The 54,272-nt window shown below is 64.3% G+C and carries 64 protein-coding genes, 1 tRNA gene and 1 other RNA gene (1 of these 66 running past the window's edge); 36 read left to right on the top strand and 30 right to left on the bottom strand.

Annotated features, from left to right (window positions below; all coding sequences use genetic code 11):
• The 6 genes from B2V90_RS14160 to B2V90_RS14140 all read left to right on the top strand — a co-directional run.
• On the top strand, nt 1-312 hold the 3' end of the coding sequence (locus B2V90_RS14160) for a terminase (RefSeq protein ID WP_293921812.1). 1,227 nt of this gene lie to the left of the window's left edge; only the last 312 of its 1,539 coding nucleotides appear in the window; the start codon falls outside the window, past its left edge; the stop codon is at nt 310-312.
• Nucleotides 218-439, top strand: a complete 222-nt coding sequence (locus tag B2V90_RS23180) for an HGGxSTG domain-containing protein (protein ID WP_414711607.1) — start codon at nt 218-220, stop codon at nt 437-439. The genes B2V90_RS14160 and B2V90_RS23180 overlap by 95 nt, the downstream gene beginning before the upstream one ends.
• 239 nt (nt 440-678) lie before the next feature.
• Nucleotides 679-1,341, top strand: a complete 663-nt coding sequence (locus tag B2V90_RS14155; protein ID WP_293921810.1) for a hypothetical protein — start codon at nt 679-681, stop codon at nt 1,339-1,341.
• Nucleotides 1,338-1,607: a hypothetical protein gene (locus tag B2V90_RS14150; protein WP_293921808.1), complete on the top strand. Its 270-nt coding sequence runs from the start codon at nt 1,338-1,340 to the stop codon at nt 1,605-1,607. Before B2V90_RS14155 ends, B2V90_RS14150 begins: the two co-directional genes overlap by 4 nt.
• A 1-nt stretch (nt 1,608) precedes the next feature.
• On the top strand, nt 1,609-2,118 hold the full coding sequence (locus B2V90_RS14145; RefSeq protein ID WP_293921806.1) for a virion core protein, T7 gp14 family: 510 nt from the start codon (nt 1,609-1,611) through the stop codon (nt 2,116-2,118).
• Nucleotides 2,118-4,154, top strand: a complete 2,037-nt coding sequence (locus B2V90_RS14140; protein WP_293921803.1) for a hypothetical protein — start codon at nt 2,118-2,120, stop codon at nt 4,152-4,154. Before B2V90_RS14145 ends, B2V90_RS14140 begins: the two co-directional genes overlap by 1 nt.
• Here the strand turns inward: B2V90_RS14140 and B2V90_RS14135 are convergent.
• The 7 genes from B2V90_RS14135 to modB form a co-directional block, all read right to left on the bottom strand.
• The gene (locus B2V90_RS14135) at nt 4,099-4,800 is read right to left on the bottom strand and encodes a hypothetical protein (RefSeq protein ID WP_293921801.1); all 702 of its coding nucleotides are present in this window, start codon (nt 4,798-4,800) and stop codon (nt 4,099-4,101) included. The genes B2V90_RS14140 and B2V90_RS14135 overlap by 56 nt on opposite strands.
• Nucleotides 4,801-4,938: 138 nt before the next feature.
• Nucleotides 4,939-5,012: transfer RNA gene (locus B2V90_RS14130), tRNA-Gln, on the bottom strand.
• Nucleotides 5,013-5,118: 106 nt separating this feature from the next.
• Nucleotides 5,119-7,377, bottom strand: a complete 2,259-nt coding sequence (locus B2V90_RS14125) for a glycosyltransferase (RefSeq protein ID WP_228221710.1) — start codon at nt 7,375-7,377, stop codon at nt 5,119-5,121.
• A gap of 36 nt (nt 7,378-7,413) precedes the next feature.
• A complete protein-coding gene (gene rfbB, locus B2V90_RS14120) occupies nt 7,414-8,484 on the bottom strand; it encodes a dTDP-glucose 4,6-dehydratase (protein ID WP_009820892.1) in 1,071 nt (356 codons plus the stop codon).
• A gap of 172 nt (nt 8,485-8,656) precedes the next feature.
• The gene (locus B2V90_RS14115; protein ID WP_228221709.1) at nt 8,657-9,316 is read right to left on the bottom strand and encodes a hypothetical protein; all 660 of its coding nucleotides are present in this window, start codon (nt 9,314-9,316) and stop codon (nt 8,657-8,659) included.
• Nucleotides 9,317-9,395: 79 nt separating this feature from the next.
• Nucleotides 9,396-10,013, bottom strand: coding sequence for an ATP-binding cassette domain-containing protein (locus tag B2V90_RS14110; RefSeq protein WP_228221708.1), 618 nt, complete (start codon nt 10,011-10,013; stop codon nt 9,396-9,398).
• Nucleotides 10,003-10,707, bottom strand: coding sequence for a molybdate ABC transporter permease subunit (modB, locus tag B2V90_RS14105; RefSeq protein ID WP_228221707.1), 705 nt, complete (start codon nt 10,705-10,707; stop codon nt 10,003-10,005). The genes B2V90_RS14110 and modB overlap by 11 nt, the downstream gene beginning before the upstream one ends.
• Before the next feature lie 127 nt (nt 10,708-10,834).
• Here modB and B2V90_RS14100 point away from each other — a divergent pair, with 127 nt between their 5' ends.
• Complete coding sequence (locus B2V90_RS14100; protein ID WP_228221706.1) at nt 10,835-11,581, top strand: HAD-IIB family hydrolase; 747 nt, start codon at nt 10,835-10,837, stop codon at nt 11,579-11,581.
• A 3-nt stretch (nt 11,582-11,584) separates the two neighbouring features.
• On the opposite strand, the gene modA is transcribed toward B2V90_RS14100, so the two are convergent.
• Complete coding sequence (gene modA, locus B2V90_RS14095) at nt 11,585-12,355, bottom strand: molybdate ABC transporter substrate-binding protein (RefSeq protein ID WP_228221705.1); 771 nt, start codon at nt 12,353-12,355, stop codon at nt 11,585-11,587.
• A 117-nt stretch (nt 12,356-12,472) separates the two neighbouring features.
• On the opposite strand from modA, the gene B2V90_RS14090 reads away from it, so the two are divergent.
• Nucleotides 12,473-14,125 carry a molybdopterin-dependent oxidoreductase gene (locus B2V90_RS14090; RefSeq protein ID WP_228221704.1) on the top strand — a complete coding sequence of 551 codons (1,653 nt, stop codon included), beginning with the start codon at nt 12,473-12,475 and terminating at the stop codon, nt 14,123-14,125.
• Here B2V90_RS14090 and B2V90_RS14085 read toward each other — a convergent pair.
• Both B2V90_RS14085 and B2V90_RS14080 read right to left on the bottom strand, forming a co-directional pair.
• Entirely contained in the window at nt 14,095-15,273 is a 1,179-nt protein-coding gene (locus B2V90_RS14085) for a glycosyltransferase (RefSeq protein WP_228221703.1), read from the bottom strand. The genes B2V90_RS14090 and B2V90_RS14085 overlap by 31 nt on opposite strands.
• A gap of 57 nt (nt 15,274-15,330) precedes the next feature.
• Complete coding sequence (locus B2V90_RS14080; protein WP_228221702.1) at nt 15,331-15,894, bottom strand: helix-turn-helix domain-containing protein; 564 nt, start codon at nt 15,892-15,894, stop codon at nt 15,331-15,333.
• A 98-nt stretch (nt 15,895-15,992) separates the two neighbouring features.
• On the opposite strand from B2V90_RS14080, the gene B2V90_RS14075 reads away from it, so the two are divergent.
• Entirely contained in the window at nt 15,993-16,448 is a 456-nt protein-coding gene (locus B2V90_RS14075; RefSeq protein WP_228221701.1) for a DUF6456 domain-containing protein, read from the top strand.
• A 10-nt stretch (nt 16,449-16,458) separates the two neighbouring features.
• Here B2V90_RS14075 and B2V90_RS14070 read toward each other — a convergent pair whose 3' ends face one another.
• Genes B2V90_RS14070 through B2V90_RS14055 form a run of 4 tightly spaced genes read right to left on the bottom strand, consistent with a single transcriptional unit; the run spans nt 16,459 to nt 19,181 of the window.
• Nucleotides 16,459-17,001, bottom strand: a complete 543-nt coding sequence (locus B2V90_RS14070; RefSeq protein WP_228221700.1) for an NUDIX hydrolase — start codon at nt 16,999-17,001, stop codon at nt 16,459-16,461.
• Nucleotides 16,998-17,675 (bottom strand): TPM domain-containing protein, encoded by a 678-nt coding sequence (locus tag B2V90_RS14065; RefSeq protein ID WP_228221699.1) that lies wholly within the window; start codon nt 17,673-17,675, stop codon nt 16,998-17,000. The genes B2V90_RS14070 and B2V90_RS14065 overlap by 4 nt, the downstream gene beginning before the upstream one ends.
• The gene (locus B2V90_RS14060) at nt 17,675-18,520 is read right to left on the bottom strand and encodes a TPM domain-containing protein (RefSeq protein ID WP_228221865.1); all 846 of its coding nucleotides are present in this window, start codon (nt 18,518-18,520) and stop codon (nt 17,675-17,677) included. Before B2V90_RS14060 ends, B2V90_RS14065 begins: the two co-directional genes overlap by 1 nt.
• 58 nt (nt 18,521-18,578) lie before the next feature.
• Entirely contained in the window at nt 18,579-19,181 is a 603-nt protein-coding gene (locus B2V90_RS14055) for a LemA family protein (protein ID WP_009820905.1), read from the bottom strand.
• Nucleotides 19,182-19,284: 103 nt separating this feature from the next.
• Here B2V90_RS14055 and mscL point away from each other — a divergent pair, with 103 nt between their 5' ends.
• From mscL to B2V90_RS13985, 14 genes are all read left to right on the top strand, one after another.
• Entirely contained in the window at nt 19,285-19,728 is a 444-nt protein-coding gene (gene mscL, locus B2V90_RS14050) for a large conductance mechanosensitive channel protein MscL (RefSeq protein ID WP_228221698.1), read from the top strand.
• A gap of 144 nt (nt 19,729-19,872) precedes the next feature.
• A complete protein-coding gene (locus B2V90_RS14045) occupies nt 19,873-20,142 on the top strand; it encodes a hypothetical protein (RefSeq protein WP_009820907.1) in 270 nt (89 codons plus the stop codon).
• Nucleotides 20,143-20,275: 133 nt separating this feature from the next.
• Nucleotides 20,276-22,660: a chemotaxis protein CheA gene (locus B2V90_RS14040; protein ID WP_228221697.1), complete on the top strand. Its 2,385-nt coding sequence runs from the start codon at nt 20,276-20,278 to the stop codon at nt 22,658-22,660.
• A gap of 5 nt (nt 22,661-22,665) precedes the next feature.
• Nucleotides 22,666-23,103 (top strand): chemotaxis protein CheW, encoded by a 438-nt coding sequence (locus B2V90_RS14035; protein ID WP_009820909.1) that lies wholly within the window; start codon nt 22,666-22,668, stop codon nt 23,101-23,103.
• Nucleotides 23,104-23,202: 99 nt separating this feature from the next.
• Nucleotides 23,203-23,568 carry a response regulator gene (locus B2V90_RS14030; RefSeq protein WP_009820910.1) on the top strand — a complete coding sequence of 122 codons (366 nt, stop codon included), beginning with the start codon at nt 23,203-23,205 and terminating at the stop codon, nt 23,566-23,568.
• A 69-nt stretch (nt 23,569-23,637) separates the two neighbouring features.
• Nucleotides 23,638-24,723, top strand: a complete 1,086-nt coding sequence (locus B2V90_RS14025; protein WP_293921786.1) for a chemotaxis protein CheB — start codon at nt 23,638-23,640, stop codon at nt 24,721-24,723.
• Entirely contained in the window at nt 24,723-25,595 is an 873-nt protein-coding gene (locus B2V90_RS14020) for a CheR family methyltransferase (RefSeq protein WP_228221695.1), read from the top strand. The genes B2V90_RS14025 and B2V90_RS14020 overlap by 1 nt, the downstream gene beginning before the upstream one ends.
• A gap of 130 nt (nt 25,596-25,725) precedes the next feature.
• Nucleotides 25,726-26,424: an N-acetylmuramoyl-L-alanine amidase gene (locus B2V90_RS14015; protein WP_228221694.1), complete on the top strand. Its 699-nt coding sequence runs from the start codon at nt 25,726-25,728 to the stop codon at nt 26,422-26,424.
• Nucleotides 26,425-26,465: 41 nt separating this feature from the next.
• An RNA gene (gene rnpB / locus B2V90_RS14010) (RNase P RNA component class A) lies at nt 26,466-26,854 on the top strand.
• A gap of 53 nt (nt 26,855-26,907) precedes the next feature.
• Nucleotides 26,908-28,827 (top strand): hypothetical protein, encoded by a 1,920-nt coding sequence (locus B2V90_RS14005; RefSeq protein WP_293921784.1) that lies wholly within the window; start codon nt 26,908-26,910, stop codon nt 28,825-28,827.
• 48 nt (nt 28,828-28,875) lie between these two features.
• Complete coding sequence (locus B2V90_RS14000; protein ID WP_228221692.1) at nt 28,876-29,424, top strand: J domain-containing protein; 549 nt, start codon at nt 28,876-28,878, stop codon at nt 29,422-29,424.
• Nucleotides 29,397-29,750 carry a (2Fe-2S) ferredoxin domain-containing protein gene (locus B2V90_RS13995; protein ID WP_414711608.1) on the top strand — a complete coding sequence of 118 codons (354 nt, stop codon included), beginning with the start codon at nt 29,397-29,399 and terminating at the stop codon, nt 29,748-29,750. The genes B2V90_RS14000 and B2V90_RS13995 overlap by 28 nt, the downstream gene beginning before the upstream one ends.
• Nucleotides 29,751-29,856: 106 nt before the next feature.
• Nucleotides 29,857-30,093 carry a hypothetical protein gene (locus B2V90_RS13990; RefSeq protein WP_009820917.1) on the top strand — a complete coding sequence of 79 codons (237 nt, stop codon included), beginning with the start codon at nt 29,857-29,859 and terminating at the stop codon, nt 30,091-30,093.
• Nucleotides 30,093-31,625, top strand: a complete 1,533-nt coding sequence (locus B2V90_RS13985; RefSeq protein ID WP_228221690.1) for a methyl-accepting chemotaxis protein — start codon at nt 30,093-30,095, stop codon at nt 31,623-31,625. The genes B2V90_RS13990 and B2V90_RS13985 overlap by 1 nt, the downstream gene beginning before the upstream one ends.
• A gap of 6 nt (nt 31,626-31,631) precedes the next feature.
• Here B2V90_RS13985 and B2V90_RS13980 read toward each other — a convergent pair whose 3' ends face one another.
• The 8 genes from B2V90_RS13980 to B2V90_RS13945 form a co-directional block, all read right to left on the bottom strand.
• Nucleotides 31,632-32,066, bottom strand: coding sequence for a hemerythrin domain-containing protein (locus B2V90_RS13980; RefSeq protein ID WP_228221689.1), 435 nt, complete (start codon nt 32,064-32,066; stop codon nt 31,632-31,634).
• Nucleotides 32,067-32,192: 126 nt separating this feature from the next.
• On the bottom strand, nt 32,193-32,807 hold the full coding sequence (locus tag B2V90_RS13975; RefSeq protein ID WP_228222117.1) for a superoxide dismutase: 615 nt from the start codon (nt 32,805-32,807) through the stop codon (nt 32,193-32,195).
• Between the two features lie 161 nt (nt 32,808-32,968).
• Complete coding sequence (gene ispZ / locus B2V90_RS13970; protein WP_228222116.1) at nt 32,969-33,616, bottom strand: septation protein IspZ; 648 nt, start codon at nt 33,614-33,616, stop codon at nt 32,969-32,971.
• Between the two features lie 97 nt (nt 33,617-33,713).
• Complete coding sequence (ftsY, locus tag B2V90_RS13965) at nt 33,714-34,646, bottom strand: signal recognition particle-docking protein FtsY (RefSeq protein WP_228222115.1); 933 nt, start codon at nt 34,644-34,646, stop codon at nt 33,714-33,716.
• 12 nt (nt 34,647-34,658) lie between these two features.
• Nucleotides 34,659-35,981 carry a tRNA (N(6)-L-threonylcarbamoyladenosine(37)-C(2))-methylthiotransferase MtaB gene (gene mtaB, locus B2V90_RS13960; RefSeq protein ID WP_228222114.1) on the bottom strand — a complete coding sequence of 441 codons (1,323 nt, stop codon included), beginning with the start codon at nt 35,979-35,981 and terminating at the stop codon, nt 34,659-34,661.
• On the bottom strand, nt 35,981-36,781 hold the full coding sequence (gene dapF, locus B2V90_RS13955; protein WP_228222113.1) for a diaminopimelate epimerase: 801 nt from the start codon (nt 36,779-36,781) through the stop codon (nt 35,981-35,983). The genes mtaB and dapF overlap by 1 nt, the downstream gene beginning before the upstream one ends.
• Before the next feature lie 44 nt (nt 36,782-36,825).
• Entirely contained in the window at nt 36,826-37,446 is a 621-nt protein-coding gene (locus tag B2V90_RS13950; RefSeq protein ID WP_228222112.1) for an energy transducer TonB, read from the bottom strand.
• A 10-nt stretch (nt 37,447-37,456) separates the two neighbouring features.
• Entirely contained in the window at nt 37,457-38,854 is a 1,398-nt protein-coding gene (locus B2V90_RS13945; RefSeq protein WP_228222111.1) for an amino acid permease, read from the bottom strand.
• Between the two features lie 351 nt (nt 38,855-39,205).
• On the opposite strand from B2V90_RS13945, the gene B2V90_RS13940 reads away from it, so the two are divergent.
• The 12 genes from B2V90_RS13940 (at nt 39,206) to B2V90_RS13885 (ending at nt 46,821) form a co-directional block, all read left to right on the top strand.
• Entirely contained in the window at nt 39,206-39,571 is a 366-nt protein-coding gene (locus B2V90_RS13940; protein WP_293921774.1) for a hypothetical protein, read from the top strand.
• 259 nt (nt 39,572-39,830) lie between these two features.
• Nucleotides 39,831-41,306 carry a signal recognition particle protein gene (ffh, locus tag B2V90_RS13935; RefSeq protein WP_228222109.1) on the top strand — a complete coding sequence of 492 codons (1,476 nt, stop codon included), beginning with the start codon at nt 39,831-39,833 and terminating at the stop codon, nt 41,304-41,306.
• Between the two features lie 43 nt (nt 41,307-41,349).
• Complete coding sequence (gene rpsP, locus B2V90_RS13930) at nt 41,350-41,799, top strand: 30S ribosomal protein S16 (RefSeq protein WP_009820930.1); 450 nt, start codon at nt 41,350-41,352, stop codon at nt 41,797-41,799.
• 5 nt (nt 41,800-41,804) lie between these two features.
• Nucleotides 41,805-42,284, top strand: coding sequence for a ribosome maturation factor RimM (gene rimM, locus B2V90_RS13925; RefSeq protein ID WP_228222108.1), 480 nt, complete (start codon nt 41,805-41,807; stop codon nt 42,282-42,284).
• 31 nt (nt 42,285-42,315) lie between these two features.
• A complete protein-coding gene (locus B2V90_RS13920) occupies nt 42,316-42,582 on the top strand; it encodes an AbrB/MazE/SpoVT family DNA-binding domain-containing protein (RefSeq protein WP_228222107.1) in 267 nt (88 codons plus the stop codon).
• On the top strand, nt 42,579-42,977 hold the full coding sequence (locus B2V90_RS13915; RefSeq protein ID WP_228222106.1) for a type II toxin-antitoxin system VapC family toxin: 399 nt from the start codon (nt 42,579-42,581) through the stop codon (nt 42,975-42,977). Before B2V90_RS13920 ends, B2V90_RS13915 begins: the two co-directional genes overlap by 4 nt.
• Nucleotides 42,974-44,470, top strand: coding sequence for a serine hydrolase domain-containing protein (locus B2V90_RS13910; protein ID WP_228222105.1), 1,497 nt, complete (start codon nt 42,974-42,976; stop codon nt 44,468-44,470). Before B2V90_RS13915 ends, B2V90_RS13910 begins: the two co-directional genes overlap by 4 nt.
• 48 nt (nt 44,471-44,518) lie before the next feature.
• On the top strand, nt 44,519-44,800 hold the full coding sequence (locus B2V90_RS13905; RefSeq protein WP_228222104.1) for a hypothetical protein: 282 nt from the start codon (nt 44,519-44,521) through the stop codon (nt 44,798-44,800).
• Nucleotides 44,797-45,534 carry a tRNA (guanosine(37)-N1)-methyltransferase TrmD gene (trmD, locus tag B2V90_RS13900; RefSeq protein ID WP_228222103.1) on the top strand — a complete coding sequence of 246 codons (738 nt, stop codon included), beginning with the start codon at nt 44,797-44,799 and terminating at the stop codon, nt 45,532-45,534. The genes B2V90_RS13905 and trmD overlap by 4 nt, the downstream gene beginning before the upstream one ends.
• 7 nt (nt 45,535-45,541) lie before the next feature.
• Nucleotides 45,542-45,910 (top strand): 50S ribosomal protein L19, encoded by a 369-nt coding sequence (gene rplS / locus B2V90_RS13895; RefSeq protein ID WP_009820937.1) that lies wholly within the window; start codon nt 45,542-45,544, stop codon nt 45,908-45,910.
• Between the two features lie 132 nt (nt 45,911-46,042).
• The gene (locus B2V90_RS13890; RefSeq protein WP_228222102.1) at nt 46,043-46,501 is read left to right on the top strand and encodes a hypothetical protein; all 459 of its coding nucleotides are present in this window, start codon (nt 46,043-46,045) and stop codon (nt 46,499-46,501) included.
• Nucleotides 46,502-46,506: 5 nt separating this feature from the next.
• Entirely contained in the window at nt 46,507-46,821 is a 315-nt protein-coding gene (locus B2V90_RS13885) for a hypothetical protein (RefSeq protein WP_228222101.1), read from the top strand.
• 4 nt (nt 46,822-46,825) lie between these two features.
• On the opposite strand, the gene B2V90_RS13880 is transcribed toward B2V90_RS13885, so the two are convergent.
• Complete coding sequence (locus B2V90_RS13880; RefSeq protein ID WP_037542514.1) at nt 46,826-48,073, bottom strand: MFS transporter; 1,248 nt, start codon at nt 48,071-48,073, stop codon at nt 46,826-46,828.
• Between the two features lie 129 nt (nt 48,074-48,202).
• Entirely contained in the window at nt 48,203-49,003 is an 801-nt protein-coding gene (locus tag B2V90_RS13875) for a TrmH family RNA methyltransferase (protein ID WP_228222100.1), read from the bottom strand.
• Between the two features lie 123 nt (nt 49,004-49,126).
• On the opposite strand from B2V90_RS13875, the gene B2V90_RS13870 reads away from it, so the two are divergent.
• Nucleotides 49,127-50,239 (top strand): AI-2E family transporter, encoded by a 1,113-nt coding sequence (locus tag B2V90_RS13870; protein ID WP_228222099.1) that lies wholly within the window; start codon nt 49,127-49,129, stop codon nt 50,237-50,239.
• A gap of 261 nt (nt 50,240-50,500) precedes the next feature.
• On the opposite strand, the gene B2V90_RS13865 is transcribed toward B2V90_RS13870, so the two are convergent.
• The 6 genes from B2V90_RS13865 to B2V90_RS13840 all read right to left on the bottom strand — a co-directional run.
• Nucleotides 50,501-51,097, bottom strand: a complete 597-nt coding sequence (locus tag B2V90_RS13865) for a hypothetical protein (protein ID WP_228222098.1) — start codon at nt 51,095-51,097, stop codon at nt 50,501-50,503.
• An 87-nt stretch (nt 51,098-51,184) separates the two neighbouring features.
• Nucleotides 51,185-51,457, bottom strand: a complete 273-nt coding sequence (locus B2V90_RS13860) for an HPr family phosphocarrier protein (protein WP_009820944.1) — start codon at nt 51,455-51,457, stop codon at nt 51,185-51,187.
• Complete coding sequence (locus B2V90_RS13855) at nt 51,454-51,858, bottom strand: PTS sugar transporter subunit IIA (protein ID WP_009820945.1); 405 nt, start codon at nt 51,856-51,858, stop codon at nt 51,454-51,456. Before B2V90_RS13855 ends, B2V90_RS13860 begins: the two co-directional genes overlap by 4 nt.
• A gap of 22 nt (nt 51,859-51,880) precedes the next feature.
• Nucleotides 51,881-52,819: an RNase adapter RapZ gene (gene rapZ, locus B2V90_RS13850; RefSeq protein ID WP_228222097.1), complete on the bottom strand. Its 939-nt coding sequence runs from the start codon at nt 52,817-52,819 to the stop codon at nt 51,881-51,883.
• Nucleotides 52,816-53,247 (bottom strand): HPr kinase/phosphorylase, encoded by a 432-nt coding sequence (locus B2V90_RS13845; RefSeq protein ID WP_009820947.1) that lies wholly within the window; start codon nt 53,245-53,247, stop codon nt 52,816-52,818. Before B2V90_RS13845 ends, rapZ begins: the two co-directional genes overlap by 4 nt.
• Before the next feature lie 62 nt (nt 53,248-53,309).
• On the bottom strand, nt 53,310-54,272 hold a 963-nt coding region (locus B2V90_RS13840; RefSeq protein ID WP_293921759.1), incomplete at its 5' end, for a HAMP domain-containing sensor histidine kinase.

Here is a 54,272-nt window from a genome sequence, read left to right as displayed (position 1 = left end):
GAAATTTGGACGAAGATGCGTGCCTGGCTGGCGACGGGGGCGATCCCCGATGAGGATGATTTGGAGGCAGATCTGACCGGGCCAGAATATGGCTATGGTCCTGACCAGGTGTCGATCCAGCTCGAACGCAAAAAAGACATGAAGGCGCGCGGCCTGCCTTCACCGGATGACGCGGACGCGCTGGCCTGCACCTTCGCTGAGATGGTCATGCCGGTTGATGTTCCTGGCTACCTCAATCCCGATCACTTCATGCCGACGCGGGATTATGACCGCTACAAGGAACTGGACGTGCTCGATGTCCGCTATCACTGATCGCGCGGTCTGTGGTGCCAAGCGGCGAAACGGGGAGCCTTGCCGCAAGCCGCCGATGGCGAACGGGCGGTGTCATCTGCATGGGGGGAGGACGCCAAAGCGCAGTCTAAAGATCCAAAGGGAATGAAGCCTTCAGCATCATTGCTTCATTGTCAGATTCGATCCGATAGGCAATCCCGTCGCCATCTGGTCCGCGTCGGAAGGCGGATTTAGGCAAGGCTGGGAAGCCCTCGCTGATCGCTTTGTCCTCGGCCGCTGTCATGCGCCACAATTTCCCAGCAATCCTTCTCACGTTGCCCCGTCGATTCAAGCTTGTCCCTCTGAACCCTATCGTCGCCTCCGACGATCCACAAAAGGAGTTTGGACGTGGCGGACAAAAAGGAATTTTCGGCGGCGGATTATGCCGCGCAGCGCGCTGCGCTCGATGAGCAAATCCGGGTTGCGGAGGACGATCATCACCGCGCCGGCTATCAGCAGGTGCTGGGCGAGGCGACCCAAGATGATGTCGATAAGGCGCTTGTCGCGCTTGATGCGCTGAAGTCCAAGCGCCGCACTCTGGAGGCGGCCTGGCAGGAGGCCCAGCGACGCGTTGCCGCTGCCAATGAGGCGCTGGCGAAGGCCGATCAGGAAAAATCCATCGCCGAATTCAACGGCCTTCTGGCTGCTCGCGTCGCATCGGCCGCAAAGATGGAGGAAGCCGCCAAGGTGCTGGGCGCGATGGTGACCGAATACCATGATGCCGGGGCGCGGCTGAAGGCAATCGCCGGCAGCCTTTTCAAAACCTACAGGCAAGAGCGCAGCCGGGACCATCTGTCACTGATCCACGCGAACCTGTCCGACACGCGCGACATAAACCTGCTCGCGGCGTTGCTCTATCGTGAGGGTTGCGACCTTTCGCATACTCGCCCGGCCACGGCGCGGTTCGAATATGAACGGATCGGCGGCATCGTGGCGCTGGTCGAACAAACCAACGGAAAGCTGCGGGATAGGGTGCTTAGCCTTTGTCCCGATCTGGAGGATGCCGCATGAGCCTCCAGCGCGCCTTGGTCGTTGTGCAGACGCCCTTTCCCGACAGCCGGTTGATCGCTCGTGGGGACGTGATCGAATGGGACGGCCTGGACTGGAAGATGGAGCCAACGGACGCGATCGAATGGGAGGCCTGGAACGCCAGCCATCGCGATGATGAGCGCGTCGCGGCAAATTTGCGCCGCGCGGGCAAGCTGGAGGATATGTCGCCGTTGGAGGACTTGCACGGGTCCAGCGAAACGGCGGCAAGCTCTGAAGGGGATCGGTGAGATGTGCGCTCCGGTAGCCACGCTGGCTTTAATCGGCTCGGCTGTGTCGGCTGCGGGCACCGGTTTCGCCGCACTCCAGGCTAATGCTCAATCCAACTATCAGGCCCGTGTGGCGGATCAGAATGCCAAGCTGGCGGCCGAGGCTGCGCGAACACAGCAGGATGCGACGCGGCAGGAACTTCAATCCCATTGGCGGCGGCAGGCACAGTTACAGGGGCAGCAGCGTGTTGCAATGGCGGCTGGTGGGCTGGACCTAGGCTTTGGCAATGCAGCCGATTTGCAGGCTGATACCGCCATGTTGGGGCGCGAAGATGCGCAGCGCATTATCGATCAGGGAGCCAACGCGGCTCGCGGTTTCGACATTGAGGGCGCGAATTATCGCTCAGAGGCGCAAGCTTCTCGTCAGGCGGCGTCGGGAGCGCTGGTGGGCGGGCTATTTGGCGTCGCCACTACTGCACTCGGCGGCGCGCAACAGTTCGGCCAGCTCAAGAAGCAGATAGGGAGCCGCTGATGCCTCGCATTCAAACCTACGGGGAGCCGCGAGTTGCTGCCGCCTCTCCTGTTCAAGCAAGGTTTCGCACTGCCGATAATGGCGGCGGCGCGGCCGGTGCCCTTGGTAAGGGCCTACAGGCGCTTGGTGCCAGTGTCGATCAGGTCGTGCAGGTGCGTGACGCGATCGATCAAAATGAACAGCAGCGACGCATTGTGGATTATCGCATCGCGGCGCGCGGCATTTTGTCGGATTACGTCAAGCTTGAAGGGCAAGCCGCGCTTGATGCTCGTGCTGGTGTTGACCAGCAATTGGATGCGCTCCGCAAGGAGGCGATGAGCGCTGGCAGTAACGATCGCGTTCGCAACATGCTGTCGGTGGGGTTGAAGCCTTATATCGCCGACGCACGCGCCCAGGCCGATCAGCATAATTTCTCGCAATTTAGCGTCGAACGGGACCGGACCTGGTCCTCTCGCTTGGCTTTAGCTGCCGATGATGCGGAAGCGGAAGCCGGCAGGGCGCCGGTGGCCAGCGCCGCTCATGTCGCGAACGGGCTGTCGGTGCTGGACGAGATGGCCTCCGGGCACGGATGGTCCAGCGAAACGCTCTCTTTCGAAAAGGAGAAATGGCAGTCTGCCGTTCACAAGCGGATCGCCAGCGGCATGACCCAGCGCGGCGAAATCACGCAAGCCGAAGCCTATATCAAAGCGCACGAAGGCAAATTTACCGCAGGTGATCTCGCTGGACTCATTGCGGATCTCAAAGGGCCACTTGATAAGCGCGCTGCCGCTGCTGACGTTGACCGTGCGACAGCGTTCGTGCGCGGCGGCTCGCCCGAAGCACCCGGCAAAGGTGAAGCGGTCAGCGATGGCGGTGCAATCGTTCGGTCCCTGTTCCCGCAGGCGCGCGTGACATCGACATATCGCGGGCCGGATCATCCGCTGTCGAAGGCCAATCCCAAATCGTGGCACACGAAAAGCCATGCTGCCGTCGATGTGGCCCCGATCAAGGGGATGACATTCGCTCAGTATGTTCAGAGCTTTGAGAAAGCGGGCTTCCGCGTGCTGGAGGCATTGGACGAGACCGGTAGCGGCAAGACGGCCCATGCGACCGGCGATCACTGGCATATCGTTCTCGGCAAGGGTGGCGGAGCGACCAGCGATGAGCCCAGGCGGATCGATCTGAAGGAGGGTTTCGCGCAAATTGAGCAATTGGCTCGGAATGAGGGCTGGGAGGTCGAGCGTAAAGAGCGCGCGATGGCTGAGCTTGAACAGCGCGCGCGGCGGAACGATCTCCTGATAGGACGCGAACAGGAAGATGCAGATGCCGAGGCTTCACGCATCGTTCTGGGGCTTGGTGCCGGCTTCACCGACATATCGCAAATCCCGCCATCGATCCGCGATCGGTTGAAGCCGCAGGCTCTGGAGGGCTATGTTGCCGCGGCGCGGCACAATTCAAAGCCGGCCGCGGTCCCTGCAAACAGCGCTACGGCAATGTCCCTGACTGTTCAGTCAATCATGGAGCCGGAGAAATTCGCCAAGGTCGGGCTAGGGGCCTTTGTCGGCAAGATCACGCCGGCCGAAATGGAGTCGTTCTTGGTCACTCAGGCGAAGATCATGCGCGAGGGTCCTGCCGGCCAGACGACGCGTATGCAGTCGGACATCACGTCAACGATCACGCTTTATGGCGGCCCGATCGGGCTCAGCAATCGGAGCAAGCCGGAAGAGCATGAGCGGTTTCTGCGCGTCTATAATTTGATGAAAGACGATTTGACGCGACTGACGGGCGGCAAGCGGCAGCCAACAGAGCAAGAGCTGTATCAGTCGTTCACAGCGGCAACCCGCAACGTGGTCATGCGGAAGGAGACAACGATTTTCGGGATTGGCACCGGGCGGGTCAACGATGTTGAAAAGCCCGTGTATGACTTGGAGGCGTCGGACATGCCGGCTTCTGTGAGAAGCAAGATCGTCGGAGCGTTCAAGCAGGTCTATGGTCGTGAACCTACCGATGGCGAGTTGTCGGAGCAGTTTCGGCGCGGCGAGGGGCGGTATTGGTAACTTCGAACCCGACGAAGGTCAGTGCCGTTTTCACGGATGGTGAAGCTGCCGCTAGCGCTGGCATCGCGATCATGAGGGCTCCCGCGAGCCAGGACCCCATTGCCGCATTCTGAAGCCATATTGGCCCACTGCGAACTTTCAGCGCTTCCTCAAGGTGGTCGTGGGCGCGCGCCATAGTTTCCTCTAGGGCTTGATACTCCTTCGATCGAGCCGGGTGTTTTGACAAAGTCACCGCCGTGTCGAGAGTTTGAGCGCGGGCGTCTAACTCTGCCGCTTTCACCAGAATACCATTTTGCTGACTGACCAGAGACAGTCCTGCGGATACTGTTCCTGCCAAGAATGCGACGCACGACCACGCCAATGAAGCAGCATCCACTCCCGGCATATCCTTGCCAATGTTCCAAGCGGTAACGAGGGAAGCCGCATTAGCTGCGACAAGTCCAAATCGCACTTGGGCGGTGATCTTGTCTGATTGCTCACGTTCGTGCAGCGCGATGTCCCAGGCTTTAGAGCGCTGGTCGGAGAGCATCTCAGTTAGCGCCGTGTGGCTGTCATAGGGACGCAGTGGCTCGCTCATCGTGTCAGGTAAAGCGACTCGTTCGGATTCATGCAAGAGGACATCGCCACATGGCTTATTATGTGCCATCCATGTGCCATGGAGCTGCCGGAAGCACGCGGAAAACCGAGGAAAACGGTGGAAAGCCGTGTTATAGCGGGATGGCCCAAATAGCCGGGCAAAGTGGGAGAATGCCCACCATAAGCGCCTGAAATGTCTTGAAAAATCTGGATGCCCGACGAGGATTCGAACCTCGATTGACGGAGTCAGAGTCCGTAGTCTTACCTTTAGACGATCGGGCACCGATCGTAAGCGGTTTCCCGCTCGGGAGGCCGCAGATAGGCGGCGGCAGGCGGGTGGTCAAGTGCTTTGTTTGGGCTGGTGCAGGAGCGCCTAATCGCGACGGCTTCAGCCCAGCGACAGCAGCTTGCGTCGCCGTTTGGCTTTCTTGTCGAGGCGGTCGGCGCCGATCACGGTGATGGTCGCGCGACGGTCCTTGAACTCGGGCGAGTCCATGATGGCGCGCAGCATGTCTTCCTTGGTCATGCCGTTGGCGATGAGGGCGCGATGATGGTCGAGGCCGGCGGGATCGGCACGACGGCCCAGTATCTGGATATAGAAGGCCTCAATGAAGGCATCACCGTCGAGCGCAAGAATGGCCGGCAGATCGACCGTCGCGGCCGGCGCGAGATTGAGCGCGACCGGACCGCCACTTGCGCCAGAAGGCGCCGTGCCGTCCTTGGCTGCGCTGTGGCGGCGGAGCATGTCGCCATCTTCAATCCGGGCGATCAATTGGTCGCAAATGTCGGACCGGTCGAGCAAGCCGGTGGCGAAGGCGAAGAGGTCGCGCGACCAGTCGTCCCAGTCAGCCCCGTCCTGTTCCACAACGCGCGCCTGTTCGCATTCGACGGCCTGGCGCACGGCGTCGGGCAGGTCGCTGTCGTTGAAATAGAGAAAGACGCCCTCCACCGCGCTGAAGGTCGCGAGGATTTCGCGCGTGGCAGGGATGTCGCGGGCGACCACCGGCTTGCCGAGCGCCAGCGCGTGCATCACCGACAGACCGAAGCCCTCATAATAAGAAGGCAGGATGATGACGCTGCTGGACGCGAAAATCTCGTTCATCTCGACGTCGGGAATGACGCCGGCGTGAAGTTGGCGCACGTTGGAGGGCATGTCATCGCCGCCCTTGCCCATGACAAGGACCGACAGGCTGGGGATGGCTTCGCCTAGGATACGGGCAGATGCGCTTGATGCCTTGTGCGCGAAATGATTGCCGAGCACCAGCGCATGGTCGCGGCGCAGTTCCAGTCCTTCATAGCGCGCCGCGTAGGCCGAGGGGCGGGTAGGCAGAAGGCGGGTATGGACCTGCGCGCCAAAGCGCCGGGGAAAGCGATGCCGGAATGTTTCTTGCGAAAAACGGCTGATGAAGAAGAGGCCGTTGGCGTTGCGGGCTACATAGGACCAGAGGGTCTGCACGTCATTGTCGGCGCGCAGATTGCCGCAGTCGAGCGCAATGACGTCGAGCATGCCATAGATATTGACCGGGGCGAGATGCTCCATGACGCTGATCTGGTCGAGTTCGAAGGGCTGGCCAAAGAAGATCGACACGGCATAGCCCGGCGTCACATCGGTACGCAGCCGCACATGGTCCAGGCGGTCGATGCCATGGAATTCTGCGACGGACCGTTTGCAGATGATATGCAGTTCGAACCCGTCCTGCGGCTGGCGATCAAACCAGCGGATGAAGTTCATGATGAGTTCGTTGGTGCCATTGTGATGATGGCCGACGCTGAGCAGATTGAGCGCGATCTTGAGCTTGCTGTCGACAGTCGGCACGAGGTTCGCCATCTGGGCGATCGCGCGATATTCAGCCGATGCTTCATGCGCCCAGACCAGGGGCAGGAATTCAGGATGGCGCGCATCGATCATGCGCAGATTGGCCTGTTGCTGGCCCTTATAGTCAATGTCGTGCAGCTTGAAGGAGGCTGAACCGGCATGATAAGCGAAGGCGTGATTGGCGAGCACGGCGCGAAAGCCGACCTTGCCCGCCCGCATGACGAGGTCATTTTCCTCCTCATAGCCAACGCCGAAATCCTCATCGAGATAGCCGAAATTGGCGACCACCTGCCTTGAAATGAGCAAATAGAAGCCAACGGCGGTCGGCGCGAAGCTGTAGCGGGGAAGGTGCCGGTGTACCGATTCCCAGGCGATATGGCAGATTTCCGGCGTCGTCGCGATGCCTGACAAATTATGCGGCGCGGGCGGAAAGGTCGCTAGCGCGGCATTGTTGGAGCGCGGACAGACGAAGCCGATCTGCGGGTCGGCATGCAGCACGGCCAGCATTTCCGACAATGTGCCGGGATAGGTCAGCGTGTCGCTGTTGACGAGCAGGGCAGCACGCCGGTCGCGGCGCGCCATCGCCAATCCTTTGTTGACGCTCCGCACGAAGCCGAGGTTTTCGGGATTGCGGATGTGGACGTCGATCAGGCCTTCGGCATGACATTGACGCAGATAGGCATCGACCGCCTGATCATCGGGCGAATCGTTGATCGCGATCAGTCGAGGATTGTGATCGCGGATCTCGTCGAGATTCCGGACAAGGGAGTCCAGGCAGGCCCGGACCATGTCGACGTTTCGATAAATGGGAAGAATGATATCGAGCGTCATCGATGGTCCTGCGTGGCCTGCCCGGCGATTGAAGGATCAGCCAGCCAGGGCGGCGCGCGCCACCAGAGGACGCCACCAGTCCTGATTGTCCAGGAACCAGTTGAGCGTATCGGCAAAGCCCTGTGGGAAATCGCGCGAAGGTTCATAGCCCAGTTCGCTGCGGATCTTCGTTTCGTCGATCGCGTAGCGGCGATCATGGCCCTTGCGGTCCTGCACATAGGTCATGAGTTCGGCCGACGGGCGGCCGTGGGCGGCCGGCGCATCGGGGAATACCGACGCGAGTGCGGGATTGCGCGCAAAGGCCTCGTCAACGCCGCGACAGATTTCCTTGATAACCTCGATATTGGGCAGTTCCTGCCCGCCGCCGACATTATAGGTCTCTCCGATCCGGCCCTTGCGCATGATCAGTTCGATGCCGATGCAATGATCTTCGACATGCAGCCAGTCGCGGATATTCATGCCGTCGCCATAGATGGGCAGATTCTTGCCCGACAGCGCATTGAGCGTGAAGAGCGGGATCAGCTTTTCGGGAAACTGGTAGGGACCATAATTGTTCGAGCAATTGCTGGTCGTCGTTTCCAGGCCATAGGTGTGGTGATAGGCGCGTACCAGATGGTCCGACCCCGCCTTCGACGCGGAATAAGGCGAATTGGGAGCATAAGGCGTGGATTCGCTGAACGCGGGATCATCGAGTTCCAGCGTGCCATAGACTTCGTCGGTCGAGACATGATGGAAACGGTGGGGCCGGCCGGTGCCCTTGTCGAGCCAGGCGGCTTTGGCGGCTTTCAGGAGGCTGTGGGTGCCGATGACATTGGTGGTGACGAAGGCGTCGGGGCCCGTGATCGAACGGTCGACATGGCTTTCGGCGGCAAAGTGGACGATGGTGTCGACATCGTGATCGGCAATGAGTTGCGACACAAGCGCGGTGTCGCAGATGTCGCCTTCGACCAGGGAAACGTCCGGTACGTCTGCAATGTTGGCGGGGTTGCCCGCATAGGTCAGGGCGTCGAGCACGACGATCCCGTCATTGGGCGACACCTTGCGCCAGTGGCGGACGAAATTCGCGCCGATAAAGCCTGCGCCCCCGGTAATGATCAGATTGGCCATGTGCCTTCTCTTTCGCTCCCTAGCTGATCCGCGCGCCACCGATGGACGCAGGGATGATATGAAGATCCGCTTCGTCCAAGCGGTATATATATGTCGACCGGACTTCGCACTTGCCGCAAAGTCGCGCTATTCGCAATTGCGATACGCCTCGAACAGTGCGTCTTTTTATCCTCTAGCCTGCGGACAGCATGACAAGGCCGACTCCCAGCATACGCGGATCGACCACGATGCCGTGAGATGCTGGGCTGACAGGCGCCTCATGCTGGAACTGGAACAGAATATCTCCATTACCGATACAGGAAGGGGGGAGACGCAACCGGACAACCCGGTGCACTGCGTCAAGCTGATGAGATCCCAGAAAATAGCCGTTGGCGCTTATATCGACTTGGGGGCGGTCCATGCCGTCTGCCAGAAAGCAGAATAAAGAGAGACTAACCGTTACATAGCCGCCATGCCAGCGATCGAGCGCGAAGCGCAATGCGTGGATAGAATTGCTGCCCCATACGCCCCAAGGTTCGCGCACATGCCAGCCGCTTGCAAGGTATACGTCGGGATCGGGCTCGCACGTTTTCGTGCCGGACCCGAAATAAACCGGGACATTGCGGGGAAGCACAGGGAAGCCCGCTGCCGACCATTGGATGGCCGGATCAGACCCGGGTGCGCCGTCAAGCCGGCGTGATAGGGTTTCCGCGAGGACCAACTCAACCAGATGCTGCACCTGATCGAGCCGACTGCTGCTATCCGCAAGCCTGGCCTCAATGGCGTCGAGGCGAGCGGCAAGCGCCGCTTCGGGGGACGCTTTAGATTCGTTCTTTTCGTCCGCGTGGTTCAAGAGGGGGTAGATCCGTTCAAAATGCGATCCTGATGGCGGGCAAAAGGGGCGCTGTCACGGTGTTTTTGTGCTGGCGACCTCATCCTTCGGGCATTTCGACGATGCGGTCGGCCAGCCGTTCCGCTTCGCGCAGATCATGCGTCACATAGAGAATGGGCAGGCGCAATTCGTCGCGCACGCGTTCGATCAGGTGCAATATTTCCGCGCGGCGAGCGCGATCGACCCCCGTCAGCGGTTCGTCCATCAGCAGGAAGCGGGGGGCGGAGAGGAGGGCGCGGCCGATGGCGACGCGCTGCGCTTCGCCACCCGACAGAGTGGACGGCATGCGGTGGAGCAGGTGGCCGATGCCCAGAAAAGCCAGCACGTCCTCTTCCGACAGCGCGCCGCCCGGACGGCGACCGTAGCGCAGGTTTCGATCCACGCGCATATGCGGAAACAGGCGCAGGTCCTGAAACAGATAGCCGGAATGGCGGTCTGCGGCTGGCCGGTCGATGCCGCTCGCGCTGTCGAACAAGGTTTCGCCATCGATGCGGATATGGCCTTCATCGGGGGCGAGCAGGCCGGCGACCATGTTGAGGATGCTGGTCTTGCCAACGCCCGATGGGCCGGTCAGCGCGATCAGGCGCGCGTCGGCGATGCAGTCGAGCGCGATGGTGCGGTCGCCCAGACGGCGGCGCAGGCGCAGGTCAAAGGACATGGGGCATGCGTCCCTGCGTCGCGCGGCGGGCGAGCAGTTCCGAGATCAAAAGCGCGCCCAACGACAGCAGCACGGAAATGATCGCAAAGCGGCTCACGGCGGCTTCGGCGCCGGGCACCTGAAGCGCCGCATAGATGGCGATGGGCAAGGTGCGGGTTTCGCCGGGAATGTCGGATACGAAGGTGATAGTCGCACCGAATTCCCCGATCGACCGCGCGAAGCCCAGCATCGCGCCGGCAAAGATGCCCGGCAAGGATAGCGGCAGCGAAATGGACAGGAAGCGGCGCAGCGGCGAAGCGCCCAACGTCTGCGCCGCCTGTTCCAGCCGCCGATCGACCGATTCAATCGACAAGCGCATCGCGCGCACCATCAGCGGCATCGCCATGATCGCAGCGGCCAGCGCCGCCCCGGTCCAGCGAAACAACAAGGTGACGCCGAACCATTGATCGAGCCGGCTGCCGATCGGGCCGTTGATGCCGAACAGCAGCAACAGCAGCCAGCCGGTGACGACCGGCGGCACGACCAGAGGCAGATGCACCAGCGCGTCAAGCAGCAGCTTGCCCGGAAAGCGCCAGCGCGCCAATATCCAGGCGAGTGCGAAGGCAATCGGCAACATGACAGCGACCGCGACCAGGCTGACCTTCAACGACAGGCCGATGACCGTCCAGTCCTGCGGTGACAGGGTAAAATCCATCGCCGGTGGTTGGGCGATTGCCGTTCGCGCGTCAAGCAAGCGCAACCATGGTTAGCGCGGTTGCACTGCATCGGCGCGCTGGTGTAGCGCGCCCGCGACGATAGGCCCGTTTGGATGGGACAGCGCCATGAAATCTCTGATTGCCTTCGACCTTGATGGAACCCTGGCGCTGAGCAAGCAGCCGCTGGAATCGGATATGGCCCAGGCGCTGGCCGACCTGCTGACCGTCGCGCATGTTGCGGTCATTTCGGGCGGCGACTGGCCGCAATTCGACAAGCAGGTGGCGAGCCGCCTGCCGGCGCACGCCGATCGATCGCGCCTGTGGCTGATGCCGACGACGGGGACCAAGCTGTATACGCATGGCGCGGATGGCTGGTCGGCCGTCTATGCCGAATTGTTCGACGCCGCGCAGAAGGCGAAGATATTAGCCGCGTTCGACGCGGCGCTGGCCGCGACCGGGTTCGTGCCCGAGCAGACTTGGGGCGAGCGGATCGAGGACCGTGGCAGCCAGATCACCTTTTCCGCGCTGGGCCAGCAGGCACCCATTCACGCCAAGGAATCATGGGACCCGGACTTCGCCAAGCGAAAGCTCATTCAGGCCGATTTGCGCCAGCGCCTGCCCGGCCTGTCGATCAACATGGGCGGTGCGACGTCCATCGACATCACGCGCGAGGGCGTGGACAAGGCCTATGGCCTGCGCAAATTGCGCGATGCCAGCGGGATCGCGCTGGACGCGATGATGTTCATTGGCGACGCCATCTTTCCGGGCGGCAATGATTATCCCGCCAAGCAACTGGGCCTGGACACGGTGCGCGTGCGCGACCCGCAGGAAACGCTGGCGGTGATCGCCGCCATCATCTCCTGCCAGAAATAAGGCTTACGGTGCGCTGAACCCATAGCGCGCGAGGATCGCGTGGCCGGTCGGGGACAGGAGGAAGCGGCGGAAAGCCTCCGCATCCCGGTGCCGACTGCCGGCCAGGCGCGCCAGCGGATAGCGGATCGGCGGATGGCTGCCGGTGGGGAAGGCGCCGACGATCGACACGCCATTGCCGGCGCGCGCGTCGGTTGCATAGACGATGCCGAGCGGCGTCGCGCCGCGTTCCACCAGCGCCAGCGCGGCGCGTACATTATCGGCGCGTGCGACCTTGGGTGCGACCGAAGGCCAGACGCCCAGCGCGGTCAGTGCCGCCTTACCATATTTGCCGGCGGGCACGCTGTCGGGGTTGGCCATGGCGAGCCGGCCTTTGCCCAGCGTACGTGCGATCGGCATGTTGCGGCCGATACGCAGCGACACGCGCCTGCCGGCCGGGCGGATGAGGACCAGCCGGTTGCCGGCAAGGTCCGCGCGCGTGCCGCGCTTCACGAAGCCGGCCTTTTCCACATCGTCCATCCAGTCTTCGTCGGCGGACAGGAACAGGTCGGCGGGGGCACCGGCGCGGATCTGTCGCGCGAGCGCGGAGGACCCTGCAAAGGAGAGGACGGGGCGCGGATGGCCGCGCGCGGCCCAGGCATCAGCCGCGGCGGTCATCGCCTCCTGCATGCTCGCGGCGGCCAGTAGCAGCGGCCCGCGCTCCTGCGCAGCGGCGGGCGAAAGGGGAGCGATCAGCAGCGCAAGAAGCGCGAGGATACGGAGCAAGGGATTCGACATGCGCGCACTGTGTCGATGCGGGGGCCGAAAGCAAGGCAGGCGCCTCCACTTTTGTCCGGGCGCGGCATCGGCTAGGACCCGGGCCATGACCGTTCGCCGCAGCGATACCGCCTGACCATGGCCATTGTGCGAAGCCTGTGTGGGGAATGTGCCGTGGGCTGCGGTATTCGCGCCGTGACCGGCGAGGAACGCAGCCTGCACCTGGAGGGTGATTCGGCGCATCCGGCCAATGGCGGATTGCTGTGCGCGAAGGCGAAACGGCTGCGCGATGGCTGCGCGCTCGACGGGCGATTGCTACATCCGCTGGTGGAGGGGCGCAGGCAGGGCTGGGAGCGGACGATCGCGCTGCTGGCGCGGCGGCTGGCGGCGGTGTTGTTGCGCCATGGTCCGGGCAGCGTGGCGCTGCATGTCGGTGGCGGGATGCCGACCGAGGATTATTATGTCGCCAACAAGCTGATGAAGGGCTTTTTCGGGTCCGCGCATATCCATGCGCCCTGGCGCGGCGCGATCGATCGGTTGCACCGCGCGGCCTTTGGCGAGGACGTCATGCCGGCGAGTTTTGAGGATATCGGCAGCGCAGGCCTGATCCTGATGATCGGTGACGCACTGGTGACGGATCATCCCGTGCTATTCGACCGGGTGCAGGCCATGCGAGCGGAAAGCGGCGTGCGCCTCGTGCTCGTCGCGCCGGCCGGGGCCGGGGCCGGGCTGGACGTGGATCTGCACTTGCCCGTGGCGCAAAAGGCCATCGCGCCCTTGCTGCGCGGATTGCTGTTGCATGTCCATGATGCCGACATGGGTCAGGCGGATGGGCGCCCGCCTGCACTGGCCCCGCCCGATTTCTGGCAATCGCTGCGCCCCGGCCATGACATCTGGTCGGTAGCGCGGACATGCGGGCTGTCGCCGCAAGGCGTGCGCGATTTCTATGATCTGTGGGCATCGCAGGATCGCGTCTTGTCGCTGTTCAGCGCAGAGGATGCGGCGATCTCCACTGCGATCCTGAACCTGCATCTGGTGACAGGGCGGATCGCCCGGCCGGGCGCGGGGCCGTTCGCGCTGGGGCGGGCGGCGAATGGGATGGGCGCGCGCGAGGTTGGGTGCCTGGCCGACACTTTGGCGGCGCATCGGGATTTTACGCCCGACAGCATTGTCGATGCGCAACGTTTCTGGGGCGCGCGCACCATGGCGCAGGCGCCTGGGCTGGAGGGCGAGGCGCTGTTGCAGGCGATCCGCGACGGGGCTGTGCGCGCGCTGATCAGCATTGGCGACGAAGCAGGTGCTATGGACTGGCTGGCGCAGGCGCGGTCGGGCGTCACCCTGTCGATCCGCGCCAGCACGTGCGCGGACGCGGCGGCGGACGGGTGGACCGCGCTGCTGCCAGCTCCGGTCGGGATAGAGCAGGACGGGACGATGACCGCGCTTGATCGGCTGGTGAGCCGGCAGCGCCGTCTGTTCGACCTGCCGGGCGAGGTGCGATCCGGCTGGTGGATGATGACCCGGATCGCGCAGGCGATGGGATGGGGCGACGCCTTTCATTATGAGCGGCCGGCGGATATTTACCGCGAGCATGTGCGGCTGACCGCTTATGGCAACATCGGCGAACGGGTGCTGAACCTCAAGCGGCATGCGCCCATTTCCAACCCGGCCTATGCCGAACTCACGCCCTGGCGCTGGGGTGAGGTGCCGTTCGATGACGGGCGGTTCCCGACGCCGGACGGGCGGGCGCGATTATTGCCGCTTCAGCTGTCGTCGGACGCGGCGATGGACTGAAGATGCGCGAGCAGCGCGTCGCCATTGGCCTGCCAGGTAAAGCGCAGCGCGGATTCGCGGACGGCGGCCTGCGCCGGTGGATTGTCGAGGATCGCGCGTATGGCGGCGGCAATGGCTTCGGGATCGCGCTCCACGATCCGGCCCGCTTCCGCCCGGTCGAGCAATTCGCGCGCGCCGCCCACATCGCTGATGACGATGGGCGTGCCGCAAGCAAGCGATTCGACCCAGGCATTGGCCAGGCCTTCTGATTCGGACACCAGCGCCATTACGTCCGCTGCTGCGAAAATGCGTGGCAGCTTGTGGTGGGGGACTGAACCCAGAAATCCGATCCGCCGCTCGACACCCAATTCCTGCGCCAGCGTTTCGAGCGTGCGGCGATATTGACCCTGGCCCGCGAGCAGCAGCGTCACGTCGGGCAAATGCGGCAATGCGCGCACCAGCAGGTCTTGCCCCTTGCGCGGGATCAGCGCGCCGACGCTCAGCACGACAGGGCCGTTGAAATCCAGCGCAGCCTTCGCCGCCTGCCGATCGGTGAGTTCGAACGTGTCGAGATCGACCCCGGTATAATGGACGCGGATTTTGTCGGCATCGATGCCCATGCGCGCCATCGACCGGCGCATTGCGTCAGATACGGCGAGCAGGCCGGCCGCGTCATCAGCCGCCTGGCGCACCAGCTTGCGCGTCGCGGGCTGCGTGCCCCAATGATGAATGTCCGCGCCGCGCGCCTTGACCGAATAGGGGATGCCCAGCGCCTTTGACAGGCGACGGGCGACCGGGCCGTCGGGAAAGAAGAAGCTGGCGTCGATGACGTCGAAGGGACGCTGTGCGTGCAGGCGGCGCACCAGCGGCAGGATGGCGCGCGTCATCGCGCCGACATTGGTGCGGCCGCCAATTTTCGGGATGGTGCGGAAGACCGGGCGATAGACGGTGACTTCGCGCCAGCGTTCCTTGCGCGGCAGTGCGCGCAAGGCGGCATAGCCGGGGGCGAGCGAAAAGGGCCAGATTGGGATGCCCACCGGCGCGATGACGGTCACGTCCGCTTGCGGGCGGCTGGCCAGCTCGCGCGCCTGGCGTTCGACGAAGACGCCGAAATTGGGGCGGCTCATGTCCGGAAAGAGGGTCGAGAGCGTAAGGACGTTGAGTGTCATGACCCCTCTTTGGATGCACAGCTTTGATACATGGTTAAGCGCGGAGCGACCAATTGGCTAGAGACGTCGGACGAGCTGTTCGGCAACCGCCGCCCAGGGCGGATCGGTGACGACCAGCTGGCGCGTGCCGGAACCAAGCGGGAGGAGCTGCAACCGGTCGCCTTCGCGCCCGATCAGGCGACCGAACAGGAAACGGCCCGCTGGGCGCGGCAGCAATATGTCGCGATTGAGCGCCGCGCCATAGTCCGGCGGGGCGATGCGGCGGCACCAGATCGCGTCGCCGGCGCGATAATCGCCGATACTGGCGCCGACATGCACGCCGACCATGCCATCGGACGCGATCGGCGGGGGGAAAGCGAGCGGCCGGGTCGGGGCGCGCACGCCGTCGGGGCCCAGCAATGCCGCCACGGCGATTTCGCTGTGGCCCGGCAGGGCGACCAGTTCGGCGCTGGTGATGCCCAGAGCCAAGGCGATGCGGTTGAGCCAATTGACCGAAACCGTGCGGGTGCCGGTTTCCAGCCGCCCGATGGTTTGCGCCGTGGTCGGCGGATCGCAGAGCGCGCCGACCTGTGCGAGCGTCAGCCCCTTCGCCTTGCGGACTTCACGGATGCGGGTGATCATGGCACTGTTCCGTATAACCTATTTGGTTTCCCCTTTCCTACAGGTTATCCCCCATGGCAAGTCCAATCGCCTTGAAGTCCGAAGCGAGGGAGATGTCGATGGCCAGCCATGTCCAACAGATGATTGAGGATCCTGAGGGGGTTCGCCAATCGGTGCTGGTGCATTTGGGCGAATCGCCGCTCGCCTGGCTGCGGTCGCGCGGGCGGCTGAGCGAGCGGCATTTCGTTGCGGGCGATATGTTGCGAAACGACTGGGAGCGGGCGGGGCTGGGTGCGCGGGTCACGATGCGCTGGGACGCGGCGGCGCGGGATGGCGGGCGGCGAGGGCCAAGCCGGCCCGCTGATCCCACGCTGGCGCAAATGGCAGCGCGCGAACGGTTCGATGGCGCGATCCGGGCGGCGGGGCCGGGGCTGGCCGACATTCTCTGGCGCGTCGCTTGCGCGGGCGAAGGGCTGGCTGCGGCGGAAAAGGCGCTCTGCTGGCCCAGCCGCGCTGGCAAGCTGGTGCTGACGCTGGCGTTGGACCGGGTCGCGGACTGGTATCGGGTGCCGTGAGGGCGCGTCCTCACGCGACCATGCCGGCTCCCAGAAGCAGCAGCAGCTTCACGTCCATCGCATAGCCCTGTGCGCGCCAGTCGGCGACATGATCGGCGATGCGGTCGAGCGGCACCCGATGGACGAGAATGTCCTCTTCGGCGACGCCGCCGCCCGCGCCGGTCTTTGTCAGGCCATGGGCGCGGAACAGGGTGAAACCTTCGGACACCATGCCCGGCGAGGCGCTGAAGTCGCCCAGCCGTTCCAGCCGTTCGGGGCGATAGCCGGTTTCTTCCTCCAGTTCGCGCGCGGCGGCCAGGCTCGCGTCTTCGCCGGCCTGCTCATCGCCGACAAGGCCCGCGGGCAATTCGATGCAGCGCCGGCCTAGCGGCACGCGATATTGGTCGACCAGTAGGACGTGCCGCCCGTCAGGGGCTTCGTCGATCGCCAGGATGACGGCGGCGTGGATGCCGCGCGCCCGGGAGACATATTCCCATTTTCCGCGCGTCTTGGCGGTGATGAAGCGGCCCGCCCACATGATCTCTTCGGGCAGGTCGCGGTCCGGGTCGGTCATAGTTCGATCAGCCTGTCGGGAAGTTCGTTGATATCATCGGTCGCGCGCGGAAAATGGAGCGCAAGGACGGCGCCGACCTGGGTCACGGCCGCGGCCAGCCCTTCGCCGGCGCGATCCTGCCGCAGCGCATCGACCAGCGTCGCCATCGCATCGCCCCACGCATCGGGCGACACTTTTTCGTTGATGGCCCGGTCGGCCACCAGTTCGGCGCGATGTTCGTCCAGGCTGATATAGAGGAGCACGCCGGTGCGGCCGCGCGTGCGCGCTTCGGCGGCGGTCCGGAAGAGGAGGATCGCGCGGCGGCGCACGCGGCGGGCTTTGGTCGCTTTGGGCGTCACCAGCATCCGCAGCGGCATGATCGCCAGAAGATACCGCACGATAAGGAACTTAAGGATCAGCAGGCCGAGCAGCCCCGTCAGCAGCTTCCAGTCCGCCAGTTCATGCTCCCAATCGAGCAGCAGCGTCGACAGGAAGGCGCGCAGCTGGGCGGGAAAGGCGGCCATCAGCGCCAGGGCGATGAACACCGCCGCCGCCGCCCAGCTCAAACCCACGTCATGATAGCTGTCGGACCGGCGGGCGACGATGGTGACGATCTCGCCAGAGGTATGGGCCTCCGCCTCTGCCACGGCGGCGGACACGAGCGCATGGTCGGCCTGGGTCAGATGAAGCTGCATCACCAGTCCCCCGACGCGCCGCCGCCGCCGAAGCTGCCGCCGCCCGAAAAGCCGCCGCCGCCCCAGCCTCCGCCACCGCCGCTGCCCCAACCCGAACTGCCCGAGCCCGACCCCCAGCCGGACCCTAGCCCCGGGCCCCAGATGACGACGGGCGCGCTGCCGCCACGTCGATAACGCCGGCCGCCGCGCGCCCGCGACAGCATCGGCAGCAGGATGAAGAAGACGACGAACAGGATGATCCAGAAACCGATGATGCCGCCCCCGCTGTCCTTGCCGTCGCGCGCGGCTGCTTCCGCCTTGGCCGCCTGCGCCCGCGCCTGATCGGGGGGGAGCGCGAGCAGCGTGGTTATGGCGTCGACGCCAGCGTCGATGCCGCCCGCCATGTCCCCGGCCTTGAAACGCGGGGCGATGACGGTGCGGATGATCTGCGAGGACAGCGCGTCGGTCAGGATGCCTTCAAGGCCATAGCCGACCTCGATCCGCAGCTTGCGCTCCGCCGGCGCAACGATCAGCAGTGCGCCATTGCTGTCCTTGTCGCCAATGCCCCAGGCACGGCCCAGGCGATAGCCATAGTCGGCGATGTCATAGCCCTGAAGATCAGGAATGGTCGCAACGACCAGAGATCGGCCGCTGGCCTGTTTCTGCGCGATCAGTTTCTGGCTCAGCGCCTGTTCCTGCTGCGGCGTCAGGATATTGGCGGCGTCGACCACGCCCTTGTCATCGAATTTGGGGAAGGTCTGCGCCTGCGCCGCAGATGCCAGAGCGAGCAGAAGGACAGCGAGGAGCAGGAACAGCGCATGCACCTGGACCCGCCGATCCGCGGCAAAAGGACGAACCTTCGACAGGCTCAGGCCGAACGGGTGCAGGGGCGTGGGGCTGGGCGGGGCGAAATGCACGTCCTGGTCAGTTGCCGAAATCGACCTTGGGCGCTTCTTCCGCGCCAGGCGTGGTCGCTTCGAACGGCGTCATGGGCTTGGCGCCGTGGATCAGCTTCGCGCCGATCGCGTCGGGGAAGGTGCGGATGCGCGTATTATAGGCCTGAACCGCGCCATTATAGTCGCGGATGGCGACGGCGATGCGATTTTCGGTGCCTTCGAGTTGCGACTGCAATTGCAGGAAATTCTCATTGGTCTTGAGATCGGGATAGGCCTCGACGCTCGCGAGCAAGCGCCCCAAGCCCTGGCTCAGTTGCGCCTGCGCGGCCTGGAACTGGGCGACCTTGGCGGGATCGGACAGATCTTCCGCATTGACTTGCACCGACGTCGCCTTGGCGCGCGCCTCCGTTACACGGACCAGCGTATCCTGTTCCTGCTTGCCCGCCGCCTTCACCGTAGCGACGAGATTGCCGACCAGATTGGCGCGGCGCTGATATTGCGCCTGCACGTCGGCCCATTTGGCTTTCGCTTCCTCCTCCGCTGTGGGCACGCTGTTGATGCCGCAGGCGGAAAGGGCCAGCGCACCGAAAATCGGCAGCAGGACGGAAGAAAGGCGGCGCAGCAGCGACATGGAACATCCTCGGCTTTGTTTCGATCGTGGAAATAGGACGTTGTCCTGCGCGGCGCAACGGGCCATCCTCACTTCATCATCGTCACTGCAAAGGGATATGCACATGGGGCTGATGTCCGAATTCAAGACCTTCATCAATCGCGGCAACGTCATGGACCTGGCGGTCGGCGTGATCATCGGCGGCGCGTTCGCCACCATCACCAAGTCGCTGACCGACGACCTGATCATGCCGGTCGTCGGCTATGTCTTTGGCGGAGCGGATTTTTCGCGCTATTTCGTGCGATTGGGGCCCATCCCGGAAAGCTTCAACGGCAATCCGGCCAGCTATGCCGACCTGAAGGCGGCGGGCATAGCCATGTTCGGCTGGGGCGAATTTCTGACCGTGCTGGTCAATTTCCTGATCCTGGCCTTCATCATCTTCCTGATGGTCAAGGCCGTCAATCGCCTGACGCACAAGGAAGAGGCAAAGCAGGAAGCCGCGCCGCCGCCGCCCACGCCCGAAGATATTATTTTGCTGCGCGAGATCCGCGACTCCTTGAAAAAATAATCGTTTATGCGACGAAACGAGTTGGCGGCGGGAACCATCCGGCATGCGACCGGTTGATCGCCGTCAGGGTGAGGGGTTGCCATGGCAGCCTGACGCCTTGCCCAGAGACGTCAGCCCCCGGGGGCACAACAGGAGAATAACGCCGTGAAAACCTTCGTCACTGTCCTTGGCCTTGCCAGCCTTGTCGCGCTCGCCGCGTGCGATTCCGCCAAGGAAAACCAGGTCGAGAATGCTTACGAAAATCAGGCGGATGCGCTCGACAACCAGGCTGACAATATGGAAGCCATGGCCGACAACCTGTCGGGCAACGCTGAAATGGCGGCTGAAAATGCAGCCGATCGTCTGGAGAACAAGGCCGACGCCACGCGTGAAGCCGGCGACGAAGCCGAGGACGCGGTGGAAAAGCAGCAGTAATCGCTGCCCGATCGAGTTTCGAAGGGGCGCCGCGGCTTGCCGTGGCGCCCTTTTTCGTGTCGTCGCGGTTTTAACGCAGCCTTAACCACGCCCCGCCATGGTGCCCTGGCGCGCAGCCATCAGGGCCAGGGGCATGGACGAACTACTTCAGGAATTCATTTCAGAAACGCAGGAGACGCTGGAGGCTCTGGCGGGTGAGGTCGTCGCCTGGGAGGCTGATCCATCGGATCGCGACCGGCTGGACGCGATCTTCCGCTTTTTCCATACGGTCAAGGGCAGCTGCGGCTTCCTCAACCTGCCCAGGTTCGAGCGATTGAGCCACGCGGCCGAAGATGTGCTGGCCGACATCCGCGCGGGCGAACGGCAGCCCGATCCGGCGACGGTGAGCGCGGTCCTTGGCCTGATGGACCGGATCGGCGAATTGACAGAGGCGGTCGCCATGGGGGCCGCTTTGCCCAATGAAAATGACGATTATCTGATCGCGGCGCTGCATGCGCGGCCCGATGCCGGCGCTCTCGAAGCCCCGGCCGCCGATGCCGCTCAAGGCGCGGCTGCGCCAGCTTCCGTCGCGCGCGCCCAAGCGCCGCAGGCGGCTCCGCGCACCATCCGCCTGCCCTTGAGCCTGATCGACCAACTGATGAACGGCGTGTCCGACATGGTGCTGGCACGTAACGAAATGTCGCGCAAATTGCGGGAGCGGAGCAACGACGCCGAGCTGGATACCGTGTTTGAACGCCTGTCGACCTGCGTCGCTGACATGCGCGACGTCATCTCCAAGACGCGAATGCAACGCGTCGATCGTCTGTTCGCCGCGATCCCGCGCATGGTTCGCGACCTGGGACGGGACCTTGGCAAACGCATCGACCTGACGCTCGAAGGCGGCGATGTCGAAATGGATCGCGAGATGGTGGAGATGGTCGTCGACCCGCTCACCCATATCGTGCGCAACAGCATCGACCATGGCATCGAGACGCCCGAACGCCGCCGCGCGGCCGGCAAGCCGGAGGCTGGACGTCTGCGCGTCGAAGCGCGCCAATCGGGCAACCAGATCGTCATCATGATCAGCGATGATGGCGCGGGGATCGACACGGGCAGGCTGGTGGATAAGGCCATCGCCGCAGGTCGACTGACGGCTGACGCCGCCGCGCGGATGACCGAGCAGGAAAAGCTCGACCTCATCTTCATGGCGGGGCTGTCGACCGCCCAGCAGGTGACGGCGATTTCCGGGCGGGGCGTCGGCATGGACGTTGTCCGCGCCAATGTCGAACGGATCGGCGGTCTCATTTCGCTGGAGAATCATCCGGGTCAGGGGTTGTGCATCACGCTGCGCGTGCCGCTGACGCTCACCATCATTCCAGGTCTGATCGTGCGCGCAGGGGGCCAGCATTTCGCGATCCCCCGCGCGGCCGTGGTCGAAATCCTGCATGACAATAACGACATGCTTCAGATCAGCGAAGTCGGCGGCGCCAAGATCGCGACGATCCGCGCGGTGCGCCATTCGATGGTGGATCTCGAAGCGGTGTTGGGGATGGAAAAGGAGCCGCAGCGCGTGCCGCGGGCGATCATGGTGGTGCGGTCGAGCACTGGCATGCCGTTTGCCCTGGGCGTCGCCGCCGTGGACAATCACGAGGAACTGGTGATTCGCCCCGCGTCTCCCCTGGTGATGGCGAGCGGCGTCTATGCTGGCATGACCCTGCCGGACAATGGCCGGCCGATGCTGCTGCTGGATGCGGCCGGCCTGGCCAGCGTGGCGCGCCTGCCTGACGTCGTCGAGGATGATGCTGCGCGCAGGCAGGAAGAGGAAAGCGAAGCCGCCGGCGTCGAGATGGTGGCCGCGTTGCGCTTCGAGGAATTGTCAGGGGAGCGCCGCCTGCTCAAATTGTCGCTGATCGAGCGAGTCGAGGATATCGACACAAGCCTGTTCGGACGATCCGGCGGCCAGGCTTTCGTCCGGCTCGATGGGCGACTGATCACGGTCGTGAATGGCTATAGCACATTTGCCGGTGACAAGGTCTGCGCGCTGCGGCTGCGCGACGGCGAGCAGGAAACCTGCTATCCGGTGGCTGCGGTGCTGGACATCGTGCAGATGCCACTGGTGCCCGACATGGTCGCCCTGCACGGCTTGCTGAGCGGCGTATCCGTCGTCGATGGCGAGCATCTGGAGGTGCTGAGCCCCTTTGCCTTGTTCGCGTCCCTGCCGCAGGAGCGGCCTGATCCGGCGCGTCAGGGACGCTGCATCCTGGTGGAAAGCGAGGACGGGTGGACACGGGAGATATTGGCGCCCCTGCTGCGGCAGGCCGGCCATGACGTGACCCTGGGCCTGCCGGCCGAAGCGCCGGTCGACCCGCGCGACATCATATTGTGCAATGGCCCGGATACGGCGCAGGCCGGTGAGATGCTGGGCTGCCGCGTCGTGCAGCTGCGCGCCTCGCCGCGCGCGGCGGGGCCGCAGGACGGCAGCATCTATCGCTACGACCAGGATGCGCTGATGGCGGCTATCGGCGGAAGGCAGGGGTAAGGGGCATGGACAATCTCTATCTGTTCGCGATCCTGGCCGGCACGCGCGTCGCGGTGGAAGCCAGCGAAGTCGAGGCTGTGGTGAAATTGACCGATATTTCCCCGGTGCCCGGCATGGGCGCGCATGTCGCGGGCTTGTCGGCATTGCGCAGCCGGGTGCTCACCATCGTCGATGTCGCTGCGATCGTGCACGGGCTGCCGACGCCGTCCGACCGGCGCGGGCTGGCGATCATCGCCGATATCAGCGGCCACAGCTATGGGCTGATGCTGGACAGCGTATTGGACATATGCCGCGTGCCCGAAGGGGCGGCGCCGTTGCGGGGGCAGCTTGACCCATCCTGGTCGCCCTATGCCAGCGCGGTCGTGGAGCATGACGGCCACCCGTGGCTGCTGGTATCATTACCCGCATTCATCGATGGGGCATCGGCCGCGCAGGCGGCCTGACGTCGCGCAGGCAACAAGCTTTTTGCGAATATTTACCAAATACTCGCTTTTGCTGACTAAATCCCGGTCAACGGGATGCACGTATCAAAGGGACGCTCCATGAAAAACTGCCTCGTCGTCGACGATTCGAAGGTTATCCGCAAGGTGGCCCGTCATATATTGGAATCGCTCGATCTGTCTGTAAGCGAAGCGGTGGACGGCCAGGATGCGCTGACCCAGTGCGAAGCCGCTGCGCCAGACGTCGTGTTGCTCGACTGGAACATGCCGATCATGAGCGGTATGGAATTCCTCCAGGCCCTGTCCAGCGCCAAGATGACCGCTCGGCCCAAGATCATTTTTTGCACCACGGAAAACGGCATCAGCCACATCAAGGCAGCGGTGGATGCCGGGGCCGACGAATATGTGATGAAGCCGTTCGATCGGGAAACGCTGGAAAGCAAATTGTCGATCGTGGGGATCATCTAGCAACGCGGTCCTGATGCCGTTTCGAAGGAGCCCTGTTTCACTTTCGTCATTCGTTCAGGAAGTTTCGCGATGCCCAGTGCGCCGATCATGACCAGTCCCAGCCATGTGTCGAAGCCGATCCGCACGCTGGTCGTCGATGATTCGGTCGTCGTGCGCACGGTGATAGAGCGCATCCTGAACGGCAATGACCGGTTCGTCGTGGTCAACAAGAGCAGCAGCGCCGAGCAGGCGCTTGCTTTCCTGTCGGAAAATAGCGTCGACCTGATCCTGCTGGACATCGAATTGCCTGGCCAGAGCGGCCTGGCGGCGCTGCCCGCGATTTTGCAGGCAGGCGCTGGCGTCAAGGTCGCAATCCTGTCGGGCAAGTGCGAGGAAGGCAGCGCGGCGGCGGTTGAGGCGCTGGCGCTGGGCGCGAGCGATATTTTGTCGAAGCCCGGAAGCGGGAGCTTTGGCGAGCAATTCCCCCATGCGCTGGTCGAACGGCTGAACCGCCTTTTCGATGATGACGCGCAGGATATGCCGCCGCCTGCATCAAAGCCTCCTGCGTACCCGGCCAGCCAGAATGCGACCCAGCCACTCGCCTGTCTGGGAATCGGGGCGTCGACTGGCGGCATCCATGCACTGAGCCAGTTGCTGGACGGGCTGGACGCACCGCTGGGCGTGCCAATCCTGCTGACGCAGCATTTGCCCTTGAGCTTCACTGTCTATTTCGCGCAGCAACTGGCGCGGATGACCAGCCTGCGCGTCAAGGTTGCCGAAACCGGCGATCTACTCGCGCCGGACACTATTTACGTCGCGCCGGGCGACGCCAATCTGCAATTGCGCAAGGGGTTGCACAGGCGCGTCACCATCCAGTTGAATCCTGAACGCACGCCGGCGGGCAATCTGCCGGGCGTCGATCCGATGTTCGCCAGCATGGCTCAGGCCTTTGGCGCGGGCGCGGCGGGGATAGTGCTTACCGGCATGGGGCGCGACGGTACGGTGGGCGCGCGCGATATCGTTGCCGCCGGCGGATGGGTCGTGGCGCAGGATGAGGCGAGCAGCGTCGTGTGGGGCATGCCAGGATCCGTCGCTGGCGAAGGCCTGACCTGCGCGATGATGGCGCCCGGAGAGATGATGGCGTTCGTAGCACGTCGCGGAAAGGTAGTGGCTTGATGACGATGGGTGGGGCCGATACGCAACAGGGCGCGTCGCGCATCCTGACCGCCTTGCTGGAGTCCCGAACGGGGCAGACGCTGTCGGAAGGGCGCGCCTGGCGGATGGAAACGGCACTGCGTCCGGTGCTCCGCGATCATGGGCTGGCGGATATTGACGCATTGACGGCGCGGCTGTTGCGCAAGGCCGATGTCATGCTGGAAAAGGCCGTAGTGGAGGCGCTGCTCAATAATGAAAGCAGCTTCTTCCGCGACCTTCAACTGTTCGATATGCTGCAAACCCAGATATTGCCGCATCTGCATGAAACGCGCGCCAACCGCGTGCTGCGGATCTGGAGCGCCGGCTGTTCGACGGGTCAGGAAGCCTATTCGCTGGCGATCCAGTTGCGCAATGGCTGGTCGCGCTGGAATGGATGGCAGATCGAGATACTGGCGACCGATATTTCCGGCCGCGCGATCGAGCAGGCCACGTCGGGCATCTATTCGCAGATGGATGTGCAGCGCGGGCTGGCGATCGGCGATCTGGTCAAATGGTTCGAACCGCATGGCGATGACTGGCGGGCCAGCCCGGAATTGCGGCGGATGATCAGTTTCCGTCAGGATAATCTGTTCGACCCGCGCGAACCGACCGGGGAATATGACCTGCTGCTGTGCCGCAATGTCCTCCTCTATTTCACGCCTGAACGGCGCAAGACGGTTTTGACGCTGCTGGGCCGCCACAGCCATTCCGGATCCGTGCTGCTGCTGGGCGCCGGCGAAACGGTCATCGGGCAGGGGGACGATTTCATCGCCCATGGCGATTTTCGCGGCGGCTATGCGCGGCAGACGGCCGTGACCACGCAGCATGTCGCCAGGATGCGGCGCGCGGGCTGATTCCCCGGGCGCACTGCCGGCCACACTTGATTGCATCGCAGGACTGCGTCATGGTCGGCGCGGGCGAATTTCCGTTCGACCGGCCGGAAGGGCGCGATGAGCAAATTGTGGACGTGACTGGCCTTTCCCGATGACCGATGTGCCGATGATCGAGACGCCGTCGCCCAATTTCGACGAGCGCACGTCGCCGGTGTCGATGCTGGTGCTGCATTATACCGGTATGCGGGACGCGCAGAGCGCGGTCGCCTGGCTCGCCAGCCCTGAATCGAAAGTATCGGCGCATTATGTCGTGTGCGAAGACGGGCAGATCATCCGCATGGTCGAGGAGGCAAAGCGCGCCTGGCATGCTGGCCGGTCGCATTGGCGCGGCATCAACGACGTCAATTCCGCCAGCATCGGCATAGAGATCGTCAATCCGGGCCATGAATGGGGCTATCGGCCCTTTCCGCAGGCGCAGATCGGCGCGCTTATTCCGTTGATCCACGACATCGTTCAGCGCCATGGCATCACCCGAGGCAACATTGTCGGGCATAGCGATGTCGCCCCGGCGCGCAAGCAGGACCCCGGCGAACTCTTCCCCTGGGGGCAGTTGGCGCGGCTGCGCCTGGCCCTGCCGCGCCCGACCCGCAATTTGATGGACCCACTCTGGACCGACAGCGCCTTTCTGCTGGCGCTGGAGCGGTTCGGCTATGACATCGCCGAGCCGCGAGCCGCGGTCATCGCCTTTCAACGCCGGTTCCGCCCCGAACTGATCGACGGGGTGATCGATGGCGAATGCCGGGCGATTTTGCTGGCGCTGTTGCTGCCAAAGCCGCGCGGTGACGAATAGCCAGGTGACGGAGCAGGAAAAGCGCGCTAGGGCGCTGGACGCCAGAGGGCCGGGCGGCCGCGGCGTGGCGGGTAACTTCCACGGCGAGGAAAGTCCGGGCTTCACGAAATGACGGTGCCGGCTAACGGCCGGCTGGAGCGATCCAAGGGACAGTGCAACAGAAAGCAGGTCGCTAAGGCCTAGGCCCAGCGAAATTGAAAGGGTGCGGTAAGAGCGCACCGCGTCTGCGGCAACGCAAGACGGCACGGTAAACCCCACCGGAAGCAAGACCGAATAGGGGCGGCGCGCAGCGTCATGCTGCTAGGCAGATTTCGGCCGAGACCGCCCGGGTTGGTTGCTGGAGGAACGGAGCAATCCGTTCCCTAGAGGAATGGTCGCCCATCCTTCGCAAGAAGGTGGACAGAACCCGGCTTACAGGCCCTCTGGCATTTGATTTTCCTGTCTTTTCATGCTGCATGGGCCATGGACCAAACGGGGGTGGCGATGAAGTTAGGGGGTTGGGCGCTGGCGTGCGTGCTGGCGGCCGGAACGGCGCAGGCGCAGGAGCAGCCGACGCAAAGCGTGCAGCAAATTTTCGATGCCGCCGCCGCTGCCACGGGCAAGGGCGATCATGCCGCCGCCGCCGCGATGCTGGCGACCCTGGAGCAGCGGGTCAAGAATCCGCGCAGCCTGGCCATCGTGCGACTGCGCCGGGGCATGGCGCTGGGGGAAATGCGCCGCTGGAAGGAAGCGCGACCGCTGCTGGAACAGGCGCTGGCGGCCCTGCCGATGGATGACCGCAGCCTGGATATCGATCGTGGACAGGCCCTGCGCACGCTTGGGCGGCTGGAATTGCACGACCTCGACTACGAAGCGGCATTCGATTATTATGATCGCTCGCTGGCGGTCGCGATCGACCCGTCCGAACGCATCGCCAGCCTGCTGGGCAAGGCGCAGGCCGGCACGTTCATCGATGCGAACCGCGCGTTGGCCGATGCCGATGCTGCAGCGGCGCTGATCGAGCAAAGCGCCAAGGGCGACAAATCGGTCGCCGGCTATGCCGCGTCCATGCGCGGGCAGCCGCTCCTTAATCTGGGGCGTTTTGCCGAGGCGGAGCAGGCGTTCGCCAGGACGGTCGCGGCCGAAGGCGGCTTATCGCGCAAGGTCAATTATGACGATCTGGTCGCGCGATCCAACGCCTCCATCGCCGCGCTGCTGGCCGGGCACCGGGACAAGGCGCAGCAATATCTGCTCTACACCGGTGCGGGGCGCATGGAGAAACAGGACTTCGGTCTGGGCGCCGACATGGCTTTGCCCATTTGCGGCGAAGACGGCATCAAGCCTGACGATATGGCGGTGGTCGAGTTCGGCATCGCCGATGATGGGACGATCAGCTACGCCCGGCCGATATACGGGTCGCGTCCTGGCGCCATGCCGCTGACGTTTGCGCGCGCGGTGCAGAACTGGACCTGGCGTCCAGAAGAGGTCGCGCAAATTCCCTGGCTGTTCCGGCTGGTGACGCGCCTGGAACTGCGCTGTTCGACCAGCGAAGGCGGACCATCGCTCGCCGACGGCGCGCGCGCGGCGTTTCGCGACTGGGTCGAGAGCCGGGGCGTCCAGCCCTATCTGGCGGACGCCGGATCGGAAGCGCAGCGGCGCGCGATGCTGGTGGCCGAACTTGAACGGCGACGCGCAAGCGCGACCAATCCGCTGGCGCAGGCCATGCTGCTGTCGGACCTGCTGGAAAATCCGCTGGTCACCGGCGCGACGGCGGAGGCGTACAAGGCGCAATTGCGATCCCTGCTGGACGCGGCGGGCGCCCCGGCATCGGTGCGGCTGTGGGCGGATTGGCTGTCGCGCAGGACCGGCTCTGACGAACTGGACGCCAATGCCTATGCCGCTGATCCCGCCGCCTTTGCGCGCGCCCAATTGCTGAACTATGACCGGCCGCAATCGCGGCGCCGGCGACGGGACCCGGCGATACTGGATGGCATCATCGCCGATTCACGGTTGGCGCAGGATGATCCCCTGCGGGTTGCGGCGTTGATGCGGCGGGCTTCGGTACGGGCAGCGGCAAAAGATTTTGCCGGGGCGCGGGCGGATTACCAGGCGACCGGGCTGACCGAACAGCAATGTTCTATCGTCGATGCGCAGCCCATGCTTCGCGGGGTCAATGTATCCAGCAACGACTATCCCACCGACATGGTGCGTCTGGGCATCGAGGGCTGGACGCGGGTTCAGCATGATGTGTCGGCCGACGGCAAAGTGCTGAATGCGCGGGTGATTGCCGCTTATCCGCCGATCGTGTTCAGCCCCAATGGCGTGGCGCTGATGTCGCGAGCGAAGTATGAACAGACCTATCGCCCCGATGGCGCGCTGGGCTGTGGCGGCAGCGTGGGCACTATTCACTTCGTTAACCCGTGATGACGGCCCGCACTGGTATTCAGTGCGCATATTCCCTAGTTTGCAGTGATGGCGAAACAAGGTCGATCCAATGACTGGGGATTTCCCCGGTGGCGCAGCTATGGCGCGGCGCGCGAGGCGCAGCAGGTGCGGTTATGCGATCGCCATGGCTGCGAAAAGCCGGGGGAGTGTCCGGCGCCCAAATCCCCCAACAGCCCGGAACGCTGGTATTTCTGTTTCGATCACGCCGCGGAATATAACCGGAACTGGGATTATTTTCAGGGGCTGGACCAGGAAGAGCGCGAACAGCGCGAGCGGGCGGAGCGCCGCGACGCCAGCGGTTTTCAGTCCAGCGCCTATCATGGCTGGGGCGGGCCGGGCGATGGCAGCCGGTCGCGCGACGAACTCCATGCCCTCAAGGCACTGGAGCTTGAGGACGATGCGAGCTTCGAGACGGTCAAGAAAAGCTGGCGACGGCTGGCGAAGGAAAATCACCCGGATGTGAAGCCGGGCGATGCCGAGGCTGCGGTGCGGTTTCAGGCCATACAGGCCGCGTATGAGGTACTGCGCGCCGCCGAGGAGCGCCGGACCTGGAAACCGCGCGCGGCGGCGGACTGAAAGGCAGCGGATTGAAGGATCATATCCGATCAAACTGGCAGCAGGCGGTGCTGATCTGCCGCAAATGCTCCAAGAAGGTTGACGGCGGATTTGGCCCGGATGGCGACGAGCATTTGGCCAAGGCATTGCGCCGGCATTTATCGTTGAAAAAAGGGCGCAAGGCCGCAGCGGGAATCGTCGAGGTGAATTGCCTCGGCATATGCCCGAAAAACGCTGTTACCGTCGTAAATGGCGCCGACAGTCGTGACTGGTTGCTGGTGCGCCCAAAGGCTGATTTGGACATGCTGGCGCGGGAATTAGGGCTGTCTGCCGCAGCGAATCGTTAATCACATCCTTACCATCCGCCCTTATCGCGACGGTATGACGATTCCTGCTCGATTAGGGCGTAGCGCGCCTGTTTTCCTGCAATGCGGCCTTGGCCTTTTTGGGCTGATGTTTCTGTATGTCATGCCGCCCCCATCGGGCCGGATGGCGCTGGTCCCTGTAACCACCGCTGGTCGCGCCGCGCTCGCTTCGGTTGCCATTGCCCATGGGGCAAGGCTGGTGGGCGCGGGGCCGGGGCATAGTCTTCTTATCGAAGGTGAACGCGCTCGCCTGATACAGCCCTTGCTGCACAGCGGCGTGCTGGTGCTCTCGGCGCGCGCAGGCGGTTGCGGAGAGATCGGCTGATGCGGGCGATCGATAGTCTGAGCCGCTTGCGGCTTCAGGGATTGCAGATCCTGTTGCTGGGCAGCTGGATCTGGAGCGGTGCCTTGGGGCTGCTTTCGCTCGGGCTTGGCCTAGGCGATGGGGCGCAGGTGCTGCTGGTATCGGCGCTGGTGAATGTTATGCCCACCATCATGGTCCTGCGCCATCGTCAAGATGCGGTCGTTCGCCTGATGATGAGCACTCTGGCGACGGTTCAGCCGGCGCTTGGCGTCTTCCTGCTGTCCGGGCACCGGTGGCAGATGGACGCGCATATGTTCTTCTTCGTGGCGCTGGCAGGATTGGCGCTGCTCTATGATTGGCGGCCGATCCTGCTGTCGGCGGGGCTGACGGCGTTGCACCATCTTGCGCTCAACTTCATCGCGCCCGAGTGGGTGTTTCTGGGGCGCGGCGATGTGCAGCGTGTCGCGGTTCACGGCCTGGCGGTCAGTTTGCAGGCTGCGGTACTGTGCTATCTGGCGGTGCGTCTGCGGTCCCAGTTGCTCGCGCTTGATAGCCACGCGAACGCGGCGGCGCAGTTGGCCGATGCCGCGGAGGCGGGGCGAACCGCCGCTGAACGCGCCATGGCGGCGAGCCATGAAGCGGCTCTGCGCGAGGACGCCATGCGCGCCGAACGCGAGCAGGAGCGCGCGCGGCTCACCACGGAAAGGCGCGCGGAAACGCTGGCGCTGGTTAAGGCCTTTCGCCAGTCGATTGCGGATGTCGTGGGCGCGGTCAGCGGTGCGACCCGCGAACTGGACGAGTCGGCGCGAGCGCTCAACGAACTGGCGCGGCGCGCGAGCGCGGGGACGGACGAAACCGTGGCGGCGGCCGAGCGGTCGTCGGATCGCGCGGCGGAACTGGCCGGCCGTATCGAGCAATTGTCCCAGTCCATCACCGCCATCGCCACGGCAGCGGCACAGCAGGCAACCCTTGGCAGCGACGCAAAGCGCGTGTCAGGCGCCGGGCACGATGCTGTCCGGGACATGGAAAGCCGCACCGCGTCCATCACCAGCTTTGCCGATTCGATCACGCAAATCGCGGCACGGACCAACTTGCTGGCGCTCAACGCGACGATCGAGGCCGCCCGCGCAGGAGAGGTCGGGCGCGGGTTCGCGGTCGTGGCGCAGGAAGTGAAGCAACTGGCCGGGCAGGCGGCAAGCGCGACCGGCGAGATTCAATCGCTAGCGACATCTGCGCATCAGGGTGCGGGCGTGGCCCAAGGCGCCTTGTCCGACGTTGCGCGCGTGGTCGAGCAGTTGGCGGCGGCAGCCGGGGAGATCCAGCAGGCCGTCGATAGCCAGCGTAATGCGACCAGCGCCATCGGCGAGTCGGCCCGCGATACGGCCGAAGGCGTCACGCGCATGGCGCAGCAGGTGGAGCAAGCGGCCGATATGGCGCGCAGCACCGAAAGCCTTTCCGATCGCGTGTCGAGCGCCGCTTCGGGATTGTCCCGTACAGCACAAGCCTTGCAGCGCGCGGCCGACCAATTCGTGGCGCAGCTGGAAGCGGCCTGATCCCGGTCAGGCGGACCGGGCGGTGGTGCCGTGACGAATCGTGCGATCGTGCGCCAATGTGTCAAACAGGCGGTCTTCCTGACCGATACGGTCCATGAGCATGTTGAGGATCGGCCGCGTCTCGGCGCAAAATGCCGGCCATTCGCGGCGGATGCGCGCATCGCTCCAGTCGGTCATGTAGGCTTTGAAGCGATCGCCCAGTGCGCCAAGTTCCCTTTCAAGCATGGTGGCCCGGTCCCGCGTTCGCGCTTCGGCTGATCTTATAAGCGTGGGATAAAAGATGCGGTCTTCGAACGCGACATGCGTCATAAGCTGTCGCGCCAGTTGCCAGCGCAGTCTCGCCACGCCGTCGGGTTGATATGTTTCTGAAACCGCTTGTTCGAGCGCGCGCGCCGTGAGGCCGATCGCTGCATGCTGGCGGCGTAACTCGTCCAGGTCCATCCGTCCCTCCTAGCGTCGCGCTGGAGGGTAGATCATCGCCGCAGATATTTAAGAATATCTTGTCATCCTGCGCATAATGGCAGGGAAAGCACCGCCCTGCCGTAGCGGCAGGGCGGCGTTTGAACATCAGGCCGGCTGGTCAGCGCGGCTGACGCCCTGGCCATCCAGATTCTGGGCTGCGAAATCCCAGTTGATCGCTTCCTTGAGCACGCGCTCGGCATAGTTGGGGCGCGCGTTGCGATAGTCGATATAATAGGCATGTTCCCATACATCGAGGATCAGCAACGGCGTGTGGCCTTCATGCGCGACCGGCGTGTCGGCGTCGTGATAGCTGGTCACCTCCAGCTTGCCGTCCTTCAGGATCAGCGCGGCCCAGCCGCTGGCGAAATGGCCCACGGCCTCCGCCTTCATCTTGTCGATCAGCGCATCGACCGAACCAAAGGCGTCGTTGATCTTTTCCAGCAGCTCGCCCGACGGCTGTTTCTTTTCGGGGCTGAGCGAATGCCAGTAGAAAGTGTGGTTCCAGATCTGACCCACCTGGTTGAACAGGCCGCCCTTGGACGACTCGATCAGCTCGACCAGCGACTTGCCCTGGAGCGACGCATCCGCGGCGACCAGCTCATTGGCCTTGGTCACATAGGCATTATGGTGCTTGCCATGGTGATAGTCGAAGGTTTCGGCCGACAGGATGTCGCCGAAGGCGTCCTTGGCATAGGGAAGGTCGGGCAGAACAAAGGCCATGGCGGAACTCCTCGGGTTCGTTATGGGGACGGCCGCTCAACGGACGGAGCGGCCGAAAGGTTCATCGGTGCAGCAAGGCTGCAAGCCCGCCGCGCTTCCCATATGCGTTCGCCGGCGCGGATTAAAAGAGGCTTGTGCCTATTGCGAAACGATCGCAGAAATCAGCCCTGCGGCGGGGCGGTTTCGCCGATTTCATCGCTCGGCTTTTCCTCGCCCAGCGTCAGGCCATGGCGCATCAGCATCGGGATGTTGGCGCCGGCGAAAACCACCGAGACGATCGTCACGCCCCAGACCTTGACCGCGAGCCAGGTGTCGAAGCTCATCGACCTGCGCATGGCTTCATTGGCGATCGCCATGGCGACGAAGAACAGCGCCCAGTTGCGCGACAGCTTCATCCAGCCTTCATGCGTCAGTCCGTCATAGGCCGCCTGAAGCAGATATTTGAGCAAAGGCTGACCACGCAACAGTCCTGCAATCAGCATCAGTGCGAAAAAGGCATAGATTATGGTGGGCTTGACCTGGATGAAGCTCTGGTCGCGGAAATAGATGGTAAGACCGCCGAAAAAGAGGATCAGCAGCGCCGAGAGCCAGAGCATCGGCGATACGCGGCCCAGCTTTACCTTCGAGATGATGACGGCAATGACGATCGCGGCCATGAAGGCGCCGGTGCCAAAAATCATCGCCGTGATCGGATTGCCCGCACCCCATATCCAGCCTGCGCCCTTGTAGGTCAGGAAGAACACAAGGAGCGGCCCGAAGTCGAGCGCAAGGGACAGGGTGCCGTTATGGGGAGATTTTGTCGCGGTCATTGCATCATCCGTTCGCCCTGAGCCTGTCGAAGGGCCTCGCTTTTCTCAAGAGGAGGGCTGGGCTTCGACAGGCTCAACCCGAACGGCTTCTTATCGCTTACCGCGCATAAGCGGTGCCCGCGATCGCCTTTGCCATGTCGCCGGGATCGAAGGGGCGTAGATCTTCGATCTTTTCGCCCACGCCAATGGCGTGGATGGGCAGGCGGAACTTCTCCGCCGCCGCGACCAATACGCCGCCGCGCGCCGTGCCGTCCAGCTTAGTCATGACCAGCCCCGTCACCTGCGCGGTTTCCTTGAAGACCTCAATCTGGTTCAACGCATTCTGTCCCGTCGTGGCGTCCAGCACCAGCACAACGTCGTGTGGGGCCGCCGGGTTCAAACGGCCCAGCACCCGGCGCACCTTGGCCAGTTCGTCCATCAGTTCGGTCTTGTTCTGAAGCCGCCCGGCGGTATCGACGATCAGCACGTCGATGCCCGTGGCGGTCGCCTGCTTGACGGCGTCGAACACGATGCCGGCGGCATCGCCCCCTTCCTTGCCCGCGACGATGGGGATGCCCAGCCGTTCGGCCCAGACCTTGAGCTGGCCGATCGCGGCGGCGCGGAATGTGTCGCCGGCGGCCAGCATCACGCCATAATCCTGTTCCAGGAAATTATGCGCCAGTTTGGCGATGGTGGTGGTCTTGCCCGATCCATTGACGCCGATGACCAGGATGACCTGGGGTCGGGGAAACGCCTCAATCTCCAGCGGGCGCGCGACGGGGGCGAGCGTCTTTTCGATCTCTTCGGCGATGATCTCGCGAAGATATTCCTCGGTAAGTTCCTTGTTGAAGCGCCCTTCGGCCAGCCTGTCGCGCACGCGCGCGGCCATGGCCGGGCCAAGGTCCGAGACGATCAGGGCCTCCTCAATCTCGTCGAGCGTTTGGTCGTCGAGCGCAGCCTTGGTGAAAAGGCCGGTCAGATTGTCGCCCAGCCGGTCGGACGTGCGCTTGAGGCCGCCGAACAGTCGATCGCGCCAGTTAGTGTCAGCCATGGTGATAATCCGTCATGCCGCCTCTTGCGCGATCAGGACGCCCTTCTCAAGTCCCGTGATGGTCGCGCGCACGATGGCGGAGGGTGTCTGCGTCGCCGTAAAACGCACCGGCGAGAAATTTTCCGCATGGCCACTCAGGCCGCTGCGTTCGACCAGCACGGACTGTTGCGTGCCGATCAGGCTGCGCAGCCAAGCGTCGCGGCGTTCCGCGCAGGCGGCGCGCAGGCGGGCGGCGCGGGCCTTGATCGTCGGCCGATCGACCTGCGGCATCCGCGCGGCGGGCGTGCCTTCACGCGGGGAATAGGGAAAGATATGACCGTGGACGATGGCGCAATCGTCGATGAGGGCCAGGCTGCGCGCAAACATGGCGTCGTCTTCGGTCGGGAAGCCGGCGATGATGTCCGCGCCGATGCTGATGTCCGGCCGTGCGGCCTTGAGCCGCTCGGCGATCCTTACCGCGTCGGCGCGGCTGTGGCGGCGCTTCATGCGCTTCAGGATCATGTCGTCGCCCGCCTGAAGCGACAGATGGACATGCGGCATCATGCGCGGTTCATGCGCGATGAGGTCGAACAGGCGATCGTCCATTTCCACGCTGTCGATCGAGGAGAGGCGCAGGCGCGGCAGGTCGGGCACGCCTTTCAATATGCGTTCGACCAGCAGGCCGAGCGTCGGCGCGCCGGGCAGGTCCGGGCCATAGCTGGTGACATCGACGCCCGTCAGGACGATTTCGCGGTAGCCCGCGTCCACCAGCTCGCGCGCCTTGTCCACGACCGCGCCCGCCGGGACGGAGCGGCTGTTTCCCCGGCCATAGGGGATGATGCAGAAGGTGCAGCGATGGTCGCAGCCATTCTGCACCTCCAGAAAGGCGCGGGCATGGTCGGCAAAGGCGCTCGCCATATGTGGCGCGGTGTCGCGCACGGCCATGATGTCGGCGACGCGGACTTTGGGCAGGTCCAACCCACCGTTCGCTTCGAACACAGTCGAGAAGCGGTCAGCGCTGTGTTCTCGTTTCTCGACTTCGCTCGAACCGAACGGACGGTGGTAGGTCGCCGCCTCCATCTTCTCCCGATTGCCGATGACAGCGTCCACCTCCGCCATGGCGGCAAAGGTCTGCGGCTCCGTCTGGGCGGCGCAGCCGGTGACGAGGATGCGTGCGTCGGGGCGCTCGCGCCGGGCGCGGCGGATCGCTTGGCGGGTCTGGCGCACCGCTTCGGCGGTGACGGCGCAGCTGTTGACGACGATCAGGTCGTCCTGCTCCGCCGCCATCTGCCGTATCGCCTCGCTCTCCGCGATATTGAGGCGGCAGCCCATGGTGATGATGTCGGGGCCGGGCATCAGAAGCGCGCCCAGTCCGCCTCGCCATCGAAGACGTGGGTGGCGGGGCCGGTCATCTGGATCGAACCGCCCGGCCGCCAGTCGATGACGAGATCGCCGCCCGGCAGTGTCACGGTGACAGGGCCGCGCGCCAGTTTGCGCCGGATCGCGGCGACGGCGGTGGCGCAGGCGCCGGTGCCGCAGGCGCGGGTGAGGCCCGCGCCCCTTTCCCAGACGATTAGGCGGATGTGGTTTTCGCCCACGACCTGCGCGAAATTGACGTTCACCCGCTGCGGGAAGAGCGGGTCCTGCTCGATCATGGGGCCAAGCCGCGCCGTGTCCACCGCATCCAGATCATCAACGAAGAAGATGACATGCGGATTGCCGACATTGACCGCGGCTGGAGCGGGCAGCTCTTCCCAGCTTGCCGGCATCGTCAGCGTGTCCATCGCATAGGCGAGCGGGATCGCGTTCCAGTCGAAACGCGGCGCGCCCATGTCGACGCTGGCCCCGCCGTCGATCAGCCGGGCGTCGAGCAGGCCGGCCCTGGTGCGGATGGTGACGTCATGCCCGACAAACAACGGCACGCAGCGCGTGGCGTTGCCGCACGCCTCCACCTCGCTGCCGTCGGCGTTGAAGATTTGCATCGACACGTCGGCATCGGGCGCATCGCCAATCACGATCAACTGGTCGCAACCAATGCCGGCATGACGGTCGGCAATGGCGCGCGCAAGCGCTTCGTTCATGGCCATCGGCGCGGCGCGCGCGTCGATGACCACGAAGTCATTGCCCAGGCCATGCATTTTCGAGAAGCGCCCCATGCGCGGGCATGTAGTGCGAGTGAGGGGAAAAGGCGAGTCCGGGCTTAAGGTGCCGCGACCTGGAATTTGACAGTGAGCTGCTGCACGATAGGCACTGGACGCCCGTCGGCGTCGGCGGTGACTGAGCTAAAGAATTGCTGTGTCTGCTGGCATGCGACCTCAACCAGTTTTGCGGACGATTGGTCGGGGTTGAACGCTTGGCAAGCAGTGACATGTCCGGTTTGATCAAACTTTGCGGTCAGCGTTACGCGCTCCTCCTGCGCTCCGCCGGGCAAGCGCTTGACCTGTAATGTCATATCAACAGGAGGCACATAGCGATAGGATGGGCCACCTAGCTTGCCGGGAAGGCGCCAGTACAGCATTCCTCTATACGAGCCGTATGTCGCAGCGGCATTTTCGTCCCTCGCCGCTTTGAAGCGACCGCGTGACGCGATCATGGCACAGGTTCGTTCGTCCAAATCCGCCGAGCCGCTGGTCTGCGTGATCATGCAGTTGGCAATGCGCCCGGTCGGCGAGATGAGAAGGGAAAATGCTACCGGCCCTTCCTCTTTCCGCTTCAGCGCACCCGAAGGGTAGTCGTCGTCGCTCAGCCAATATCCGGGCGACTTTGCCGGCATTGCTGGAACAAGTGTCGCGGCCAGCATGATGCTTAGTAAGGCAGTCAATTCCAGCTCCTTATTTTGCGGCGCTCGCCCGTCGCTGCCCATACAGAAAATACACCGCCAGGCCGATCGCATTCCAGGCCGCGCACGCCATGATCGTCATCATCGGCAGGCTGAGGAACAGATAGGCGCAGCCCGCGACCGCGCCGATGCCGACGATCCAGGCCGCCGGGGTGCGGAACGGGCGGCGCAGGTCGGGCGCGCGCTTGCGCAGGACGAGAAGGCAGAGGCCAACGGCGGTGAAGGCGATCAGCGTGCCGGCATTGGCCAGCGCCGCGATCTCGTCGATCGGCAGCAGCCCCGCGATGATCGCGACCAGCACCGCCGTCACCAGCGTGATCCGCGCCGGGGTGCCGCGTTTCGATATGCGGGCGAGGCTTTGCGGTAGGAAGCCGTCGCGCGCCATCACCAGGAAGATGCGGCTCTGGCCATAGAGGAAGCCCAGCAGCACCGTCGGCAGCGCGATGACCGCCGCGATGGCGACGATGCGCGCCACGCCGCCCTGGTTCATTTCGCGCAGGATCAGCGCCAGCGGTTCGGGACTGTCGGCAAAGCGGGTGAAGGGCAGCGCGCCGATCGCGGCGGCGGCGACAAGGACATAGATCAACGTGCAGACGATCAGCGACCCGACGATGCCGATGGCAAGGTCACGGTCGGGGTTTTTCGCTTCCTCGGCCGCAGTCGAAATCGCGTCGAAGCCGTAAAAGGCAAAGAAGATGATCGCGGCCGCGGCCATGACACCGCGTTCGACGCCATCGGGGCTCATCGACTTGGCAAAGCCGAAGGGCATGAACGGCTCCAGGTTCGCCGCGTCGAAAGCAGGCAGGGCATAAGCGACGAACAGGCTCAACGTCACGATCTTGATGAGGACGAGGATGGTGTTGAGCCGGGCGCTTTCGCGCGTGCCGAACATCAGCAGCGCTGCGACCACGGCGATGATGAAGATGGCGGGCAGGTTGATGATGCCGCCCAGTTCCGGTCCCTTGGTGAGCGCCTCGGGAAATCCCAGTGGGGTCAGCAGCGGGCCGGCATAGCCCGACCAGCCGACCGCCACGGTCGACACGACGAGGCTATATTCCAGGATCAGCGACCAGCCCACGATCCAGGCGATGCCTTCGCCAAGGACGACATAGGAGTAGCTGTAGGCGCTGCCCGCCGCCGGCATCATGGTAGAAAGTTCGGCATAGGCAAGCGCCGCGCAGGCGCAGATCGCGCCGGCAATGGCGAAGGACAGCAGCACCGCCGGCCCGGCGCGTTCCGCGCCGACTCCGATCAGCGTCAGGATACCCGTGCCCACGATCGCGCCGACGCCCAGCGCCAGCAAGTGCGGCCAGGAGAGGGTGCGGGCGAGTTGGTGCCCGCTATCCTGCGGCACCATGGCCTCCATCGGCTTGCGGCGTGTCCAGCTCATGCGTGTGATGCTCCCCTCTGCTATACCCTTAGCTTCGCATATTTTCCACAGAATGCGACATAAAATTACGCGGGGGCGATCCTATCGGAAAGTGGGTGTTCGGGTGCAGTGTTGTGGATCACAGCTTGGCAACGAAGGGCAATGTAGAAGAGCCTCTGTAAACGTGAGTCCGTACCGTCATCCCGGCCCTGAGCCGGGATCCCGCTTTTTCGCAAAGACAAATAAGTGGGATGCCGGGTCAAGCCCAGCATGACGAAGGGAGTAGCAAGGATCGACCATTTCTTGCCGGTTCTGCGCCTCCAACATCTTCTCGAAACCCGACATTCATCAAACTATGGGAAGAGCGGGGTGATGAACGGCAGTTCGATGGAGTTGGCTATGGATCGCGGCATTACGGATGCAACTGACGAACAAATTATCGGCTACATTGATGATTGCGCACCTGTCGAGCCTTACCCCATCGATGTAACGCTTCACTTGGATAATGCTGAAGAGGCTCTCGCAATGGTCGAAATCATAGCTGACCTACTGCGAAACACTAAAAGCAGTTTCATACTTGATATTCAACATGCGGCATCTAGCACCGCTTTGGATAGGGCCTACGTATTTAAACATTTTTTGGCTCTTCAAGATATGTTGATGGCATCCATAGAAAAACATGATTTGGGCCGATGGGGCGAAATGCGCCAGTTCGATCACTACATCAGTCAGGCGTGATAACTGGCGGATACGCTGCTAACCCGACAGTCCGCTCTCCACCCAACCCCGCTATCCCGCTCCCCGCTTGCCATTCCGCACGCATTCCCCTAAGGGCACGTCCAGCATCGGGCGGCGTGCCGTTCGACTCTGACGACTCCAGGGCGCCCAATCGGGGCATCGGATGGACGCTGGCCGGCGAGGTTTCGCCCGCCGGCGATTTTGTCGTTTGAGGGGTCTGCTACGAATTTTCAAGGGCTTCGGCCCGGATGAGGTGTTGATGTTCGATTCGCTCAGCGATCGCCTAGGTGGGGTCTTCGATAAGCTGCGTGGGCGCGGTGCGCTTACGGAGGACGATGTCCGCGCCGCGATGCGCGAGGTGCGAATCGCGCTGCTGGAAGCCGATGTGGCGTTGCCCGTGGTGCGCCAGTTCGTCGACCAGGCGACCGAGCGGGCGGTGGGCAGCGATGTGCTGCGTTCGGTCACGCCCGGGCAGATGGTCGTCAAGATCGTGTCGGACACGCTCACGGAAACGCTGGGTTCGGACACGTCCGACCTGATGATCGACGTGACGCCGCCCGCCGTCATCATGATGGTGGGGCTTCAGGGGTCGGGCAAGACGACCTCCACCGCCAAGATCGCCAAGCGCCTGAAGGAAAAAGAGCGCAAGAAGGTGCTGATGGCGTCGCTCGACGTCCAGCGCCCGGCCGCGCAGGAACAGCTGGCGGTGCTGGGCACGCAGACGGATGTCGCGACTCTGCCGATCATCGCCGGTCAGCAGCCGGTCGATATCGCGAGGCGCGCGTTGCAGGCGGCGAAGCTCCAGGGCTTCGACGTGGTGATGCTCGACACCGCCGGTCGCCTGCACGTCGATCAGGCGCTGATGGACGAGATGAAGGCGGTGGCGGATGTCGCCACGCCGGCCGAAATCCTGCTGGTCGTCGATTCGCTCACCGGCCAGGACGCGGTCAATGTCGCGACCAGCTTCACCGCGCAGGTGCCGCTGACCGGCGTGGTGCTGACCCGCATGGACGGCGACGCGCGCGGCGGCGCGGCGCTCTCGATGCGCGCGGTCACGGGCCGTCCGATCAAGTTTGCGGGCACCGGCGAGAAGCTCGACGCGATCGAACTCTTTCACCCGCAACGTGTCGCGCAGCGTATATTGGGCATGGGCGATGTCGTGTCGCTGGTGGAAAAGGCGGCCGAGACGATCGACGCCGAGGAAGCCGACAAGCTCGCCAAGAAAATGGCCAAGGGTCAGTTCGACATGAACGACCTGCGCGCGCAGCTCAATCAGATGCGCCGCATGGGCGGGCTGGGCGCGCTGGCGGGCATGCTGCCGGGCCTCAAAAAAGCGCAGGCGGCGATGGCCAACAGCGGGGCCAACGATAAGACGCTGGTCCACCTCGACGCAATGATCGGCTCCATGACGCCCAAGGAGCGCGAAAAGCCCGCGCTCATCAACGCCAAGCGCAAGATCCGCATCGCCAAGGGTTCCGGCACCACGGTGCAGGAAGTCAACCGGCTCCTGAAAATGCATCAGGAAATGGAAAGCGCGATGAAGAAGATCCGCAAGATGGGTGGCCTCAAGGGGTTGGCCAAAATGTTCGGCGGCGGCGGAATGGGCGGCCTGGGCGGCGCTGGCGGTCCTGAAGGCGGCACGCCGCCCGACCTGTCGGGGCTGGGCGGACTGGGCGGTCTTGGCGGCACCATGCCAAAGCTTCCCCCAGGCTTTCAGAATTTCATGAAGAAATAAGCAGTTTTTCACAGATCAGAGTTGAACAGAAAGGCAAATATCCATGGCAACCTCCATCCGTCTGTCGCGCGGCGGCTCCAAGAAGCGTCCTTATTATCGCATCGTCGTCGCTGACAGCCGCGCGCCGCGTGACGGCAAGTTCATCGAGCGTATCGGCAGCTACAACCCCGTCCTGCCCAAGGGCGATGAAAAGCGCGTCGTTCTGGACATCGAGCGCGCGAAGCACTGGGTCGCCGCCGGTGCGCAGCCGACCGACCGCGTAGCCCGCTTCCTGGACGCCGCCGGCGTGAAGGAACGCGCTGCCCGCAACAACCCCAAGAAGGCGGAGCCGGGCCAGAAGGCCAAGGACCGCGCGGAAGATCGCGCTACCAAGGCTGCCGAGGCCGAAGAAGCCCGCAAGGCTGCGGAAGAAGCCGCCAACGCGCCGGCTGAGACTCCTGCTGAGGAAGCCGCGCCCGCCGAAGAAGCCACTGCCGAGCAGGCCGAAGGCTGATCGACTTGACCGACAAGCCCGTCACTCTGGCCGTCGTCACTGGGGCGCATGGGGTGACGGGCGAGGTTCGTCTCAAGCTGTTCGGCGATGGGCCGGACAGCTTGAAGGGCTATGGCGCCTTCATGGCCGCCGGGCGCACGCTGACACTGAAGTCGGTGCGCGCCGGCCCCAATGGCGCGGTCGCCCGCTTTGCCGAAATCAGCGATCGCGGCGCGGCCGAGGCGCTGCGCGGCACGGAATTGACAGTGCCGCGATCCGCCCTGCCGCCGTTGGGCGAGGGCGAATATTATCATGTCGACCTTATCGACCTGCCCTGCGCATCCAGCACGGGCGAGGCGCTGGGCACCGTCGTCGCGGTCGAGAATTTCGGCGCGGGCGACATTGTCGAAGTGCAACGCGCCAGTGGCAAGCGCTTCATGGTGCCGATGCATGCGGTGACGCTGGGCGACGGCGGAGCTGTGATTGACGCTGCATTCGTGGAATAGTATATACGGCCCGTATATACGGAGGCGTCCCATGGACGAAGAGTATAAGTCCAAGGTATTCAAGTCGGGCAACAGCCTGGCCTTGCGCCTGCCCAAGGCGCTGGGGTTGGAGGAAGGCGAAGAAGTGACGCTCGTCTCGCATGACGATGGCAGCTTTTTCTTCTGGCGACAGGATCGGGCGCGGGAGGTCCTGATGGGACTTTACGGCAGCATGTCTGCCGGCTTCATGGCGGATGGCCGGGACGATACGGCTCAAGATGACCGTGACTGGAGCCATGCCGCGACCCAGGCCGCATGACGACGTCGCTCTATCTGCTTGACACGAATGTTTGCATTGATTTCCTGCTGGGGCGAAGCGCGACGCTGGCGCGGCGCATGGGCGATTGCCTGGACGCGTTGAGCGTGTCGGCGATAACCGCTGCCGAATTGCGGGTGGGTAATCGCGCGTCCAGCGATCCGGTAGGGGACGGGCGGCGGGTGGAGGCCTTCCTCTCTCTGCTGAATATTGCGCCCTTTGATGACCCGGCATCGCGGACCTATGCGCAGGTGGCGGCCCAAGTCGGCATTCCTCGCAACAGCTTCGATCGCTTGATCGGAACACAGGCGTTGGCGCTCGGAATGGTTCTGGTGACGCGTAATCGGAAGGACTTCGCGGATATCGAGGGCTTGAAAATGGAGGACTGGACCCTGTGAAGTTCTGGCTGGTGCTCCTGCTGCTTTGCTTTCCCGCCCTTGCCCATGCGCAGGCAGACGAAAAGAAGATCGCTGCTGTCGTCCCTGACATCGACCGCCTGTTCCATGATTTTGGGCAAGACAGCCATTCCCCCGGCCTTATCTATGGCATCGTCGCCAATGGGCGTCTGGTCCATGTGAAGGCTTTTGGCGTGCAGGATCTGGACCAGAAACGCCCGGTCACGCCCGACAGCCTGTTCCGCATCGCATCGATGACCAAGGCGTTCACCGCGCTTTCCATCCTCAAGCTGCGCGAAGACGGCAAGTTGTCGCTGGATGACCTGGCGGAACAGCATGTCCCCGAACTGCGCCAGTGGACCTATCCCACGAAGGACAGTCCGCGCATCCGCATCCGCGACCTTTTGACCCACAGCGCCGGGTTCGTCGACGACAATCCATGGGGCGACCGCCAGACGCCGATGCCGCAGGAGGCATTCACGCGGTTGCTGGCACAGGGCGTGCCGTTCAACACCGCGCCGGGTACGCGCTATGAATATAGCAATCTTGGCTATGCTCTGCTCGGCCGGGTGATCGCCAATGTGAGCGGCATGCCCTATCGCGGCTATGTCGAACGCATCCTGCTTGGTCCGATCGGCATGACGTCGAGCGGCTATGCCGTGCGTGAATGGCCACAGGATCGGCGCGCGCTGGGTTATCGCTGGGAGGAAGGGCGGTGGCTGCGCGAGCCGGACATGGACGATGGTGCGTTCGGCGCGATGGGGGGCTTGCAGACCAGCGCGACCGACTATGCGCGCTGGGTCGCCTTCCTGCTGTCGGCCTGGCCGGCACGGGATGATCCGGATCAAGCGCCGGTCTCGCGCGCGTCGGTGCGGATGCTGGCGCAAGGCAGCAATTTCGCGAAGCTGGCGCAGCGCAATGGCAAGAGCGGGCCGAGCGCTTGCAAGCAGGCGGCGGCCTATGGTTTTGGCATGCGCGTCGCGCAGGATTGCGACTTGGGGCTGACCCTGGCCCATGGCGGCGGCTATCCCGGCTATGGCAGCCATGTGATGCTGATGCCGGACTATGGCGTGGGCATTTTCGTTTTCACTAACCGCACCTATAATGGCGGGGCGGGTCCGGCCTGGGATGCGGCGGTCGCTTTGAAGCAGGCAGGTGCGCTGGTTGCGCGGGAGCCGCCGGTAACGCCGCATCTGGCTGACGGCTATGCCGTTGCGGGTCAAATCTATGCGGCTGGAAATATATTGGCGGCGCGCGAGCGGTTGGCGATGAACATGCTGATGGATAGCGATGCAGACAGCTGGACGCGTCGGCTCGCTGCATTGCGCCGTGAAGTGGGGGACTGCCGCACGGACGCGCCGATCTCGGCCAGCGGCAATCTGTCGGGCAGCTTTACCTGGTCGTGCGAGCGCGGGCGTGTGGACGGGACGTTGCTGCTTGCGCCAACGCCGACAGCAGGGATTCAGGAATTGAAGCTGGTCGCCCGCCAGCCATGAAGCGGCGCCTGCTGGACGCTGCCCGCCCCATCGCCTAAGCGCGGCGATATGGCTGTCGTCCCGCAAATCGTCCTGATGCTGTATCTGCTGTTCCTGCTCGCGGCGGGGTGGCGACTGTGGGGGATAAGCTGGCGCACGGGCGTCAAGATCGCGGTGGCGTTCGCGCTCGTCCTGCCGTTGCCCTTGCTCTTCATTTTGCCAGGCATGACGCGGCAGGATGGCTGGTCGGACCTGCTGATCCGCTTCGGCCTGACGCTGCTTGTCTGCGGCATGCTGTGCCTTGCCGGCGGCTTTTCCGCCGCGCGGCTGCGGGCGAGGCGGCGCGGATGACCTTCACCGCGCAGATCCTCACGCTCTATCCGGAAATGTTTCCCGGACCGCTGGGCGTGTCGCTTGCAGGGCGGGCTTTGGCCGAGGGGAAATGGGCGTGCGACCCAATCCAGATCCGCGACTTTGCCGCCGACAAGCATCGCACCGTGGACGATACGCCGGCGGGCGGGGGCGCGGGGATGGTGTTGCGCGCCGACGTGCTGGGCAAGGCGGTGGATCATGCGCTGGACAAGCGGCCCGACCTGCCGGTGCTGGCGATGACGCCGCGCGGACGCCCGATCACGCAGGCGCGTGTGCGCGACCTGGCCGCCGGGCCGGGCGCGACCATATTGTGCGGCCGGTTCGAGGGGTTTGACGAGCGGATTTTCGAAGCGCGCGCCATCGAACAGGTCAGCATGGGGGACATCATATTGTCGGGCGGGGAAATGGCGGCTTTGCTGCTGCTCGACGCTTGCGTGCGGCTGCTTCCCGGTGTAATGGGCGCGGCTTCCAGTGGAGTCGAGGAATCCTTCGAAACAGGGCTGCTCGAATATCCGCATTATACCCGCCCGGTGGAATGGGAGGGGCGCACGATCCCGCAACTGTTGCGATCGGGGGATCATGCGAAGATCGCCGCCTGGCGGAAACAAAGGGCGGAGGAGGATACACGGCTAAGGCGGCCGGACCTTTGGGAACGTCATATCGGCGTTCGGGACCAGCCGCCCTCTGGTGCGCAACGAACGACCAAGGACTGAGTGTGACATGAACATCATCCAGCAGATCGAGGCGGAAAGCATCGCCGCCCTCGCCAAGGATATCCCCGACTTCCGCCCCGGCGACACGCTGCGCGTGGGCGTCAAGGTCAAGGAAGGCGACCGCAGCCGCGTCCAGAATTATGAAGGCGTGTGCATCGCCCGCTCGAACAAGGGCATGGGGTCCAACTTCACCGTGCGCAAGATTTCGTTCGGCGAAGGCGTGGAGCGTGTGTTCCCGCTCTATTCGCCCAACATCGATTCGATCACTGTCGTTCGCCGCGGTGTCGTGCGTCGCGCCAAGCTCTATTATCTGCGTGGCCGCACCGGCAAGCGCGCTCGTATCGCCGAGCGCCGCGACACCCGCAGCGAAGGCTGATCGCCGCGCGATCAGACCTGAGGGTAAGGAAAGGCGGCGGCTTCGGCTCGCCGCCTTTTTTTGTCCCGGGCCCTCCGGGAACCTCGGGGCCGCCAGGCGCGCTTATCCTTCCGTGATGGCGAGGAGAGAGAGATGCGCATCATATCGGGACTTGCGGCGGTCGCCGTCATCGCCCTGCCAGCCGCGCTGCCGGCGGCGGGGAAATCCATGTGGACCTATGCCTATCAGAACGGCGTTGGCGAATATCTGACCGGGCAATGGGATTCGCCCACAGGCGGCGCGCTCAACCTGTCGTGCAAGGGCAGGGCGGTGACGATCATGGCGCAGATCAAAGGGCAGGCACCGCCGCCCGATAGCCAGTTGCGGCTCATAGCCTCCTCGCGCTCCGGGTCGCGCGAAACGCGCTTCATGACGGATAAGCGGGGCGACGTGCATATTGCGGATGCGGCGCGGTCGCCGGCCTTTCGTCAGCTGTGGGGCGACTTGCGGGCGCGGGACATTGTGACGGTCCGCTATGCGGACGGGCGGTTTGCGGTGCAGTCGCTGGACGGTGCCGGCAAGACGCTGCCGCCGCAGCCTTGCGCGGATTAGGGACGATGGGCTTTCTGGTCGGGTCGGCGCTGCTGGCGATCCTGATGAGCTTCGGCGCGGCGAAGTTCAGTCTTGGCCGCTGGCCTGACCTGAGCGCCGGGCGGCAGGTGCTGGTCGCGGCGTCCGCCTTTCCCCTGCTGGCGCTGATCGCCTTTGCCGTGATGCTGGTAATCACGCTGGCGGGGCCGCAGCCGCAGGAACCGGGCGGGACGACCGGGATGGTCGTCTTCGCCATGGTCTTCTTCCTGGTCTATGCGCTGGGCGTTGCGCTGGTTATCGGCCTGCCCAGCGCCTGGATCGCGGTGCGCATGTTGCGCTGACCGATCAGGCGGCGCGGCTGGTCCACCACAGGCCCGCGAGGCTGATGGCTGCGGCCGCGGTCATGTAGAGGCCGACCAGCGCCACACCCTGCGCCGCGATCAGCCAGGTCGCGACGATCGGGGCGAGCGCGCCGCCGATGATGCCGCCAAGGTTAAAGGCGAAGGACGCGCCAGTATAGCGCAGCTGGATCGGGAAGAGCGCGGGCAGATAGGCGCCCAGCGGGCCGTAGACGAAGCCCATCAGGAACAGGGCGATCGCCAGGATCGCGAAGATAGGGAGCAGCGCGCCCGTGCCGATCATCGGTCCGAAGGCAAGTCCCATCAGCGTCGTGCCCGCGCAGCCCCAGGCCAGCACGCGCGTGGGCGTACGCTGGTCCGACCACCAGCCGGCCAGCACAATGCCCACTGCCATGAACAGGATGGCGCCGAGTTGCAGCGACAGGAAGATGCTGCGGTCGATGCCCAATGTCGTGGTGCCGTAGCCCAGCGCGAAGGCGGTGGCGATATAATAGACGGCAAAGCAGGCGACGACCGCGAAGGTGCCGGCAATGGCCGCGCCCAGATGATCGCGCAGCAGCGTGGCGAGCGGCAGGGCGGGGGGCGGCGCTTCCGCCTGCGCCGCTGCAAATTCGGGCGTTTCGGTCAGCTTGAGGCGGACCCACAAGCCCAGGAACACCAGCACCGCGCTACCCAGGAATGGCAGGCGCCAGCCCCAGGCGAGGAAATCCGCTTCAGACAATGCCGTGTCGAGGATCAGGAACAGGCCGTTGGCGGCGATGAAGCCGACCGGCGCGCCCAGCTGCGGGAACATGCCGAAACGCGCGCGCCAGCCCGGCGGCGCGTTTTCCACCGCCAGCAGCGCCGCGCCGCCCCATTCGCCGCCCAGGCCAAGGCCCTGTCCGAAGCGCAGCAGGCAGAGGATCAGAGGCGCCCACCAGCCGATCTGCGCATGGGTGGGCAGGAAGCCGATGGCCAGCGTGCAGCCACCCATCAGCATCAGCGACGTCACCAGTGTCGCCTTGCGCCCGACCCGGTCGCCATAATGGCCGAACACCGCCGCGCCCAGCGGCCGCGCGAAGAAGGCGAGAGCGAGGCTGCCATAGGAGGCCATGAGTTGCGCGGTGGGGGAGGAGGCCGGAAAGAACAGCGCAGGGAAGATCAGGCTGGCGGCGGTGGCGTAGATGTAGAAGTCGTAAAATTCGACCGCCGTGCCGATCAGGCTGGCCGCGAGCACGCGCTTGTGCCGCCACATTTCGCCGATGCCGCTGGTCTGTGTCACGTTTTTCGCCCCCCGGAATTCGTCATGCCAGCGAAGGCTGGCATCTCTCTGCCTTTGTCGCGGTAAAGAAAAGTGAGATCCCAGCCTTCGCCGGGATGACAGTCATGATGTCTTTCGCCTCTGGTTCAGCAGCTCATAGGCCATCACAGCAGTAGCCACCGCGGCATTGAGGCTGTCGGCCTTGCCGCGCATCGGCATTTTGACCAGCAGGTCGCATTGCGCTTCATAGTCGGCGGGCAGGCCCTGGGCCTCGTTACCAACCAGCAGGAAGCTGGGGCTTTGATAGGCCGGCTCCTGATAATCCTGCGTGGCCTTGAGGCTGGTGCCGATCAGTTGGCCCGCGCCGCCGCGCAGCCAGGGGAGGAACTCTTCCCACCGCGCCTGCGTGATCGACTGGGTGAAGAGCGCGCCCATGCTGGCGCGCACCGATTCGACCGAGAAGGGATCGACGCAATCGTCAATCAGGATGATGCCGCCCGCGCCGACAGCGTCGCCGGTGCGCAATATCGTGCCCAGATTGCCGGGATCGCGCAGCGACTGGGCGACGATCCAGATGTCGGCGCTGCTCCGGTCAAGCGCGGCCAGCGGCGTCAGCCGGTCGCGATAGACGCCGACGAGTGCCTGCGCATTGTCCTTGCCGCTGATCTTGGACAGGATGTCCGGCGTTGTGACGATGACGTCGCCGCCCGCTGCCTCGATATCGTCGATCAGTTCCAGCCCCAGCGGATGGGCGGTGCCGGCATGGAAGAGCATGTCGGGCAGCACGCCTTCCTCGCGCGCTTCGGTCAGGATGCGCAGCCCTTCGGCCAGGAACAGCCCTTCGGCCTTGCGATATTTCTTTTCCCGCAAGCTGCGGACGCGCTTGACCAGCGGGTTGGAAAAACCGGTGATTTCACGTGCCACTGCGCCGATATGCCCATGCTGGAGATAAACAGGCGGCTTCCTTAGCGGGCACAAGCGCAAAAGGACAGGCTTGCCCCGCGCAGGGCGATGGATTTGGCGCAAGGATTTTGCCAAGGATGCGCCATGACACCCGATTCCGATCCGCCGCCGCCCATGCACCTGTCGATCAAGCTGGAAGATGGCTTCTTCCTTGGCTTCGTGCTGCTGGTGTCGGTCGCCTTCGCTCTGGTTATCGAACCCTTTTTCGCCGCGATCCTGTGGGGCGTCATCGTCGCGATCGTGTTCGCGCCGGTGCATCATCGCATCCGCGCGCAGATGCCGGGGCGGACCAATGCGGCGGCGCTGCTGACCTTGCTCCTCATTTTGCTGGTGGTGATCGTCCCGGCCTTCGTCCTGGGCGCAGCGCTGTTGCAGGAAGCGACCTATTTCTATGGCAAGGTCCAGTCGGGCGAGATCAATTTCGTTCGCCTGTTCTACGACGTGATCGCGGCGCTGCCCGACTGGTTGCGCCCCTATGTCCAGCGGCTGGGCATCACCAATTTCTATGCCGCGCAGGAAATGGTGACGCGGGGGCTGACCAGCAGTTTTCGCACGCTGGCGGGTCAAGCGTTCCAGATCGGGCAGAGCGCCTTCAGCTTTTTCGTGGCGCTGGGCGTCATGCTCTATCTGGCCTTCTTCCTGTTGCGCGATGGCGACTGGCTGGCGCGCAAGGTCGCCGCCGCCGCGCCGCTGCGCGCGGGACAGCGCACCGCCTTGATCGAGCAGTTCGTCATCGTCACCCGCGCCACGATCAAGGGCAGCATCGTCGTCGCCATCGTGCAAGGACTGATCGGCGGGCTGGTCTTCTGGGCGCTGGGCATCCAGGGCGCGCTGCTCTGGGGGGTGCTCATGGGCGCCTTTTCGCTGCTGCCCGCGATCGGCACCGCGATCGTGTGGGTGCCCGTCGCCATCTATCTGTTCGCCACCGGCGCGGTGTGGCAGGGTGTGGTGCTGGTGGTGTGCGGCGCGCTGGTGATCGGGTCGGTCGACAATGTGCTGCGCCCCATCCTGGTCGGCCGCGACACGCGCATTCCCGATTATGTGGTGCTCATCTCCACGCTGGGCGGGCTGGAGCTGTTTGGCTTCAACGGCATCGTCATCGGCCCGGTGATCGCGGCTTTGTTCATCGCAACGTGGAATATCTTTACCCGGATGCGGGGGGAGGATGCGGGCATCGACGCGGCGAAGGAGGGCTGACGAGGCGGTCCGACCTGTCAGGCGTCCGAAGTTCACAGTGTCGTGGCGCTTTTGCGGGCGGAAGCGACCACTAGGCGACTGCGACGCGACACTGAAGCGACACCTGCGCGAACCCGACGCTACAGGCCGATGGCGCCTCACGATCGGGCGCGGCGCGCGTGTCACAAGAGGCCGGATGGACGACATCCAGCAGGATAGATCAGATAAAATCCAACATTGGAACTCTTATCCTGGCCTTCCGCATTGCGCAGGGTTAGCGGTTCAGGGCACGCCGATGACGGCGTCGGACTGGGCCGGATAAGCGCGCACCAATGCGCCGCTGAGCGCCTTAGCCGCCGCGTCCTGCTGGTCCGCAGACCGCACCGTGACCGCCGATCCGCGCCAGACCGACGCCGCGCTGCCCCGTTTGCGCAGGATCATGTCCAGCCGCGTCTTTTGCAGCGCGACATGGCGCGACTTGCCCGATGGCAGCGGCACCTTGAAGACGGAGCCCGCAGCTCCGGGTACGCCGCCATTCGCAAGGTTGGAGCTGGACGGAGCGACCTTCGCGTCGCCGGTGCCGACGTCGGACCGGTCGATGACCAGTTCCATCCAGTAGGCCGCATGATCCGCGCCATCCAGCAAGGTGAAGCCGCGCGCCGAAAGCGCCTCTCCGGCGGCGTCGCGCGCGCTTTCGGTCGTGCCGTCGCGGCTGCCGTCAGCAAGATGCGCTTCGACCGCCATCGTGCCCTGTTGCGGGGGCGGGGCCGTCTGGGCGGCCAGCGGCGCGCTGAGCGCGACCATGCCGACCAGCGCCGCGATATGGCGGACAAGGATCGAGGGGCGATGCGCGTTCAGGGGCAGGGGCATCATGGTCATGGGGTGGCTCCAGGAAATGCGATCCTATCGGAAGGACGCACGCATAGTGGGAAAATATGCCAGCGCCGCTTTGCCAGCCGGCCGCGCCTATTCTTCCCCGAACTTGTCCTCGACCAGGGTGACGAGTTGGCTGAGCGCCTGCGCGGCGTCCGGCCCCGTTGCCTTGATCGTGATCTGGTCGCCCATCGCCGCGCCCAGCATCATCAGCCCCATGATCGACGTGCCGGTGACATGATGGCCGTCCTTGCTGACGGTGACGTCAGCGGGCAGGCCGCTCGCCAGGGTCACGAATTTCGCGCTGGCGCGGGCGTGGAGGCCGCGCTTGTTGGTGATGCGGACGTCCTGGCTGAATTCGTTCATGCAGTGCTGCCCAACAATTCCGATGCTACGCTGATATATTTCTGGCCCGCCTCGCGCGCGGCGGCGACGGCGGCGCGCACGTCCATGACCTTGCGCGCGCTTTCCAGGCGGATGAGCATGGGCAGGTTGATGCCGGCAATCACCTCGATCTCGCCGGCCTTGAGCAGCGAGATGGCAAGGTTCGACGGCGTGCCGCCGAACAGGTCGGTGAGAAGGATGACGCCCGCCCCATCATTGACGCGCGCGACCGCGGCGGCAATGTCCGCGCGGCGCAATTCCATATCGTCTTCCGGGCCGATGCAGATCGTCGCAATCTGCTGCTGCGGCCCTACGACATGTTCCATGGCGACAACGAATTCGGTCGCCAGCGACCCATGGGTGACGAGAACGAGTCCGATCATGTGTTTGTGCGGCCCACCTGTATCATGATTCTGCTTTCGGGCCTCCCGGCCGGCGCTTCTCCAGACTGTCCTGGGGCGCTGATTCTATATTGCGGTGCAGAACCGTGGGCGAAAAGCCCGCCGCTTGCAAGTGCCTCGCGACCCGATCGGCGACATGGACGGAACGGTGCCGCCCGCCGGTGCAGCCGAACGCCACGGTGATGTAGGTCTTGCCCCCTTCGGCATAGCGCGGCAGCAGCGTGACAAGCAGATCCTCGATCCGGCCCACGCTGTCCGCATAGGCGGGATCTTGCGCGATATAGGCCGCGACGTCGGCCTCCAGCCCGGTTTTGGGCCGCAGCGCATCGTCCCAATGCGGATTGCGCAGATAGCGCATGTCGAACATCAGGTCGGCGTTGCGCGGAACCCCGCGCGAAAAGCCGAAGGACAGGATGGTCAGCACCGGCTCCGACAGGCCGGGCCGCGAAAAGCGGTCGCGCATTTCCTGTTGCAGGGCGTTGCTGGAAAAGCTGGTGGTGTCGATCACCTGGCTCGCCCAGCGGCGCAGCGGTTCGGTGAGTTCGCGTTCGCGCGCGATGCCATCGGCGGCGGGGCGATCGGCCGCCAGCGGATGGCGGCGGCGGGTTTCGGCAAAGCGCCGTTCCAGTTCCGCGTCCGAACAGTCGAGGAACAGGGTTTCGATGTCATGGCCGTGGCGTTCGCGCAGCCCCTTGATGCGGCGCACGATGGCGCCGGCGTCAAAGCCGCGCGTGCGCGCGTCGATGCCCAGCGCCAGCGGCCGGTCGGCATCCGCGCCATGGCCGACGGGCAACGGCGTGTCGAGCAGCCGGTCGAGCAGCATCAACGGCAGATTGTCGACGACTTCCCAGCCCATATCCTCCAGCGTCTTGAGCGCGGTGGTCTTGCCCGCGCCTGACAGGCCCGACAGCAAAAGGATCGATTTGGGGTGGGATGCAGTCATCGCGGCGCCAGCGTCCTGAGCGCCAGTTCGACCTTGATCGCGGCGGAGACTTCGAACGGGGCAATCTTGATAACCGGAACCTGAAGCCCGGCGACGGCGCGGGACAGGCCTTCGGGCGGCATGCGGTCGACCTGGTCGAACAGGTCGCACAGCAGTGCGACGGGCGCGTCGCCATGGGGCATGGGCACGATGCCAAGGCCGCGCACCTCCATCTTCCCCGCGATCGTGTCGGGCGCGGTGGCGCGCAGCGCGCCGTCGATGCGCTGGACCAGCGTATAATCGTCGCTGACCAGCGTCGCGCCACGGTCGATCAGGCGCAGCGCCAGGTCAGACTTGCCGACGCCGCTGGGTCCGCACAGCAATACGGCCCGGCCATCGATGGCCACGCTGGTCGCATGCAGCGTTTCGGAGGAAAGGGCGCGCGCCATTATCCCGCCCCTTCTAACGCCTGTCGCGGCCGATGAAAATGGGCGAGCAATGCCTTGCCGTCTTATTCCGAAACAATGCCGGGGTCGCGCGCCACCGCCATCGGCAGGCGCACGACGAAGCTGGCGCCGCGCTGCGCATCTTCCCGGTCGCCGATGCTGATGCGGCCCTGATGCCCTTCGACAATGGAGCGGGCGATGGCGAGGCCCAGGCCCGAATGTTTGCCGAACGCCTCGCCTTCGGGGCGAACGCTGTGGAAGCGGCGGAAAATATGTTCGCGTTCGGATTCGGGGACGCCCGGCCCTTCATCCTCCACGCTGACCAGCACCTGATCGTCCGCCACCGTGGCGATGATGCGGACAAGGCCGCCGTCGGGCGAAAAGGACACCGCATTGTCAATGAGGTTGTCGAGCACGCGCACCAGCCGGCCTTCCTCGCCCAGCACGACGGCGACATCCTTGCGCGGGCGGGCGAAGGCCAGCCGCACGCCGCGTGGCACGCCGCGCGCTTCGCGGGCGATCACCATTTTCTCGATCAGCAGGCCCAGGTCGATGGGTTCAAAGCGGGTGCGCGACAGTTCCGCGTCGACGCGCGAGGCTTCGGCAATGTCGGTAACGAGGCGGTCGAGCCGGCGCACGTCATCCTGCGCAATCGCCATCAATTGCGCGCGCAGATCCGGGCGGTCCACCCGTTCGAGCGAATCGAGCGCGGAGCGCAGCGATGCGATCGGGTTCTTGAGTTCATGGCTCACGTCAGCCGCGAAGGCGTCGGTCGCGTCGATCCGCTGGCGCAGCGCATGGCTCATGTCTGAGAGGGCGCGGGCCAGCATGCCGATTTCGTCGCGCCGTTCGGGCAGGCGCGGCACCGTGACTTCGCGCGCGCGGCCCAGGCGCACGCGCACCGCTGCGCGGGCCAGGCGCTGGAAGGGGCGGACGATGGTGCGTGCCAGGAAGAGCGACAACAGGACGGAGATCAGCGCGACGAGGGCGAGCAGGACGCTCAGTCGGAAGCGTTCGATGCGAACCGT

The sequence above is a fragment of the Sphingobium sp. UBA5915 genome (assembly GCF_002431195.1).
Classification (GTDB): Bacteria; Pseudomonadota; Alphaproteobacteria; order Sphingomonadales; family Sphingomonadaceae; genus Sphingobium; species Sphingobium soli.
This window is presented reverse-complemented; position numbering and strand designations above follow the sequence as displayed.

Coding starts and splice junctions, on each gene's coding strand:
- B2V90_RS13945 (WP_228222111.1), bottom strand. CDS start 38,854: ATGAGCTGGACACGCCGCAAGCCGATGGAGGCCATGGTGCCGCAGGAT.
- B2V90_RS14085 (WP_228221703.1), bottom strand. CDS start 15,273: ATGACACTCAACGTCCTTACGCTCTCGACCCTCTTTCCGGACATGAGC.
- B2V90_RS13920 (WP_228222107.1), top strand. CDS start 42,316: ATGGACGAAGAGTATAAGTCCAAGGTATTCAAGTCGGGCAACAGCCTG.
- rfbB (WP_009820892.1), bottom strand. CDS start 8,484: ATGGCCAATCTGATCATTACCGGGGGCGCAGGCTTTATCGGCGCGAAT.
- rplS (WP_009820937.1), top strand. CDS start 45,542: ATGAACATCATCCAGCAGATCGAGGCGGAAAGCATCGCCGCCCTCGCC.
- B2V90_RS14055 (WP_009820905.1), bottom strand. CDS start 19,181: ATGTCGCTGCTGCGCCGCCTTTCTTCCGTCCTGCTGCCGATTTTCGGT.
- mscL (WP_228221698.1), top strand. CDS start 19,285: ATGGGGCTGATGTCCGAATTCAAGACCTTCATCAATCGCGGCAACGTC.
- B2V90_RS14110 (WP_228221708.1), bottom strand. CDS start 10,013: ATGTCCTTTGACCTGCGCCTGCGCCGCCGTCTGGGCGACCGCACCATC.
- B2V90_RS13870 (WP_228222099.1), top strand. CDS start 49,127: ATGACACCCGATTCCGATCCGCCGCCGCCCATGCACCTGTCGATCAAG.
- rpsP (WP_009820930.1), top strand. CDS start 41,350: ATGGCAACCTCCATCCGTCTGTCGCGCGGCGGCTCCAAGAAGCGTCCT.
- B2V90_RS13915 (WP_228222106.1), top strand. CDS start 42,579: ATGACGACGTCGCTCTATCTGCTTGACACGAATGTTTGCATTGATTTC.
- B2V90_RS13860 (WP_009820944.1), bottom strand. CDS start 51,457: ATGAACGAATTCAGCCAGGACGTCCGCATCACCAACAAGCGCGGCCTC.
- B2V90_RS14005 (WP_293921784.1), top strand. CDS start 26,908: ATGAAGTTAGGGGGTTGGGCGCTGGCGTGCGTGCTGGCGGCCGGAACG.
- B2V90_RS14020 (WP_228221695.1), top strand. CDS start 24,723: ATGACGATGGGTGGGGCCGATACGCAACAGGGCGCGTCGCGCATCCTG.
- dapF (WP_228222113.1), bottom strand. CDS start 36,781: ATGGGGCGCTTCTCGAAAATGCATGGCCTGGGCAATGACTTCGTGGTC.
- B2V90_RS14125 (WP_228221710.1), bottom strand. CDS start 7,377: ATGACGCTCGATATCATTCTTCCCATTTATCGAAACGTCGACATGGTC.
- B2V90_RS14040 (WP_228221697.1), top strand. CDS start 20,276: ATGGACGAACTACTTCAGGAATTCATTTCAGAAACGCAGGAGACGCTG.
- B2V90_RS14080 (WP_228221702.1), bottom strand. CDS start 15,894: ATGATCACCCGCATCCGTGAAGTCCGCAAGGCGAAGGGGCTGACGCTC.
- B2V90_RS14065 (WP_228221699.1), bottom strand. CDS start 17,675: ATGCAGCTTCATCTGACCCAGGCCGACCATGCGCTCGTGTCCGCCGCC.
- B2V90_RS14150 (WP_293921808.1), top strand. CDS start 1,338: ATGAGCCTCCAGCGCGCCTTGGTCGTTGTGCAGACGCCCTTTCCCGAC.
- B2V90_RS14025 (WP_293921786.1), top strand. CDS start 23,638: ATGCCCAGTGCGCCGATCATGACCAGTCCCAGCCATGTGTCGAAGCCG.
- B2V90_RS14075 (WP_228221701.1), top strand. CDS start 15,993: ATGGCCAGCCATGTCCAACAGATGATTGAGGATCCTGAGGGGGTTCGC.
- mtaB (WP_228222114.1), bottom strand. CDS start 35,981: ATGCCCGGCCCCGACATCATCACCATGGGCTGCCGCCTCAATATCGCG.
- B2V90_RS14035 (WP_009820909.1), top strand. CDS start 22,666: ATGGACAATCTCTATCTGTTCGCGATCCTGGCCGGCACGCGCGTCGCG.
- B2V90_RS13885 (WP_228222101.1), top strand. CDS start 46,507: ATGGGCTTTCTGGTCGGGTCGGCGCTGCTGGCGATCCTGATGAGCTTC.
- B2V90_RS13975 (WP_228222117.1), bottom strand. CDS start 32,807: ATGGCCTTTGTTCTGCCCGACCTTCCCTATGCCAAGGACGCCTTCGGC.
- B2V90_RS13890 (WP_228222102.1), top strand. CDS start 46,043: ATGCGCATCATATCGGGACTTGCGGCGGTCGCCGTCATCGCCCTGCCA.
- B2V90_RS13990 (WP_009820917.1), top strand. CDS start 29,857: ATGTTTCTGTATGTCATGCCGCCCCCATCGGGCCGGATGGCGCTGGTC.
- B2V90_RS14100 (WP_228221706.1), top strand. CDS start 10,835: ATGAAATCTCTGATTGCCTTCGACCTTGATGGAACCCTGGCGCTGAGC.
- B2V90_RS14145 (WP_293921806.1), top strand. CDS start 1,609: ATGTGCGCTCCGGTAGCCACGCTGGCTTTAATCGGCTCGGCTGTGTCG.
- B2V90_RS14140 (WP_293921803.1), top strand. CDS start 2,118: ATGCCTCGCATTCAAACCTACGGGGAGCCGCGAGTTGCTGCCGCCTCT.
- B2V90_RS14000 (WP_228221692.1), top strand. CDS start 28,876: ATGGCGAAACAAGGTCGATCCAATGACTGGGGATTTCCCCGGTGGCGC.
- modA (WP_228221705.1), bottom strand. CDS start 12,355: ATGTCGAATCCCTTGCTCCGTATCCTCGCGCTTCTTGCGCTGCTGATC.
- B2V90_RS13980 (WP_228221689.1), bottom strand. CDS start 32,066: ATGGACCTGGACGAGTTACGCCGCCAGCATGCAGCGATCGGCCTCACG.
- modB (WP_228221707.1), bottom strand. CDS start 10,707: ATGGATTTTACCCTGTCACCGCAGGACTGGACGGTCATCGGCCTGTCG.
- B2V90_RS14135 (WP_293921801.1), bottom strand. CDS start 4,800: ATGGCACATAATAAGCCATGTGGCGATGTCCTCTTGCATGAATCCGAA.
- trmD (WP_228222103.1), top strand. CDS start 44,797: ATGACCTTCACCGCGCAGATCCTCACGCTCTATCCGGAAATGTTTCCC.
- ispZ (WP_228222116.1), bottom strand. CDS start 33,616: ATGACCGCGACAAAATCTCCCCATAACGGCACCCTGTCCCTTGCGCTC.
- B2V90_RS13855 (WP_009820945.1), bottom strand. CDS start 51,858: ATGATCGGACTCGTTCTCGTCACCCATGGGTCGCTGGCGACCGAATTC.
- B2V90_RS13940 (WP_293921774.1), top strand. CDS start 39,206: ATGAACGGCAGTTCGATGGAGTTGGCTATGGATCGCGGCATTACGGAT.
- B2V90_RS13985 (WP_228221690.1), top strand. CDS start 30,093: ATGCGGGCGATCGATAGTCTGAGCCGCTTGCGGCTTCAGGGATTGCAG.
- B2V90_RS13845 (WP_009820947.1), bottom strand. CDS start 53,247: ATGGCGCGCGCCCTTTCCTCCGAAACGCTGCATGCGACCAGCGTGGCC.
- rapZ (WP_228222097.1), bottom strand. CDS start 52,819: ATGACTGCATCCCACCCCAAATCGATCCTTTTGCTGTCGGGCCTGTCA.
- ftsY (WP_228222115.1), bottom strand. CDS start 34,646: ATGGCTGACACTAACTGGCGCGATCGACTGTTCGGCGGCCTCAAGCGC.
- B2V90_RS14090 (WP_228221704.1), top strand. CDS start 12,473: ATGGCCATTGTGCGAAGCCTGTGTGGGGAATGTGCCGTGGGCTGCGGT.
- B2V90_RS14070 (WP_228221700.1), bottom strand. CDS start 17,001: ATGACCGACCCGGACCGCGACCTGCCCGAAGAGATCATGTGGGCGGGC.
- B2V90_RS13905 (WP_228222104.1), top strand. CDS start 44,519: ATGGCTGTCGTCCCGCAAATCGTCCTGATGCTGTATCTGCTGTTCCTG.
- B2V90_RS13880 (WP_037542514.1), bottom strand. CDS start 48,073: ATGTGGCGGCACAAGCGCGTGCTCGCGGCCAGCCTGATCGGCACGGCG.
- ffh (WP_228222109.1), top strand. CDS start 39,831: ATGTTCGATTCGCTCAGCGATCGCCTAGGTGGGGTCTTCGATAAGCTG.
- B2V90_RS23180 (WP_414711607.1), top strand. CDS start 218: ATGTTCCTGGCTACCTCAATCCCGATCACTTCATGCCGACGCGGGATT.
- B2V90_RS13865 (WP_228222098.1), bottom strand. CDS start 51,097: ATGACCATGATGCCCCTGCCCCTGAACGCGCATCGCCCCTCGATCCTT.
- B2V90_RS14015 (WP_228221694.1), top strand. CDS start 25,726: ATGACCGATGTGCCGATGATCGAGACGCCGTCGCCCAATTTCGACGAG.
- B2V90_RS14030 (WP_009820910.1), top strand. CDS start 23,203: ATGAAAAACTGCCTCGTCGTCGACGATTCGAAGGTTATCCGCAAGGTG.